We start from the raw sequence: 48,990 nt of genomic DNA, 5'->3' as shown, positions 1-48,990 counted from the left end.
AGAAGTCAGAAGCCAGAGGTAAAACGTAAAGCGTTCTTAAACACTTCTCACTTCTCCCCTCCCCCTATCTGTTCACGACCAAAATGTTTTTCTACAGTCATAGCGAAGAGGCTCCACCCATTCCCATCACGAACACGGAAGTTTCCTGAAAAGTTCACCCCTTCGGTCGAGTCGATATGGCACACTCAGAAATAGGTGCGGAAAATTGGATAGATCGTTAAGGTCGAGTCAAAACATTCGAGAGGGCTTCGCTCATGAGACAGCGAAGAAATTTTTCTGCAGAATTCAAAGCAAAGCTTGCCCTTCAAACATTAACTGGAGAATCAGCGCTTATTGAAATTTCCATGGAATAGGCGTTCATGCAAACATGATTACCAGGTGTAAAAGATAGGGCCAGCTAACCATTTGTCGCCAATGCGAATTGCTCCGTCTCAAACGGTCCACATTTTACTACAAACCCAAGGGCGAAAGTGTAGAAAATCGTGAGCTGATCCTGCCGGTAGACGCCCAGTTTCTCGAGACACCTTTTTATGGCACACGGCAAATGAGACGCCACCTGCGAAATCCCAGGCACTCCCTTGGACGACGCAGCGTGAAGCGGCTTATGCGTAAAATTGGACTGGTAGCTATATATCAAAAACCACGAACCAGCACAGCCCACACGGCTCACAAGAAACAACCATAACTATTGAGAGGGCTGAAAATCGACAGGTCTGGTGTACAGACATTACCTATATCCCGATGCCACGAAGGCCACCATAATCATGCCCCGATCCTGTCCAATGAGCAGGGACCACTTCTCAGGTCGCCGCCGATTCTTTATACAAAAGCCTCTACCATATCTTTTCTGATCGGGGCTTTTTTCTTTCCCATACCCAACTCATCCAACGTCCCACTTCCCACGTCCAACCTCCAACCTCCAACGCCCCCTCTCACCTGCCGTTTCTCCATGTATTATAATTTTGAACTCAGCAATTTCGATCAGTTTCAGGCAATTATGGATGTAATCTATTGTTTTTTGGGGCCATTTAATGCTTGTAAATTAGCCAACCATCCCCCTCTGCTCAAAGGACTTCATCATTTAAGCAAAAGAGGCCATCATTCCCTGAACAATTCCTTTTCACCAAAAACACCCTGCAAAATATCCTGATAATTAACAATTCTTCTATCAAATTGATGTGTCAGATGAATAAAATGCACATTACGCCCAACCGCAATGACACCTATTTTGTCTACTTCCTACACCTTAAAAAATTTTTTTATATTTTTTTGATTGTTAAAATTCGTAACCACGGCAGATAATTGTCTTCCACCTTCCATCACGCCACCCTCACAACCTAACCGTTTACATCGCCCCTCAAAGATAAACATTTATCCACAATATCGTGTTGTTGATTCCGGCTTGTCTAACTTATGTGACACCTTTACAATCGTTATCTATTCGGTAAACGGTATCAATTCACCTTATGAAGCCTTAACATAGTACTGATTGTAAGTGGAAATCGCTCGTAGCAAGATCTCTAAAAAGGTTGCCAGTCTTTTGAGGTTTCGCTAAGATCGAATCGTTCCGGTTCAAGGGGATCTGACCCTTAAATTATAATTGCTGTTTTTTTAATGAAGCACAGTGGCTAACAGGATTTTCATATACCTTTGTCTATGTGTCCCGTTATCCTTTAAGCTATAGTACGTCCTTCAAGAGCATCATTCGATCCCCCCACTCTAACGGAGTAAGAGATGAAAGAGAAAGCTGTAGGATTATCTGCGCCCAGGAAAGACGATGTTGAAGCAAAGAGTCCTTTAATGGAACGCTCTCATATCAAAAAGGATACCTATTTAAACTGCTGGTGCCCTCATTGCGACAAAGCTCTCAACGAAGAGGGCAAGGCCGTCTTCCAAATTGTTAACAGCCGTGGAGAAACCGGTATCAGCAAGGTTACTCCCTCCCTCAACGTTCTTGATCGAGAAAGTAATATTCATGTCGAGGACGATGAAGAACTGACTGATGTTCTCTGCCCCCACTGTAACACGTCACTTATTGAACCGGACCAACTCTGCAAAGAGGACGGGTGCAAGCTCGTTAAATTCAATGTCTCGGTTTCCAATTCGATAAAATTGAAACTCTTGCTCTGTGTCCGCCGGACGTGCCGCTGGTACACGATGAGCGAGGAAGACAACGAACGACTTATTTTAAGGGATAGTCATGAGTGGTAGCCACAGGAAGCGTAGGAACTGGATACGATCACTAACGGTCGTGACAATTATTGCCGGGGCCGGGGCCGTTTTGAGCGGTTTTGTCCCTAACGAACCTGCTGAAACAAATAGACTCTATTTGCAAAGCAGCGCAGGCGCAGTTTTGTTTGATCACAGCAAACACAGCAGTAACGCAGAGTCATGTGCTGTTTGTCATCATGAACTTTATAGCGCCGAGCCTGTCACTGCATGCATCGAATGTCATGATGAAGGGTTTTCCGCCGATGATGTCAGCCATGATCGACTCAAGGAAATCCACAGTCGCGACTGCTCTACCTGTCACGAACAAAACAGTGACAACGTCGAAGCAATTTCCTGCAGAGAGTGCCATCCCGGCACTCAGCAGAGTGAACCGGATTCAATCAGCTGTACAGAATGTCACGATGATGATTATTCGCCGGAAATCATGGAGCACGATGAGTATCTTGAAATAGAAGACCATACCTGTCTGGGATGTCATTCTCCAGGTACAATCTCTGAGGTATTTCATTTAAATTGTTCTAACTGCCATCTTGAGACCGCTCCAGACAGATTCGCCACCGATAGTGGAGAAGTGTCATGCGGTGCATGCCACTTACGATGAGGAATTTATAATGCAGGGACTGCTGAAATTATTCAAGAAAAAGCCAATGCTTAAGGCTTTGACAAACTATGATCCTGAGATTCGCCAGGTTCCTGATCCCGATCGGGTAGTCATCCCCATCGAGTATCCTGGCAGGGTTCGATATCAACCCACAGTTGCAATAGATGATGTAGTACGCAAAGGACAGGTTATCGCAAAGTCCCCTATCGGGAACTGTCTCTGTGCCTCTATCAGCGGTACAGTTAAAGACATTACCAGTGTATGGACAGCTCAGAGCTACCATTCTCCAGCCATTATCATTGATGGTAATGGAGGAGACCCTATAGATCCCGAAGAACTTTTTGCAAGTACCGAGGCCGCATCTTCAACAGATAATTATGAAATCGCGCTGAAACGTCTTCGTACCGCCGGCGTCGCTCCGCCTTGGTCCATGTCCGGGCGCGAATACAGTGATGACGATGAGGTCATTCCCGCCTTGCCGCCAATCAAGGCCTTCATTGTTACCGGTGTCCGCCAAGAGCCAACCATTGTCACCTCGCAAATTCTTCTCGAGCAGCATGCTGACAAAGTGGCTGAAGGACTTCAACGGATAGGTGCACTGCTCCCCGGTGCCCGTGTATGTATGACAGTACCCCAGCAGTTTCGCTCCTGGGCCTGGCAGAAATTTGCGGACATTGCCGAACTTGAATTCATTCCTCAACATTATTCAGGGCGCATCGAGCGTGATATCATCTCCAAAATTGTGGGTCAGAGAATACCGAACCGTGAAAGCTACAGGTACCACGGAATAGCCGTACTTGATGTCGAGTTTTTACTGGCCATGGTTGACGCTCTTAATGGAAAGTCATCACTCACCCAGAAATGTGTCACCATCAGCGGCCCCGATATCGAGCAGGCTATTACAGTTCGTTTTCCATTGGGCAGTTCCATCGCCCATATACTTACCAGCCAGGGCTTGAATCCTTCAGATTATTCCCGGCACGTGGTTGGCGGCCCAATGATGGGATTTGCCCAGTATACTGACTCGACACCGCTCACCTATAACAACGGTATCTATCTCATTACCGAGGATGTCTCACCTTTCGATAGCATCGCCCCTTGTATCAACTGTGGTAGATGCGCCCGGGCCTGTCCAGAAAACATCCAGGTACATCTGGTGAACAGAATGATAGAGTTCGGGCAAATCCAGGAAGCAAAGAACTATCACCCGGAAGCTTGCCACGAGTGTGGGCTCTGCGCCAGCGTATGTCCTGCAGAGAGACCAATCGTTCAGCTCCTCCATTTCTGCAATCACGAAATGGTTCATGGTGAGCGTTACAACTGGATTACGGGAGACAACCAATGAAAGAAATACAATCGTTCCAACAGCAGTCTCCTCCAGAGACACACATGCTTGATGTTGCCGTGGGCCCCCACTATCGGCTTGGCAGCGGACTGGCGGAAATCTACCAGCGCTGGGTTGTTGCCCTGGTACCCGCCATGCTCGCCAGTGTATATTATTTTGGCCCTGCTGCCGTGCGCATCTTCGGCCTATGCGTTCTTTTCTCGGTTCTCATCGATCTGATATCAGAAAAGCTCGCTCCTTCCCGGGATCTTACCTCCAACTGGAGCAGCGTCAGTCTGGGACTGCTCCTTGCGTTCATGATGCCCCTCAACGCGTCATGGTGGCTGGTTCTCATCGGTTGTCTGGTCATGATCGGGATAGGCAAAAAATTCTTTGGCGGAGTAGGAGCCTACCCTGCTCAGCCCGCAGTTCTTGCGTTGGCTGTTCTGCACCTTTCCTGGCCAGCCCGGATGGATCACACCGCCGCCCTCAAAGATCTCGACTGGTCAGTCACCATGGTCGAACCTTTGAGACTGTTAAAGTCCATGGGGGCCGGGGCAGAGTCTTATTACAGTTCACTCGATCTTCTGGTTGGCCGGCAGATAGCAGGCACAGCAGAGGGGATGGTGCTGTTTATTCTCATAGGCGGAATATTTCTGCTTGCACTGCGAGAAATCCAATGGCAATTACCAGCAGGTTTTCTGGTAGGTTTGCTAACTACTGCGGCCCTGCTGCATAGGACCAATCCCGAACTCTTCGCAAGCCCAGCATTTTACCTGTTGAGCGGAGGAACTCTATTCATGGGATTTTTCCTCCTTACAGACCACACCACCTCACCCGTAAACAAGCTGCCTCTTTTTCTTTACGGTGTTCTTGCCGGTGTGTTGCTTATTCTCATCCGGGGGTACTCCAAACATGTTGACGGTATCGTCTTCGCCGTGCTGCTGGCCAATCTCTGCGCACCGCTGCTCGATATGATCAAACCGAAAGTCAAGGGGGCTAAAAATGTCTGAGATAGTACGCATGGTGGTGGTGCTCTCCCTGATTGCCGGGTTCTGCTCTGCCGCCCTCACCGCAGCCAACGTCAAGCTCGCACCCAAAATAGAGGAACAGACCGATCTCTATGTGAGGGGTCCCGCACTTGAGCGACTCTTTAACAAACCTGCCAAGGAAGTACTGGGTAATAAAGTGGTCATGGAGTTGAACGAGCAAGAGATCCCAGTATTTTTCACCATAAAGGATCAAAAGGTTTCCACAATTGCCGTTGAGGCCATTGGCAAAGGCGGTTACGGCGGGGACCTCAAACTGATGATCGGTATTGACCTCGCCGCCGAACGCATGACAGGCATGGAGGTGGTCAGCCACAGCGAGACCCCAGGCCTTGGAGCCAGAATCGAAGAAATTACTTTCAGGAAACAATGGCAAGACTTACCGACGGACAGCCCCATAGCACTCACAGCTGACGGTGGCCAGATCGATGCCATCAGCGGCGCTTCATTTACATCAGGCGCTGCGGTGAGAGGTACCAACGAAGTAATAAACTATGTACGTGACTACAGAGATGAGATCATTCAAGCGATCTCCAAGCTTCAAAAGGATGCGTAGCTATGGCTGAGAAACTTCAACAAACACTTACTGCCGGACTTTGGAAGAGAATACCACCCTTTCGCCTGGTGCTTGGATTATGTCCATCACTGGCGGTTACCATGTCCGCAGAGAACGGATTCGGTATGGGCCTCGCAACCGCCTTTGTACTGATCCTCTCCAATGGTGCTATTTCCGCGTTACGCAATATCATCCCCAGCAAGGTGCGTATCGCTTCATACATCGTCATTATTGCAACACTGGTCTCAATCGTTGAGATCATTATGAAAGCGTATTTTTTCCCTCTTTCCGAACAGCTCGGCATCTACATTCCCCTGATCGTCGTTAACTGCATCGTTCTCGGTCGGGCGGAAGGGTTCGCATCCAAAAATCCTCCGTTCAACTCGATGGTCGACGGCTTAAGTGTCGGCGCAGGATATGCCCTGTCACTGACCCTTATCGGTTCTGTCCGCGAGATCTTCGGAGCCGGAACCTGGTTTGGATTGCCAGTCTTTGGTGAAGCTTTCGAGCCAATGACTTTTCTTGTATCAGCGCCAGGTGCCTTTGTAACCATCGGGTCCCTGCTCGCTCTCCAGAACCTCTTCTCCCGCTGGCGCGGCGAGAAGTTTATACAGGGATAAGGGGGATAACAGCTATGGATCTTATTTATCTTGCTATTTCAGCAACCTTCGTCAACAACATTCTGTTGGCCCAATATCTTGGAAACTGCCCGTTTCTTGGTGTTTCCAAAAAACTTGAAACGGCCATGGGTATGGCGGCGGCAATCGTCTTCGTGACACTGCTTGCCTCCATTTTCACCTGGTCGGTTTTCACCTATGTTCTCCAGCCGTATGATCTGGAATTCCTGAAGACGCTGAGCTTCATCCTGATCATCGCCTCACTGGTTCAGCTGGTGGAAATCATCTTAAAGAAAAAGAGTCGAACACTCTACAATGCGTTGGGAGTCTACCTGCCCCTGATCACCACGAACTGTGCTGTCATGGGTGTGGCTCTGCTCATCGCCAAAAATGAAATGGGGTTTGTAAATATGCTGGTCTTTTCAACGACCAGCGCCCTTGGTTATGGCCTGGCCCTGATCTTGTTTGCCGGCATTCGTGTACGGCTGCAAATCTCTGCTGTGCCGCATTCATTACAAGGCACAGCTATCGCGCTGGTAACAGCGGGAATCATGGCTTTGGCTTTTATGGGCTTTCAAGGAATGGCCTAAGTTGCCCGGTTATAACCTAACAGGGAATTAAGGAGAATTATTGTGACTACCCCGGTACTCCTATTAGTCGGAATTGCTTTTGTGGCCGCTGTCATTCTTGGCATAGCAGCCCGAATTTTTCATGTGGAGGAAGATCCCCGAATCGAAGCTGTGACCAACCTTCTGCCAGGCGCCAACTGTGGTGGATGTGGACAGGCTGGCTGCAGCGCCTCAGCGGAGGCAATGGTTAAGGGAGAATTAGAAGTAAATGCCTGTGTGGTTGGCGGCACTGAAACCGCTGAAGCCATTGGCGCGTATCTTGGTTACGACGTAGCAGGTTCAGAACCTTCTCTCGCCTGTGCTACCTGTGAAGGCGGCTACAGAGCCGCCCGTAAATATAACTACTCCGGCATGGAGGACTGCCGCGCCGCCCTCCAGCTTTATCATGGTTACATACGCTGTGAAAATGGCTGTCTTGGCCTGGGTTCCTGCCGTAAGGCCTGTAAGTTCGGCGCGATCACTATGGACCCTGAATCGGGACTGCCACAATTTCATCCCGACCGTTGCGTGGGCTGTGGCAGTTGTGTTGCCGCCTGCCCGAAAGGAATTATCAAGCTGGTTGGCGAAAAAACCAGGATTCTGCACTGGAACCAGTATACCCAATGCCTTTCACCATGCCGCCAGAGATGTCCGGCACAGATCAACATTCCGAAATATCTGGCCCATGCACGTAACGGAGAATACGGCGCCGCATTGGCGACCGTAAAAGACAACAACCCGTTACCTGTTGCAACCGGTCGAGTCTGTCCTGAACTGTGCGCCACCGAATGTCGTCGCCAAACACAGGACGACCCACTGGCAATTAATGCAGTCAAACGCTTTGTTGCCGACTGGGAACGCAACAGCGGCGAGCGTATGCAGGTCTCAATTGCACCCGATACCGGTAAAAAGGTTGCAGTAGTTGGTGCAGGTCCATCAGGTCTGACGGCTGCATACTATCTCAGACGCCTTGGTCATCATGTTGAAATCTTTGAACAGATGCCTAAACTTGGCGGCATGCCTCTTTACGGCATTCCGGATTACCGCCTGTCCGAGGAACAGTATGAATGGGATATCGACGGGGTTCTCGAACTCGGCGTTGAGGCACACACCGGTGTCAAGCTTGGACGGGATTTCAACATTCACGCACTCAAGGCCCAGGGGTTTGATGCTATCTTCCTTGCCATCGGTCTTTGGCAAGGCCGTCTGTTGCCGTTCGAAGGTAAGGAATTAAAAGGTATCTATAGCGGTATCGATTACCTGAGACGTTTCCACACAGACGAGGAGATCATCAAAGGCAAAAGGTTCGTTATCATCGGTGCCGGTAACGTCGCCATGGATTGCGCCCGTTCCGCCCTCAGGGCCGGGGCAGAAGAGGTGATCCTTACCTTCCGTTTCTCCCGTGACCTGATGGAGGCCAATGCCCACGAAATAACGGACGCGGAAAACGAAGGTGTTATCATGCGCTGCCTGCTTTCCCCGGTTCGCTTTGTCGGTGAAGATGGCAAACTGACCGGCATGGAAGTGCAGGAAGTTACCCTGAAACAAAACCCGGGTAGCTTGCCTGACTGTATCCCCGTTGAAGGCTCAAATGAAATTATCCCCTGTGACGTAGTCATTCAAGCTGTCGGCCAGGCAGCAGAACTGGATGAGATTGTCGAAGCAGACGGCTTGGAGCGAACCCGTTACGGTACCATCGACGGTAAAGAGGAAACACTTGAGACCAACATTGAAGGTGTCTTTACAGGCGGCGACTGTTTCACCGGCCCTCGCCTCCTGGTCGAAGCGGTGGCCGGCGGCAGATACGCTGCCCGCTCGATTCATTACTATGTAACTACCGGGGAGATTCCGCCCATCGAGGACAGGCAACGCGAGATGGTGCCTCAGGCAATGGTCGACTCGCTCATCAACGTAGCTCCACTCAATAGTAGAGCTGTTAAACCAATGATCTCACTTGAAGAGCGTATGGGCAACTTCAGAGAGGTCGAAGGCACGATCAGCGAGCAACAGTGTCTGACGGAATCCCAAAGATGTCTCAATTGCGGTATCTACTGTTATGACCAGAGTGACCTGCCTCAGTCAGAGATTCGCCAGGCCACTTCCTGTCCTAACGAGCCTCATATTAAAGAGAAAACAGTTAAGCAATAAGTGATTTGCGTTCACAAACACGAGCCCCGATCAGCTTTGCCGATCGGGGCTCGTGTTAATGCCTTATGTTTCGATGAGCAGTCCACGATTTCATAAGGATATCGCCCCAGTAGGAGCCACCCTTCCAAGGCAAGTGTCTCATTAAATTGATCAGCGGTCTCTCCCCCAACGCGCCTCTCCTCAAAGAAATATGTCAGTTCGTTATCAATCGGCCCCGCTTTTGAGCACAACGACCTCACAGACTTGAAGGATCACCTCTTGTATTTCGACAAAGAGTTTAATATAACAATCCAGTCTTCATAACTTCGAGATAATCACCAAAGCCTTTCAAAAGCCGAGGCCTTGAAAACTGCTACCACTTTACTGCCCGGCCTGATATCGAGCTCTTCCAGAGACTGCGGCACGATTTCCGCTATCAGGGTGTGTCCCTGGCAATCCAGCTCAACTCCTGAAAGCCAGTCGGTCTGATATGTCTTACGCACCACGCAGGAAAGCATATTACGGGCGCTGGTAGCTTCGGGGTGTTTCTTGAAGAGCAGAATATCCCGACTGTTCAGGGCAAATTGTCCCGGCGCAGCATCTTCAGTTTTCAAAAGCATCAGGGGTATGTTTCCCATCCAGTAGCGCAGCAGCCTGCCGGTATCCTCCGGCCTCTCCAGATCCACCAGATTGGTATACCCTCTGCCTCCGCTGCCCAGCCGCGTTCTGGCAAGATCTTCTGTGGCAATATGGTTACTCACCTTACCGTCCTCCAAGACCAGCACTTCATCCGTCATCATCCGCATTTCCTGCAAACTATGGCTGATGAAAAGTAAAGGAATGGAAAATTCGGCAAAAACCCTCTTGAGATCCGGAATTATCTGGTATTTCAGCCGGTGATCAAGGCCGGTCAACGGTTCATCCAGGAGAATCAGGTGTGGGCAGGCCAGGATTGTGCGACCAAGCGCCACCCGCTGACGCTCCCCTCCGGATAATTTTGAGACCCTCCGATCAAGCAGGCCCCCCAGCTGTAAAACGCGTATGAGCTGGTCAGGATTAATGCTGTGCTCAGCTGCAGTTACTCTTTTTAGCCCATAGTGAAGATTTTTCTTCACACTCATATGGGGAAAAAGAAGAGCATGTTGAAAAACCACACCTACCCTGCGCGCCTCCGGAGGAAGATTTATACCCTTCTCCTTATCATAGAGTACGGTTCCATTAAGCTTGATGAGCCCTTTATCAGGCTCCAACAGGCCTGATATCATGTGCATCAATGTCGATTTGCCGTTCCCTGACGGCCCGAACACACCGCATTTCTTTGATGACACTGAGAAATCAAAGCGACAGGCAAAGTCGGCAAATTTTTTCTCTACATGCACTTCAAGCAACATTACTACCTCACAGAAAGCTTTCGATTCACTGCTTCACCAAACAACAGCACCATGAAGGAGAGTAGAATAGAGACCAGGCAGAGTGAGAGCGCCATGCTGTCACCACCGGGAACACTGGTGTATTGATAGATTGCCAGGGGGATTGTCTGGGTCACTCCCGGCATGTTGCCGGCAAGTACAATAGTTGCACCAAACTCACCTAGACTCCTGGCAAACATTAACGTGGTGCCGGCAAGAATTGCCCGGCCACAAAGGGGGATAGTGATAGTGAACAAGGTATCCCACCATTTGGCCCCAAGCGTTCTCGATGCCTGGATATATTGCTTATCGATAGCCTCAAGGCCTATTCGTATCGAGCGTACCAGTAGGGGAAAACCCACTACCGACGAAGCAATTACCGCGGCCTTCAAGGTGAAGATGATACGAATATCGAAATGGGCCAAAAATTGACCGATCCAACTATTCTTGCCAAAGAGCAGCAGCAGGAGATAGCCTGTCACCACCGGAGGCAACACCAGGGGCAGGTTTATTATCCCTTCCAGAATCGTTTTACCCCTGATATTGGTCATCGCCAGCAGATAGGCGACTGCGAAGCCAACGGGAAGCGTGATAACTGTAGCGCTCAAGGCCACTTTTAACGACAGCTTTATAGCCTGAAGGTCATCCGGAGTAAGAGCAATCATATTTCCTGGTTTGTTGTTTCTTTATAAACATTGATTTTACCTGCCCGACTCAAATCCATACTTAGTGAGAATTGCAACCGCATCATCCCCTATGATGAATTTGTAGAACTCTTTCGCCAACTCTTTTCCCTCGCCTGCCACTGTCACTCCAACCGGATACGCTACCCGGCTATACAAATCATCTGGAACGTGAAAGGCAATTTTTGCATTTCGGGTCAACAAGGCGTCTGTTTTATACACGAAAGCGCCATCCACCTCACCACGATCAGCATATAAGAGAGCCTGTCGTACATCTTTAGCCAAAATTAATTTTCTGTCATCTCGTAACTGGTTGTATATACCTGCGCTCTGCATTGCTTCCTCGGCATAACGCCCCGCCGGAACACTCTTGGGATCACCAATCGCGATTCTTTCCATGGAGAGTAAATCTTCCATTGATCCATTCTGCAGCTTGGTACCACTGATAAAAACCAGCTTGTTATAAGCAAAAATTTTATCGAAGCCTGGGGCTATAAGCTGATTCTCCACCAGATAGTCCATCCATTTGGGATTTGCTGATATATAGATATCTGCCGGGGCTCCCTGGGATATCTGTTTTGCCAGACTCCCGGAAGACGCGAAATTGGGCATCATTTCAACTTCAGGATGAATTTCGGAGAATGCAGTCATTACCTCTTTGATCGCATCGGTCATGCTTGCAGCTACAGAGAGATAGAGTGTTTTCGCCTGGCAGGTTGTAAAAGAAAGAAAGACAGCCAGAAAAATGAGCAGGGAAATCTTTTTCTTCACACGTAATTCTCCTCACGGTTTAAATTTCAAGACTATTCTTAGACAAGAAAAATCATGTTGTTGCTACAATAACATCAGATGCCTTTATAATTGCCGAACATGTCTTACCGACTGCCAGGCCAAGTCGCGTTACACTTGCTGAGGTGATAATCGAAGTAACAGTGCTGCCCCCCGACAGGTCGATGGTAATTTCCTCATTAATCGCTCCGGCAATAATCGAGGTAATTTTCCCGGTAAGGATATTCCTGGCTGAGATTGACTTCCTATCGATATCACAGCCAAGAAGCACATTAGGAGCCTTAACGATGACCAGAACTTCTCTCAGAGGCCCCAGCCCAAGACGATTCACGGACCTTTCGGTGATAACCGTGCTGACACGATCTCCCCCTTTCAAACGTATATCAACGACACTGTTCACTGCGCCCTGATTAATTTCAATAACCTCACCAAGCCAGACATTTCTGGCACTGAGTGTCATTTCCATCCTGCGCAGGGTTTTCAGGGTAGATAGTGCCTCGTTTGGATTGTCAGAATAAAACTGGGTAAATTGAGAATACTCGTTTTTCAACAGGCGTAGTCGCTTGAGGAGCCCCTTGCCTTCTTCAGTCAAGGAGGAACCTCCGCCCCCACTCCCTCCCGTTTTCTTAGTATATAATTGAAACGGCAGGATGTTGTTCATCCGATCAAGCTTTTGCCAGGCGGATTTATACTGTAGACCCACCTGCTGTGCAGCCTTGTTGATAGACCCGGTTTCATCCAACGCCTCAAGTAGCAGGACAGTGGTGTTATTGGCTGTCCAGCCCATTATCTCAAATATGGAATCTTCGGTCTTCATAGTTGCTGGTCTGCTTTTATTCGTATTTTATAACGTTATGTTGATTTGACATAACGCTAATCCTATAAGTTCCGAAAATTTGCAACAGTTGTGCCGGTTGCAGGCATGTACTTAAAAAAGACACTACTCTATGTTTATAAAAGCTCACATAGTGTCATGTTTTCAGGTTCTTAAACAAACCATACAGGTCTCAAACTTCAAATGAGCATCCACAACTACAAACGACGTCAACCCTTTCCCAACGAGACAAACCAATCCAACCGGACGACATAATTGTCGATCGTAACCATTTTTGTCTTAAACCAACGTGAAAAGTTATTGGGAGTGGTAGATTCGCGAAGAAATGGTGTGGTGAGAAAAGATACAATGCATCTTCCTGCAGCGTAAGGTGCAGCACAATCGTTCATCAAATAAAACAAAAGCCCCTGAGCAATAAATAGCGCTCAGGGGCTTACGGAATTGTTCTTCTCCAAAATCTGCAAATCAGGGGTTGATACCCCTGACTATCGTGCTTGCGGAGTGGGAATCACCTCTGCAATGCACTTGGCAACGATTTTACAATATCCCGTTTCTCTTCATATCCTTAATAAAGAGCTTATCAGCCTCGCTGACATATTTTTTGCTCAAAACCGGATCAGTCAATCTTGACTCCGCTGACCATACTTTCTTCTTTGTGTTCACATCATAAAGACTGGCTTCAATGGTATATTGCACACGTGAATAATTGGCGTATGTTGCCCGGGGCGCGAATAGAGGCTGAAAACTTCCATTATCCATGAAGTCATAAGAGTTCCCCACTGCAATCTGAGAGCCGCTTTCTTCAGCCACTTCAACTGTTCTCAAGACAAGCACTGTTTTTGAATCAGTAAGCCTGACCGCATCGTAAACTGCGTCGTAATCCACTTTACCTCGCACTCCATCAATGCTGTAACTGGCAATAGCTGTAACATCTTCCTTAAAAAGATCTTCAACCACAGTCTCTTCCATAAGCTTTCGTATCGATTCATGGTGAGCAACACCAACTACCAGCACTTCCCGTGCCTGGTAATCACCTTCTGCAGACCATGATGATATAAGCCGCTTTGAAGTGCAGGACGCGGACAATAAAACAGTGAGAAGCAACAGAGTAATAGTACTGATTGGTATTGTTGTAATGCGCCGAAATACAGAAATCATGTCATATCCTTCTTCAAATTTTGTAACCCCTGAAAAACATCCGATCTATTCAAATGCCATGCTTAGATAACCTATTGCATACAAGAGCAAACCTAACGTCTCACTTGTCTTTTTGCAATTCCATTTTTGTTGCTCTTTCAATGGATTAGGCATGTTCCTGCCGGGAATTCCCCTCGCCTACGCGGCAGCTATCGCTGGAGACATTTGATACATTACCCTTTCTTGTTCTATACTAAACTTCAGATCACTATGTTTCATATAGGAGACTTATGAGAGCGCACGAATATCCGGTCGTAAATAACCGACTCCTCTTTCGCTGTCCGAATTGTGACGCCAGACGTTCTTTCGGTGTCCAGTCGCATGTTCGCCGACGATCTATTCGCTGTCATAAATGTGGTTCTGTTGCCCAGTGCAGCCTCAACAGGCGAAAAGGCCGTCGCGACTCCCAAGCGGGAAAATGCATCATGATCTCACCGAACGGGCAGGAATTCGACGTGGTCCTGCACGACATTTCTCCACATGGACTCGGGTTCGATATCCCGTTGAACGCTGCAAAATCAGTTTCTATCCTTCAACAGCTCAAGTTCAAGTGTTCCTGGAATCCGAGACTACTCAGCAAAAATCGTTACATAATCCGCAGTATCAATGGCCGCAGAATCGGAGCTGAGAAAATCACATAATTGATGTATTTCGTCACGCTAGCCAGGCAACATCAAACAAATGTATTATTATTACAGGAGAACCAGCACCCTGCTGAGAGGTTTTCCGACATGACAATATCAAACTCATTTCATGATATGGCTCCTGAAAAAACGACCTTCGCAGGGGCGCTCGCAATCATAGTTTCTCTATTTATCCTTTTCAGTAACTCACATCCATGCCTGGCGAACGACAAGGCCAGCCTCCCTCGCCAGGCCATCATACTCACTATTCAAGGTGCCATTGGCCCGGCCAGCAGTCAGTATGTACTCGACAACCTGGAATATGCTCAAACCAGCAACACCGAGCTTGTTGTACTGCAGATAGATACTCCCGGCGGCCTCGACCTGGCCATGCGGGACATGATCCAGGCAATCCTCAACTCTCATGTCCCGGTGGCAAGTTACGTATTTCCGGAAGGTGCGAGGGCTGCCAGTGCCGGCACGTACATTCTCTATGCCAGTCATATTGCAGCAATGGCCCCGGCCACCAACCTCGGGGCAGCAACGCCAATACAACTCGGCAAACCACCAACAGGACAGGATGACCAGGGCGAAGACAAGAAGAATGACCAAAAGGATTCCCAGCCCGGAACCGCCCTTGAACGCAAAATGGTCAATGATGCCGCGGCATATATTCGATCGTTGGCGAAAAGACACGGTAGAAACAGTGAGTGGGCTGAAAAAGCTGTGCGAGAGGCAGTGAGTCTCAGCGCAGATGAAGCGCTTGAACTGCAAGTGGTGGATATAGTGGCAACCGACCTGCAAGATCTGCTGAAACAGATCGACGGGCGCAGAATTACCGTGGACAATGAAGAGGTTACCCTGCGAACAGCCAATCTTCAGCTTGTCTACCTTGCTCCCGGCTGGAAAGAGAAGCTGCTTGCCATAATCAGTAACCCCAATGTGGCGTATTTACTCCTGATGCTTGGAATGTATGGCCTTATCTACGAGCTTGCCAACCCTGGTGTTTTTTTCCCGGGTGTGGCCGGAATGATATCGTTACTGCTCGCCCTTTACGGCTTCCAGGTATTACCGGTCAACTACAGCGGTCTGGCCCTGCTGTTGCTGGGTATAACCCTGATGATAAGTGAGGCCTTTGTGCCGAGCTTCGGCTCGCTCGGAATTGGCGGAATCATCGCCTTCATCATTGGCTCTCTTATCCTCTTTGATGAAGAATCTATCAGGATCTCCAGGACCCTCATCATGACCACCACCGTTCTCTCCGCCACCTTTATCTTCCTGCTTATCGGCCGAATGCTCACTTTCAGAAAAAGAAAAATTACAACCGGCAAGGAGGCTCTGATCGGTATGACCGGGGTAGTCATCGAAGACTGTCCTGAAAACTGCAGAATCCGGTTACTGGGAGAATCCTGGCAGGTGGTATGCTCCGACGCCTTGCAGCAAGGGGAAGTCGTCCAGGTAACAGGGATTGACGGGCTTGTGCTCACCGTGGAAAAACTCAAGGAGATGTGAAATGATACCTCTAACCCTACTGAATTATCTCGTGCCCATCGCCTTTATTGCAGGCCTGATCGCTTTGTCTTTCAAGATCGTTGCCGAATATGAACGCCTTGTCGTGTTATTTCTCGGTAGGCTCCAGGGCATCAAAAATCCAGGTCTTCGCATCATTGTTCCAGGAATTCAGAAAGCATTCAGGGTCGACCTCCGGGTGGTGACCATGGACATTCCGCCGCAGGATGTGATCTCCCGCGATAATGTCACCGTGAGGGTTAATGCTGTGCTCTATTTCCGTGTGGTTGATCCCGAGAAAGCCATCATCCAGGTTGAAAATTATCTTCTTGCCACCAACCAGTTGGCCCAGACGACCCTTCGCTCTGTGCTTGGCCAACACGAGTTAGACGAGATGCTCTCGGAACGTGAAAAGCTGAACACGGACATCCAGGAAATTATTGATATGCGAGCCGATGCCTGGGGAATAAAGGTTATTAATGTAGAGATTAAGCATATCGATTTGAATGAATCGATGGTCCGAGCTATCGCAAGACAGGCAGAGGCAGAACGTGAGCGACGGGCGAAGGTTATCCATGCCGAAGGAGAATTTCAGGCATCTGAAAAACTGTTGGCTGCAGCCAACGTCATCATCAAAAATCCGCAGGCTCTCCAACTCAGGTACCTGCAAACTCTTGCAGACGTTGCCGCCCACAAAACTTCGAACACCATTGTATTCCCCATACCCATGGAGATGATGCATTCCTTAGTGAAGAGCAGCAAACCTGAGCCACCTGAACAACTGAATACTGACAGTTAACCAGAGGCAAGCCGCGAGAGGTTAAAAGTACCCCAATTCCCCGATTCAGAGAAACGAGAGCCTCGTTTAAGGCTCTCGTTTGAGTTTCTATAATAAATCCGAAGCCAGTTCGGCCAACTCTGATCGTTCCCCTTTCCTGAGATCAATATGGCTGTAGAGCTTCTGGCCCTGCATTTTGTCTATAAGTGAACTCAGCCCATTTGAATGAATATCCAGATAGGGATGATCTATCTGATGAATATCGCCGGTAAAGATAATCTTGGTACCTTCCCCCGCTCTGGTTATAATTGTCTTCACTTCATGGGGCGTCAGGTTCTGGGCCTCATCCACGATCATGCACATCCGCACCAGGCTTCTTCCCCGTATGTAGGCCAGAGGTTCGATAATCAGCTTTTCATCCTCGATCATCTTTTTCAGGCGCTGATACATCTCACTATTTTCGCTAAACTGGTTACGAATCACCCCAAGATTGTCATAGAGTGGCTGCATGTATGGCCGAATTTTCGATTGGATATCACCCGGCAGATAGCCGATATCCTTATTGGATAGGGGCACAATAGGCCTGGTCAGCAGAATCTGGCGATAATTCTTCCTGGCTTCTAAAGCCGCTGCCAAGGCCAGCAAGGTTTTACCGGTACCGGCCTTACCGGTGATAGTCACCAGAGGAAGACTGGTATCGAGAAGTGCATTTACAGCAAAGGACTGCTCTGCATTCCTCGGGGTAATACCGTAGACAGTGCTCTTCTGAACCAACTGGAATGATTTCACATCCGCTTTAAAGCTGGCTAATGCAGACGTGTTACCATTTTTCAGAATTATGAACTCATTAGGCTGAAAAGGCTCATCGGGAGCGAGTTTCGCCTCACATATTCCGTCAGGGCTGGCAAACAGGGACTCAATTACATCTGCAGGAACATTCTCCTCACTCCTGCAGCCTGTATAGAGCTTTTGTGGATCACGAACATGATCGGTGGTATAATCTTCGGACATCAATCCGAGGGCACGGGCCTTCATCCGCAGATTCATATCCTTGCTGACAAGGATCACCGCTTTGTCTTGATGATCCTGTTTCAAACAATAGGCGACATTAAGTATTCTATGATCGGGTTTATCGCTGTTTGGGAAACTTCCGATCAGATCTTCATGCATCGGCCGGTCCAGCCGAATGGAGATACGGCCCTTTTCCTCATCGATTTTCACCCCGCCATTGAAAAGTTTATCGGCACTCAATTCGTCAACTGCGCGAATAAACTGACGGGCGTGGTAATTAATGATCTGACCGCCTTTTTTGAAGTTATCAAGCTCTTCAAGCACGGTAATCGGAATCAGGATGTCGTGTTCTTGGAAATTATAAATGCAGGAGCTATCGTGGAGAATTACGTTGGTGTCGAGGATGAACAGTTTTTTGTGAGAGGTCATGGATCTCCAATTGCTTTGGTGGCACTAGCCTGAATTTCTCATCAGTTCAAGGGCTGTCAGCTTCGAAGTTTTCCGCTCGATATCATGAGGAATTCGGTCTAAATCTTGATCATAACAACAAACATGGACGCAACGTCTCGTGGGCCGGTTAATTGTCTGCCATTCTCACCTCCTTATCAGATATTTACCTCGTACTCTTCATCAAGAATATGTATCACCCGTTAATGTCTGTTTAAGAAAACATTTCGATTTGGCCAGTTGGAGAATATAGCGACAGTACCGTCTGAACCACCTGAAGAAAGGCAATAAAAGATTCCTTCCACCACCCGGAATCAAGTGGTGGAAGAATTCGGCAAGATAGGGATGAGATAAAAACTGAACCTTTGGCAGTTGATTAGTCTCCCAGGCAGGTATTGACGTTACGGGCTGCAGTGATCCATGAGTGATCGGCTGGCACCGTGTACCGTTTTCCGATCACATCCTCCAGCGGTACGGCTTCGGTACCATCACCACGAACCGCTATCATGCAACCGGTTACTCCCTGTTGAAAATACTCAACACAGGCTGTTCCGAGACGAGTCGCAAGAACCCGGTCTGCCGCACTCGGAGTTCCTCCGCGCTGCAGATGTCCTAAAATTGTCAGACGTGACTCCAGCCCGGTCAACTCTTCAAGTTCCTGGGTGAGTTTCAGGGTATTGTTACTCAAAGATTTAGCAAAATTTTTCAAATCTTCCGAGGCTTTTTTAATCGCTTTCGAATCACCCGCTTCCTTGGCCTCTGCCTTTCTCGCCTTGAAGTCATCCAGTGTAATACGCTCTTCGACGGAATACGCCCCCTCGGCTACGGCAACGATGCTGAAATTTGTGCCACGCTGCTGACGCTCACGTATCGCCTGAGCAACTTTCGCCAGATTGTATGGTATTTCCGGAATCAGAACCACATCCGCACCACCAGCAATACCTGAGCCAAGAGCGAGCCAGCCTGCATTGTGGCCCATTATTTCCACCACGATAATTCTGTGGTGACTATGCGCAGTTGAGTGGAGCCGGTCAATCGCTTCGGTGGCGATTTCCATAGCAGTATGAAAGCCAAACGTCACATCTGTCATACCGACATCATTGTCGATGGTTTTCGGCAGTGTGAGGATATTCAACCCCGCCTTAGCCAGTCTGTAAGCGTTTTTCTGGGTACCACCACCGCCGATACAAATCAGAGCGTCGAGATTATGCCGATGATAGTTCTCACAGATAACCTCGGTCATATCCATTATTTCACTGCCAACCTGCATTTTGTGCGGTTTATCACGACTGGTGCCGAGAATCGTACCACCCTGGGTGAGGATTGACGCGAGGACATCCCAGTCCAGACGCATGGTTCTGTTTTCCATTAAGCCGCGAAAACCGTCACGAAACCCTACAATGCGAATTTTTCCGGTTCGTAATGCTGATTTGCCAATGGCTCGAATAGCCGCGTTCAGGCCAGGACTGTCTCCACCTGCGGTCAAGATGCCAATGTGCTTACTCATTCCGCCTCTCAGGTTAATTTCTAATTATTTTATTTAATTATGGTAACGACACGTTAACATAAACTGAGCTTTGCCAGATCTAATTGCTCATTATAGACATATTGAGAGAAGATCAACAAGTCGCAAACATCAGGCTTACACAACTCTAACAATTCCTTCTGTTATCACAAGTAAGCCTGGCTCCTGTTTCCTACTTAACTCCCCCGGTGTTTCCACAACCACAGCCGCAACTCTGATGGGAAGTGGCATTGTCGTCCTTTCCCTCATTGCCGCCTGCTGCCGGGAATTGTGCAACAAAATGCGTACCTGACTCTTTTTTTGAAAAAACTTTCCTGCCCCATGTATAAAGAGGCTTTATGGAAATCGCCAGCAGGATAAAAACCGCAGCAAGTTTAATCGGCACAGGGATAATCTCCGCCGCTTCACCTATCACCGCCTGGGGAGATATCCCCGCCCTGAGATATATCTGATCCACGATGAGTCCGAAAACAACCGCTGAACCTGCCAGAACCCCAAGATATCTTAAGGTACTTTTTTTACCCAATATCTTAAACAATACCGACATTGAAGTGACGTTAGTTGCCGGCCCTACAAGTAAAAAGACCAGTGCCGCTCCGGGACTCACTCCCTTCAGGATCAAGGCTGCCGCCACCGGGGTAGATGCTGTTGCACAGATATACAAGGGAATGCCGATCACCAACATAATCAGCATGGAGCCAAGCCCGCCACCGAGGAAGTTTACCATGAGCGCGTCCGGTATCATTACCGTAATAACCGCCGCTATAGCCAAACCGACATAGAACCAAAGCGCGATGTCTCCCCATACATCGGTCACCGCATATCGAATTCCTGCACTGAGCTTATTGAGAAACGGTACCCGGTCAGCTGCTGCAACGTGTTCCTTATGCTCCGCTGCCACAGTTGCTCCGGCTGCTTTGGCCATCGGAGGAGCCACAGGTTTGGGAGATGGTTGCTGATTGTCCCAGTTGAGAAAATTCTCAAGGAAACCTGCCACTATTGCGCTAACACTTGCAGCAATCGGCCTCACCACTGTCATAATCGGATCAAGTAGCGCATAGGTCACGGCGATGGAATCAACACCTGATTCCGGTGTTGAGATAAGGAAGGCTGTCGTCGCACCCTTGTTCGCTCCCTGCTTCTGTAACGATGCTGCCGCCGGCAGCACACCACACGATCAGAGCGGCAGGGGAACACCAAAGAGCGCAGCCTTGACAACTGACCCATAGCGACCTCTGCCGAGGTGATGGGCGATCATCTCCGGATTGAGAAAAACCTTTAGAACTCCTGCGATAAGAATACCGAACAGGATGTAAACCGATGAATCAAGCAGGATATGCCAAACTTCCATGGCGATATCCAACGGCAACGACACTATTTTTTCTGATATAGACATAATTTCTTGTTGGTAAAAGCTTCTATCTTTAGACGATTCGAACCAGTCTCAGTCAATGGCAGGAAATCAGTCTACTTCTCTCTCAAATGCTCTAAAGCGTATTCGATCAGCATCATGATATGACCGTCAATCAGGCTGTAGTACAGGGTTGTGCCCTCCCTTCTGTTGGCGACCAGTTTCATGGTACGCAGCAGACGCAGTTGATGGCTTACCGCCGACTCGGAAATTTCAAGCAGAGCCGCCAGGTCGCAGACGCACATTTCCTGGCCGGATAGCGCATATAAAATCCGCAGCCTGCTCGGATCGGCAAAAGCTTTGAAGAGTTGGCTGAGTCCTTCAATTTCGATCGATGCCAGGGCTGCATCACGAGCTGCTTTCACTTTATCCTGGTGTATCACCCTGGCCCCGCAAAGATCCTCCACCATACTATCCCCTCATTGTCATTTGTTTTTTAACTTCTTCCGGCCTGAATCACTCAACTCGGCCATGAGTCTATATGAGTATCTGCTCATATATTACCGACCAGTAGAAGAATGTCAACAAAGCATGTGCAATTTCAAATCAGATTGAGCATAATGCAGCCCAAAGAGCTTTCCGATTTCATTACATGTCCTATTCTTATCCCATGAATACTATAAAGAGCACAGCCCCCGGCACCCTGTATATCGTAGCTACTCCAATAGGTAATCTTGACGACATCACCTTGCGGGCACTCAAAATTTTGCAAGAGGTTGACCGTATTGCAGCCGAAGACACCCGGCACACCAAAAAGTTATTGAACCACTTTGCTATCAACACTCCTCTGATCAGCTATTATCGCGAGAAAGAGCAGCAAAGAGGCGCTCAGATCATCGAATTTCTGAAAGCCGGAGAGAATATCGCCCTGGTGAGCGATGCCGGCACGCCCGCAATTTCCGATCCTGGTGCGGTCCTTGTAGGTCTAGCCCACGATGAACGTATCCGGGTCTGTCCGATTCCTGGTGCCTCTGCCTTGACTGCAGCGGTCTCCTGCTCGGGCTTTGCTGAAGGCTCTTTTCTCTTTCTAGGCTTTGCCCCCTCCAAAAAAGGGCAGAGAAAAAAGCTCTTCGCCTCGCTCGTACACCAGGAACATCCTGTTGTCTTTTATGAAGCTCCCCGCCGTGTACAATCATTTCTGGAAGACGCTGTCGAGACCCTGGGCAACCGGACTGCACTATGGGCTCGTGAAATCACCAAGACCTTTGAAGAATTTCACCGTAACACCCTGACCGAGTTGCTGGAACTGTGTAAAAGCAGTGAGCCACGCGGCGAATTCGTAATAATTATCGGCCCCGGGAGAAAAGAGAAGGCTGAAGGGGAAAACCTTGAAGAGCTACTCGTCTGGTATCGCGACCACTCCGAACTTTCCTTAAAAGATGCCAGCCGCAAACTCGCCAAGGATCTTGGACTCTCCCGCTCCCAAATTTACCAGCAGGCACTGGAAATCTGGAACCAGAAGGATTGACATTACGTATCTCAACCACCTGATTACCATCATGAACAGAATACGAAGCTGTGTTACTCCGGAAGGAAAGTTCATCTACGGCATTCATAAGCCTGAATATTCAGTTACCAATCTCAGGCAGGAAACATGCCCGCAGTCGCTTGGCTCTCTTGATGGAGTCAAGCAGATTTTCAACGAGCGCAACCTGCCTGAAAATGATGTCACTGTAAATAAGGCGGACTGGATTTTCGAAATTCCCAACCCCCTTCCTTTCAAGGGCGCGACCTTCATCGACAAAGAGTGGGCAGATGCCAGCGCCAATAACTACCAGCGTATTCGTATCGCCACTGCTCCCCAGGTTTCGCTGTCACAGGTTCTCGATGCAAACGGCTACGGGGCCGAACTTTTCGATACACTCCCTGAGCCGATGCTGCTCTCGCTCGCCACCTGCTCTACTGACCCTGCCGATCTTGTGCGACTCGCAGAACTGAGTTGTAACTTTGAATTAGATGAGCAGGGACAACCCAACGGACTTTGCTACCGCACCATGGACGATGGGTCCATCCGCCCGGATATTTCAAAACACGTGCTGTTCGAAGCGGTCGCCAACAATCCACACCTGCCGGACAACTATAAGGTAGTGATGGTCATCAGGCCCGGAGCGCAGGGTAGCAGCGAAATTGTCGGTGAAGTGCCGGCAGATGGCACCACCCATATTTATGAGTATCTGCGACGTAATTCCTACATTGGCGGTGGCCACTACGCTGCCAATATGGCTGAAGATGCGATACGATATTCGATAGCCGAACTCTCTGAGGACGATGTGCATGGCCTTCGCCATCTCTATTATCAGCGAACATATGTACGGCTGGCAGAAGAGCTGAATATCCCCTTGGCACGTGAAAAGAGAAAACTCAACGACCTTGAGCTCGAGGAGTTACGGCTGGCAATCTCGAAATCTGTCAAAAATACACCCCTGGATGTCAATGCCACCCTCTGGGGCTGGAATTTCGGCTTTGATTATGCTCCTTCCAGGTACCGACTGCACGCCTCACATCAACAGGTACACCAACAATATGCGATGCTCCCGGCCCGCGTGGAAGGCTACAGCGGGAACCTCCAATACCCTGAATTTACCATGCCAGCCTACGGTTGCGGCGACCTGGTTGCCGAGGTTATGCAACGTTATCGTGCTGTCTATGATCGGGATTTCTTCGTCGACTACCTGGCTGCCATCATATCCAACCAGCGCATGGACGAACGTGACGACCTGGAATCCAGTCTGATTGTATGGCGGGATGAGAATGTCATGCTTTTTATACCAAAAGCCCAGACCTCGCAATGGGAATTACAGCTGATAACGCTTGAAAATGAATCCGGCTATCCTCCCGGCAATATCGTCGAAGCTAATGCTGACGTCAGGAGATCTCTGAACATCGGGATACTTACAGCCCAGAGAGTATTGGCCGCTATCGGGGCCAAAATGGTCACCTCCATAGAATACCCGAAACGGATCGGCGCCCAGGGTGAAATCGGCCAGCCTCTGCTTTATGCTTTTTTGCCCCGCCTGCCCGAATCCCCCGGAGCCTTCAGCGAGGCACAACTCCGGTTCATCAACGGTCACTACCCCGAAGATTTCGCTGCAGTTCTGCGAGCCCAGTTATAATCCGATTTTCCCATGGGGTTTCAACCGACCATATTTCTTCCGATTCGTAACAAGGTGGAATATACTTTGCGCATCGATAGTACCTATATGCCCCATTATACCGACACCTACAACACACTGCCAATGAGGTAGATAATGAACGATACTCCATCATTAAATGATCAACTCAAATCCTCTGACATCCTCTGGAATCTTTCCGACCTCTATTCCGGTTCCGATGACCCGCAATACGAGACAGACATAACCGGGGCAAAAGCCGAAGCACAAGCGATACGGGCAGCCTACTACAGCAAAGTGTCGGAGATAGATGCGGCCCAACTTCTTAAACTCGTCACGCGCCTCGAAGAACTTGACTGTACGCTTGGTAAACTCGCCACCTATACCTTTTTAGACTTCACCACACAGGTCGATAATGCTGAGGCCGGTGCCCAGAGCCAACGCATACGTGAACTTGTCAGTGAATGTGGGAAGGAAACCGTCTTTTTTGAACTTGAGTGGAACAAGCTTGATGATACCCATGCAGAAGAACTGCTGAAAGACCCACTCCTTGCCGGCTACTGTCACTATCTGAAATCGATGCGCCGCTATCTGCCCCACCAGTTGAGCGAGACAGAGGAAAAGCTCCTTCTGGAGCTGCAACCTGTCGGCAGGCGCAGCTGGACTACACTCTTTGAAAAAATCTTCGGGCAGCTCAAATTCGGCCCTGAAGGGCGAAGTGAGGAAGAAGTTCTCACTGATCTGTACGATCCGGCGAGGGATGTCCGACAGCAGGCGGCCTCTGAAATGACGGAAGGCCTTAAGAGCCAGAACCACATCCTCACTCATATTTTCAATACCCTGGCAGCAGAAAAAATGATTGCCGACCGCACCAGAAAGTTTGATAGCTGGGTCGGCTCAATGAATCTTGACAACCAGCTGGAAGATAAAACTGTTGAGACTCTTATCGATGCAGTTACCAGCAGGTACGATCTGGTCCATCGTTACTACAGGGTAAAGAGAACGCTTCTTGGCCTGGATGAACTTACGGACTTTGACAGATATGCCCCTCTGCCTTCACTGCCATCCAAGAAAATAGACTGGCCGACCTGCAAAAAAACTGTGCTGGATTCTTTCGCAGACTTTTCCCCTCAACTGGCCAGCAACGCCAAAGACTTTTTCGACCGCAACTGGATACATGCACCCGTCATTCCGGGAAAGCGCGGCGGTGCCTTTGCTCACCCCTGCGTTCCCGATGTCCATCCGTACGTACTGGTCAACTACACAGGCAACCTGCGCGATGTTTCCACAGTCGCCCATGAACTTGGCCACGGTGTACACCAGGTACTCGCTGCCCGGAAAGGATATTACAATAGCGACACACCTCTGGTACTTGCCGAAACAGCATCTGTTTTTGCAGAATTGCTGGTTTTCAACAGCCAGCTTGAACTGATTGACAGCGCTTCGGAGCGACAAGCCTTTATCTGCCAGAAGCTTGAATCCATCTTTGCTACAGTGTTCAGGCAAACCGCCATGAACAGATTTGAGCAGGCCATGCACCAGGGCCGGCGGAGTCGTGGAGAACTCAGTAGCGAAGAACTCAGCGAGTACTGGCTTGCGACCCAGCGCGAGATGTTTGGAGACTCTGTCACCCTGACCGATGATTACGGAATATGGTGGTCCTATATTCCCCATTTCCTCCATACTCCCGGATATGTCTACTCGTATGCTTTCGGCGAACTTCTTGTTCTCGCACTCTATGCCATTTACCAGAAAGAAGGGGCCGGGTTCATCGACCAATACCAGGAACTGCTGGCGGCAGGTGGTTCCGAGTCACCATATGAGCTGATGAAGCCCTTTGGAATCGACCTGAATTCTCCACAGTTCTGGCAACAGGGGCTGGACGTCATTGAGCAAATGATAGTCAAAATCGAATAACCTGCTCCCAGCGGTCCCTCGACAGACTGCTTTAGATGGTGCTGGGCAGCCACACTCAGTGGTTAATGATTTATGTTTTGAATTAATCAAGCGTGTTTCACACCACTGAGTGTCATTTTTTTACAAATTCGTCTGCATTTACATTACATTAACGAACAATCCCAGGGAGCAACCTGTTTCAGTATGTATTTGTGAACACAAGCTTTTTTTTCCTATCCATTGAAATAGATGTTTTTTTTTGGGTATGCAGAAGAGATACCAGCTGTATATTGCCAAGGAGACAGCATATTCAGGGGGAAATATGCCAACGATCACTGGACCGATCAGTAAAGAGCGTCGAGCCCATGAGCGGTATCATGTCAAAGAAAAGGTTATGCTCTACAACGGCACAACCTTTGCCGAGGTTTTGAATATCAGTACAGGTGGTGTTCTCTGTCGCTTCCTAATAGACACCAAGAACCCGCTTTATCCCGTTCACACCATCGATCTCATCGATGCCCCGAAAAAGCTTTTTATCCAGAATATTTCCTGTATTGACCTGAATTGGCAGGATACTGAACCATGCACTCTTTTCGGTTCCACCGCACTCAGGGATTGTCGCTTGCAGTTCTCTGCTCTTTCCGCCGACAAACACTCCGAGCTTTCTGATTTCATACAGCAGGTAATCCCATCCCCATCCAGCCAAAGCAATTCGCAAGCGCCTGCAAACGATATCATTGCGTAACGTATCCTGCAGGCACCCGGCATATCTTTAATGTTTTTCACCTTCAGATAGTGTATCCTCACGCAGTAAATACCACGCACCATGTTATATCACAGTAATCTATAATTCTTCGCTGACAGTACAGGGCGGTATGCCTCTTCCCGCAGGTATCCGGTCACATCATTTCCCACCCCCCACTCATTGAAAGAATCTTTTAGACAACCTGATCAATTGTGACACTGATACAATGTTCATGGGAAATGCCGGGGTAGAATTTTTTATAGCCACAGTCGCCAACATGAGTGATCAGCTCATAACCGTGATGTTGATAAACCGTTATATGAGAACTTCCAATGCAAGATTTTACATACGAAGATGAGAAGTGGATGAAAATGGCTTTAAAAGCTGCAGAAGCAGCAGCTTCACAGGGTGAAGTCCCGGTTGGAGCTGTAATCATCCAAAACAACACCCTGCTGGCTGCTGCCGGCAACAAACCAATTGGCCTCAACGACCCCACTGCCCATGCGGAAATACGCGCACTCCGGCTTGCCTCTGAAGCCGTAGGCAATTACCGTCTTCCAGGTACCACCCTTTACGTGACCCTGGAACCATGCATAATGTGTTTAGGAGCCATTTTGCATGCACGGGTAGAGAGACTGGTATACGGCGCAAGAGACCCAAAAACAGGGGCCGTACATTCTCTTTATCAGATAGGAGAGGATGAACGACTGAACCACAGCCTCCTGATTACAACGGGTATCCTTGAAGATGATTGCGGCGATCTCCTCAAGGGCTTTTTCAAACAAAAACGAAAAGCACGTTAAATTAATGTGGTATGAAAATAGAGCTATTTTTTTTTGCACTTTTCCTAAATTTTCATTGCCAAAAGAACGCCGACAGGATACATAGTGTTTCACAATTTCATCGGGGCAACCGATTATGGAGAGGTGACCGAGTGGCTTAAGGTGCACGCCTGGAACGCGTGTGTACGCAAGTACCGTGAGTTCGAATCTCACCCTCTCCGCCATAAGATTTCGGTTTGGTAGCCGGGTCTGCGCAACAAAGAATCACGAACCCCGCCAGGTCCGGGAGGAAGCAACGGTAGTGAACCTCTTTGTGTGCCGCAGATAGCCCGGCTACCATTTTTTTTATCTCCTGACTGAAAGCCTCTCATGCACGGTGACGCATGTCATACCTTGTCTTAGCAAGAAAATCCCGCCCGCAAACATTCGACCAGGTCGTCGGTCAACGTTCAGTTGTCAAAACTCTTCAGAACAGTATCAGACGCGACCGTATCGCCCACGCCATACTTTTTTCCGGCGTACGTGGTGTAGGCAAAACCACCCTCGCCCGCATTATGGCCAAGGCCATTAACTGTGAAGGCGACAGTGATAACCCACCATGCAACGAATGTGCTCCCTGCACCGAAATTACCAACGGCAATTCACTTGACCTGATAGAGATCGACGGTGCCTCCAACAGGGGTATACAGGAGATCCGTGAACTTAAAGAAAAAATCAAGTTCATGCCGACCTCATGCAAGTACAAGGTTATCATTATAGATGAGGTGCACATGCTCACCACCGAGGCCTTCAACGCCCTGTTGAAGACCCTGGAAGAACCTCCAGCGCATGTTCACTTTATGTTTGCAACCACCGAGTTGCATAAAATTCCAATAACCATTCTTTCCCGTTGCCAGCAATATGAGCTCAAGCGCATCCCTGCAACTGAACTGGCCGCCCACTTCAACAGGTTGGCGGAAGATGAGGGGATAACAATTGATCCTCCGGCTCTGTCTCTGATTGTACGTGAAGCCGAAGGATCGGTTCGTGACGGTTTGAGCCTGCTTGACCAGGTATTTTCGTTTGGCGAAAAGCATATCTCCGTTGCCGATGTGACCGAAGTGCTCGGCCTGGTTGACAGAGACATCCTTATCTCGCTGAGTGAAAGCCTGCTGACAGGCGATAGGCCCGGAGCACTGGGTTCGCTTGAAGATATCTTTGCCTTCGGCATGGACATCAAGCGATTTTCCGCTGATCTGCTGGAATGCTTCCGAACCCTGTTGCTGACCAGAATTGAAGGATGCGGCAAATTACTCGACCTGCCCGAAGATGAACGGTTACGCTTTTCTGAGCTCAGCGCCCGCTTTTCACCGGAAACTATCCACCAGAAGCTGACACTCCTGATGCGCATGGTGGAGGATGTTCGCTATTCCAGCCAGCCCCGGCTCACCATGGAGACCGGTTTTCTTAAAATTATCGAAACCGGCAGTGTCGTACCGCTTAGCGAACTGCTCGGCAAAATGGAGCAGCTGCTTGAGGCCGCAGGAAAGAGCAATTCAGCCCCGGCCCCGCCCCGGCCCGCCGCGACTCAAAAAAAAACTGAATCCGCCACGCTGAACCCTGCCGTATCGGCCCCTCAGCGCCAAATACATACGGCTAAATCAGCAGCCGACTCAGCGGGAAAGTCTTCTTCATCGCCCAGCAGGAATGCAACTGCGCCATCCGGCCCGGTTGCTCCACCAATCCCTGAGCCCACCGGCCCTGATGCCATGATGGCCCAGCGAGCGAACTCACAAAACCACGCTCCGCCCCCATCCGAGTCAAAGAATGGTCAAGCTGCGACAATACGCGACTCTTTGGCGGCACAGCAGGACGAGGCCCCCCACAAGGTTCAGGTGCACCCTCACCAAAAAGATATCAGGCGCCACTGGCCCGACTTCCTTGCCCACGTAAAGAGCCAGGTAGTATGGATCGCCCAGGCGCTCAACAGGGCAAAAGTCAAAGAAGTCGGCAACGAGCTGCAACTCCATTACGACGATCCAGCCGATTGTTCGCTGCTAAAACAAAAAGCCAACAAAAATCAGCTTACCGAGTTTGTCCTTGATTTTTTTCAGAAAGAACTCACCGTACGTTTTATACTTCCTGATGTTGAAGACACCACGGAAGATGGTGGCGATGAAACTCCCCACCAGAAGCGTCAACAACTCGCCCAGGATCCACTGACCATCATGACCGCAGAGATTTTTCACGGCCAGGTAGGTGACATTCGCATTGGGCGCAAAAACAATTAATCAAAATTTATAATATAGGATAGTACCCATGGACATGAGCAAGATCATGGAACAGGCCCAGCAGATGCAGGAACGCATGAAACAGATTCAGGACGATCTGGCCAAAAAGGCAATCATCGGTTCTGCTGGAGGTGGCATGGTTCAGGTAACCGTAAACGGCCAGGGCGATGTATTGAAAGTGGAAATCGAACCACAACTCATTTCTGCCGATGAATCCCAAATGCTGCAGGACCTTATCGTTGCAGCAACCAACGACGGTCTCCGTAAGGCAAAGGATCTCAGCAAGCAGGAACTTGGCCAACTGACAGGCGGCCTCGACCTGCCCGGTCTCACCAACTTTATGCGATAAGCAAAAGGCTCTGTATGCAGGTTATTCCTCCGGCTCTGGAAAGGCTTATTGAAGATCTTGCCAAGCTGCCCGGTATCGGCAAAAAAACCGCCACCAGGCTTGCCCTGAACGTACTGAGAAGGCCACCGGGCTATGCCCATGAGCTATCCGAAGCACTGCAGGCGCTGCACGCCTCCATCCAGCTCTGCTCCTGTTGCTTCACTTTTTCCGAAAGCGACCCATGCGCTGTCTGCTCCGATCCCAAAAGAGACGCCAGCCTGGTCTGTGTTGTGGAAGAACCGGGTGACCTGATGGCTATTGAGAAAACCGCCAGTTTCCGTGGTCACTACCACATCCTGCATGGCGTACTTTCCCCCATTGACGGTATAGGCCCCGATGAATTGAAGATCAGAGAACTCATTGCCAGAATCAATAACGGCAGTGTGCGAGAAGTGCTGATCGCTACCAGTTCGACCGTGCCGGGTGAGGCCACTGCCTCGTACCTTATAGACCTGCTTGCCAACGGTCCGGTAAATGTAACCCGGCTCGCCTGTGGTATTCCAATGGGGATGGATATAAAGTATGCTGATAAACATACACTGGCGAGAGCAATAGAGAGTCGGTCTGCTGCAAAATGAAAAAACGCTTTAAAAACCATAGCAGCTATCATTTTTTCTTGACACCGGCTCTGATACTTGGTAATTCAAGCGCGTTCTTTGCAACACCCCATAGCGATAGGGGTAGCATTGAACCACCCAACAAAATGGATACGCAGGCGCGTAGCTCAGTGGGAGAGCGCCACCTTGACGTGGTGGATGTCGTGGGTTCAATCCCCTCCGCGCCTACCAAATAAAAGGCTAAAGTAGAACGACCTTCCCAGATTGTCGTTGTTCTTTAGCCTTTCTTTTTTATACGGGAAGGGAAAACAATGTCAGACATCGCTGTTTCAATCAAAGACGGTGAATCTATCTCTGTTCCTGCGGGCACAACCGTTCAGGACGCACTCTCACAACTCCTGTCTAATAAGCAACGCAAAAAAACTCTCGCGGTGAACACCGGCGAAGGCGTTGTCGATCTCAGCACTCCACTGACTGAGGATACTCTTCTCACGCTCGTCCAGACCGGAACGGATGAGGGCCTTGAGGTACTGCGCCACTCCACCGCGCACATTATGGCCCACGCTGTCCGCGACCTTTTTGGAGATGACGTCAAAGTCGCCATCGGTCCTTCCATCGACAACGGTTTCTATTACGATTTTCAGTACAGCGAGGGTTTCAGCCCTGAAGACTTCGACAAGATCGAAGCACGCATGACTGAGATCGCCAACCAGAATCTTCCGTTTGAGCGTGTGGAAGTGAGCGCCGAAGAGGCCATCGCCAAATTTGAAGCTGAAGGCGAAAAATATAAAGTTGAACTGATCCGTGATCTTGGTAGTGAAAGCATAAGCCTGTATACTGTCGGCGGCTTCAAAGATCTCTGTCGCGGACCACATGTACCGAACACTTCATTCATCAAAGCGTTCAAGCTTCTCCGCGTTGCCGGTGCATACTGGCGTGGTGACGAGAAGAACGATGTGCTGCAGAGAATTTACGGCACCGCCTTCTACGATGCCAAGGCACTCAAAAAACACCTGAACGCTCTCGAAGAAGCCAAGAAACGCGACCATCGTCGAGTTGGTAAAGACCTCCAGCTGTTCACCACTGAAGACCAGATCGGCCCGGGCCTTATTCTCTGGCAGCCAAAGGGTGCACAGCTCAGACGTCTGATAGAGGATTACTGGAAGGATGAGCATTATCAGCACGATTACGAGCTGCTCTATACCCCGCACATCGCCCGCCAGGATCTCTGGAAGACATCCGGACATCTCGATTTCTACGGTGAGAATATGTACTCTGCCATGGACATCGACGAGGTGAGCTACCAGCTCAAGCCGATGAACTGTCCATTCCATGTCGGTGTGTACCAGAGCAACAAGCGCAGCTACCGTGAGTTCCCGATCCGCTGGTGTGAGCTTGGTACAGTTTACCGCTATGAGCGTGCCGGTGCCCTGCACGGCCTGCTTCGGGTTCGTGGTTTCACCCAGGATGATGCTCACATATTCTGCCGCCCTGATCAACTTGAGGACGAAATTTTCAACATCCTTGAGCTAAATCTGCATATTCTGAAAAATTTCGGTTTTGCAGATTACGACATCTACCTCTCCACCCGTCCGGAGAAATCCGTCGGTACCGACGAGAACTGGGATGCTGCTACCACCGCCTTAAAACTTGCCCTTGAAAAGAAAGGTCTCAGTTACGAGGTCGATCCTGGTGAAGGTGTATTTTACGGGCCGAAAATTGATATAAAGATCAAGGATCAGCTTGGTCGCTCATGGCAGTGCTCCACCATTCAGGTTGACTTCAACCTGCCGGAACGGTTCAAGATGACCTATGTCGGCGCAGATAACGCCGAACATCAGCCGATCATGATTCACCGCGCACTCATGGGCTCTCTTGAGCGCTTTATCGGTGTACTCATCGAGCATTACGCAGGTGTGTTTCCTCTCTGGTTTGCACCTGTTCAAGCGCGAATTCTGAACATTACTGATGATCAGGCCGACTACTGCGAAGAGGTTTATAAGCAGCTCAGAAAAGCCGGTGTCAGAATTGAAAAAGATTTGCGCAATGAAAAATTGAACTATAAAATCAGGGAAGCACAACTCGCTAAAATTCCGTACATGCTTATAGTCGGTGACAAAGAGAAAGAAGATGGTACAGTCACAGTGAGACTGCGTGATGGTAAAAATCTTCCGGCTATGCCGATCTCTGAATTTGCCCAGAAGGTGGCGACAGAGGTTGCCGAAGGTCGCGGAATCTGATTTTATTTAAAAAAGATATATTTTATCGTGTACCGAATGACAAAAATACGCTATTATCAATCGTTTTTTTTGCCAAACTGGTATAATCAAGATTTTTCAAGCTCGTAGATCGAGGAGGTACAGTTATTAACAGAAGAGGAAGGCACGCACCGGCACAACGTGAAGTTAAGGCGGTTATCAACGACAATATTCGTCACCCGAACGTCAGACTCATAGGCAGTGACGGAGCCCAGCTGGGAGTCGTTTCCACTGATGAAGCCAAAGAGAAAGCATATGGCGAAGGGCTTGATCTGGTAGAAGTTTCTGCTAATGCTGATCCGCCTGTGTGCCGTATCATGAACTATGACAAGTTCCGCTACGAGCAGAAGAAAAAGACGCAGGAAGCAAAGAAAAAGCAGTCTATTGTCGAGACCAAGGAAATAAAATTCCGCCCGAAAACTGAAGAACACGATCTGAATTTTAAGATCAAGAATATTAAAAAATTTCTCGGGCAGAAAAACAAGGTCAAGATTACTATGCGTTTCAGAGGTCGTGAGATTGTTTATTCACAATCCATTGGTCTCGAAGCGATGAACAAAATTGCCGAAGCCCTTCAGGAAGACGCTATCATCCTGCAGCCTCCCAAAATGGAAGGCCGTCAGTTGGTAATGTTTGTCGGGCCCAAGTAATCGATATTTTTTTTGAGTTTCGTCCCATCCCGTTGGAACTCACCATTGTGTCAATTGAAAAACGCTAGAGAACGGTTTACGTATTCGCTTTTCCTCTGAATGCGCCGGCCATTCCTAAAGCAACGTATACCGAGCGCAAAGGAGTAATATCATGCCAAAAATGAAAACAAACAGAGGCGCTGCGAAGCGTTTCAAAAAGACCGGATCAGGAAAGATCAAGCGTGGCAAAGCTTATACCAGCCACATCCTGACCAAGAAGTCCACAAAACGTAAGCGCGGTCTGAGACAGATCGAAACAGTTTCTGCTGCGGATCACAAGTCCATCCTGCGGATTCTTCCATACATGTAATAATCCGGTGTGCGAAAACGGTCTGTCTTAAAGCAGACAGTCCAGCTCACTAAATCGTAACTCGGCACGAGAGAAGTCCGAGAATAAGGAGTTATATAATGCCACGCGTTACTCGAGGTTTTAAGGCACGTAGAAGAAGAAATAGAGTTCTCAAACTTGCAAAAGGTTTTAGAGGTGGACGTTCCCGCCTTTATCGCACCGCCACTGAAGCTGTTGATCGCGCTCTCAGCTATGCATATCGTGACAGACGCACCAAGAAGAGAGATTTTCGTCGTCTCTGGATCGCACGTATCAATGCCGGTGCACGTATGAACGATATGAGCTACAGCCAACTTATGGGCGGCCTTAAAAAGGCCGGGGTCGAGTTGGACAGAAAGGTTCTCGCAAATATGGCAATTCTCGATGCCAACGCTTTCGCTAAGGTTGTTCAGGTAGCCAAAGAAGCGAACGCGTAACCCTTTCTCCACACACGCTTTATTTTCTATGCATGCCGGTAATGGTTTTACACCATTGACCGGCATGCTGTTTCCTTGAGCACTAGACTTTCTCGTTTATTATGGAACAGGAACTCCAAAGCCTGGCTGATGAAGCCAAAGCACGTCTCGAAGCGTTATCCGAAACCTCTCAACTCGAAGAATTTCGCATTCACTATCTTGGCCGCAAAGGTCAGTTCACCTCAATCATGCGCCAGCTTGGCACAGTGCCCAAGGAAGACAGACCACGCCTCGGCCAGCTTGCCAACTCTTTTAAATCCGATCTTGAAGAGCTTTTCGAAAAGAAAAAAACGACCCTCCAGGGTGCGTCTCTCAGCAGCGCGGATTTAACTAAACCAGATCTCACCCTTCCAGGTCGCAGACCACAGACTGGCCGGCTCCACCCGGTTACCAGGGTAATGACTGAAGCTTGCGCTATTTTCGAAAACCTTGGTTTTTCAGTCGCTGAAGGCCCGGACGTAGAACAGGATTATTACAATTTCGAAGCACTCAATATTCCAGCACATCACCCTGCCCGGGATATGCACGACACCTTTTATGTCAGTGACTCTATCCTTCTGCGCACCCACACCTCTCCTATGCAGGCACGCATTATGGAGGTTCAGGAGCCGCCTCTGCGCGTTATCGCTCCTGGCAAGGTCTACCGCTGTGATTCCGATATTACCCACACCCCGATGTTCCATCAACTCGAGGGCTTCCTGGTAGACAAAAATGTCTCCTTTGCTGACCTCAAGGGTGTGCTCACCGTTTTCACTGAAAAGATGTTCGGCAAAAAACTGGCACTCAGATTCCGCCCCAGCTTTTTCCCTTTTACCGAACCCAGCGCTGAAGTGGATATAGCCTGTGTTATTTGTGAAGGTAAGGGCTGCCGTGTCTGTAAGAAAACCGGCTGGCTCGAAATCCTCGGCTCCGGCATGATAGATCCGGAAGTTTTCAAGATGGTCGGTTACGATCCAGAGGTCTACAGCGGATTTGCCTTCGGACTCGGTATCGAGCGTATCGCTATGCTCAAATATGGTATCGACGACATCAGGCTTTTCTACGAGAACGATCTCCGTTTTCTTTCCCAGTTCTAATCGCTCCTATAATACGACTATACCGCTATGAAGTTCACTCGTGACTGGTTGCAAAATTATGTAGATACAGACGAGCTGTCTAATGAACAGCTCGCCGATCACCTCACCATGCTCGGTCTAGAGGTTGATTCTGTAGAGCAGCTCTACCAGGATCTCGCTCCACTGAAGACCGGCCATATCCTGACTGCGGAAAAACACCCGGATGCAGACAAGCTTCAGGTTTGTGAAGTACAAATCGGAGATGAGGTTCACCAGATTGTCTGTGGTGCGCCCAATGCACGCGCCGGGCTTAACGTTGTTGTTGCCCTGCCCGGTGTCACCCTGCCTGGCAATTTTAAAATTAAAAAGGCCAAGGTTCGTGGTGTTGCCTCTGCCGGTATGATCTGCTCTGAGCGTGAGCTTGGCTTGAGTGAGGATCACAACGGCATCATGGAATTGCCCGAAGATGTTGCCCACGGAGAGTCTTTTGTTGAGGCCATGGGTCTTGCCGACACCATGATCGAAGTAGACCTGACTCCGAACCGCCCTGACTGTGCCTCTGTCATCGGTGTGGCCCGCGAAGTTGCTGGTATTGTCCGCAAGCCGCTCGAACTGCCAGTTGCAGATGCCAAGGTCGATAGCACCAGCAGGGAATTCAGTGTTGATGTTGAATCCACGGAACTGTGTCCCCGCTATGCCGCACGTCTTATTAAGGGTGTAAAAATCGGCCCATCCCCATGGTGGCTCCGTAAACGGCTCCTCGCCGTTGGCCTGCGTCCGATCAACAATGTGGTTGATATAACCAACTTTGTGATGATGGAATATGGCCAGCCATTGCATGCCTTTGATTTTGACAGGCTTGCCGGTGGGAAAATCATGGTCCGTACTCCCCGAAAAGGTGAAGAGACCTTTACCACCCTGGATAACACCGAAAGAAAAATTGATCAGGACACACTGCTGATTTGCGACGGTGACAGACCTGTGGCACTCGCCGGTGTTATGGGCGGGCTCAACTCAGAAGTTTCCGATCAGACCGTCAACGTCCTGCTCGAAAGTGCCTGCTTCAATGCGGTATCAATCCGTAAAACCGCTCGTAAGGTAAATCTTTCCACTGATGCATCATATCGTTTTGAGCGTGGTGTAGATCCGGGTGGCACAATCAACGCCCTGAACCGCGCCACCGATCTGCTCGTTGAACTCGCGGGAGGAGTTGCAGAAGAGTCCGGAGTCGACGTATTTGGCGGTCGAAAGCCGCTGAACTCCCAGACCCTGAAAATATCCAGAACTGCGCAGCTTCTCGGTATAGAACTCGATTACGGGAAAATTGCTGATCTGCTCGAGTCCATCGGTTTTCAATGCAAACCGAAAGATGACGATACCATCTGGGTACTTTGCCCTACTTTTCGTGTTGATATCGAGCGGGAAGCAGATCTGGTCGAGGAAGTTGCCCGCCTTTACGGCTACAACAATATCCCGACTACCCTGCCTCAAGCGTCTCTCAGCTACCCTGAGCAGGACGAAAAACGCTTTAAACGCGCAGACGCAACCAACATGCTGCTGTCAATCGGTTTCAGCGAAGCGATCAACTACAGTTTCACCACCGAGAAGCACAGCGACATGCTGATGCTGGCAGAAGATGATGTACGACGTCAATATGTGCGCCTGCTTAATCCGCTCACTGAAGATCAGGCTGTTATGCGTTCCATGCTCTTGCCAGGGCTCCTTGAGAATGTTCGACGGAACATCAGCTTCCAGAAAACTGCGGTAAAACTGTTTGAGATCGGCAAAGTCTTCCAGCCAACCGAGAAAAACGCTCAACCTGTCGAGACAAGTCATATTGCCGGTACGATCAGCGGCAATAGAAATGGGGAGTCTTCTCCGCTTCACTTTCCAGCCGAAAACGTTGATATTCTTGATGCTAAAGGTGCTGTCGAGTATCTGCTTGAAGAGATGCGTTTAACCGACAATAAAAATTTTCCTATAGAATTTGTCCATCCTGTTGAAGAAGGGGTGGAAAAATTTTGCGACTCGGACTATGCTCTTCTGGTTTTTGCTGGTGGAACTCTGCTTGGTTCCATTGGAAAGGTTCTGCCTGATGTTCTTCGCAGCTTCGGAATCAAACACGATGTGTATTACTTCGAATTGAATTTCGACAGCATCTGTGAACTTCAGAGTTCACCTCGCGAATTCAACCCACTGCCGGTCTACCCGTCCGTCAAGCGTGACATTGCGCTTGTGGTTCCGGTTACCGTTTCCGCCGGTGAGTTACTCGCGAAGGTACACGAAACCAGAGAGAAACTGATCGAGTCAGCTGAAATTTTTGATGTTTTTCAGGGCGACAAGATCGAGAAAGGATTTAAAAGTGTGGCGGTTTCCATTACCTACCGATCGGCAACCAAGACACTTACTGAGAAAAATGTGGAAAAAGCCCACGGAAAAGTTGTAAAGTTGCTTACCGATACTTTCGGTGGCAGTTTTCGAGATGCATGAGGATATATGAACAGCAGTAATTTAACACGTAAAGACCTGGCCGAGGCGATTGCTAATCAGCTCGGCTATCCACAGAGCAGCTGTGCTGAAATAGTAGACAGCTTTCTCGATACTATGAAAGATGCTCTGCTGACAGGCGAAACCATTAAACTGGTTCACTTCGGCACTTTTACAGTTCGTGACAAGGCTCCACGTCGGGGACGCAACCCGCGTACCGGTGAGTCTATCACGATTAAGAAGAGGCAGACCGTTAGCTTCAGACCGAGCAAGAAGCTGAGAGAGCAGATTAACGTCTAGATCTCAGTCGCTCGCCAATAAGGAGTTCGCTGGTTCTATGAAATTCAACATCCCAGACAAGCTCTACTTTAAAATTGGCGAAGTTTCGAAGCTGGCCAAAGTGCCAACCCACGTTCTTCGATATTGGGAGACCGAATTTAAAGAAATCACTCCTAAACGTGCAAACTCCAAACAGAGGTTGTATAGCAGGGAGGACGTGGAACTCATACTGACTATTAAAATGTTGCTCCATGATCACCGCTACACAATAGCTGGGGCCAGGCAACTCATCGAGAGCAACCAGGAGATTACTGAAAGCCTGGCTGTTCAGCAACAACATGCTCAAGACCCTACAAAGGTTTCAGAAATCAACGAGGTTCTTGACTCTATTAAAAGTGAATTGCACCAGCTGCAGCAGTTCATCGATAAAAATAGATAATCCATTAAGGTTTTGTTCAGCTTTTGTTGACACTAAAATCAACTAATGGTACATAAGCATCACAGGTCGGGATGTAGCGCAGCCTGGTAGCGCATCTGTCTGGGGGACAGGGGGTCGTAGGTTCAAATCCTATCATCCCGACCACGAATTGCAAAGGGTTCAGCCACTATTGGCTGAACCCTTTTTTTGTATATTCTCGATTTCAACTCTCAGTCACATCCGAACTGTAAACACGTTAGTGCAATCAAAGATGGGTCTACACTAAAGAAAGGGGATGGTTCCTTCATTCTCAATTCAGGTTGTCAGCAGTTTCGAATACGACTCTGCTTATGGTTCATCAGATCAGTGTATGGTTGAGAGCAGATTTCCCTTACACCTCAGGACATACCCGAGGATGACCGCCGAAGGATTGCGAGTGGGCCTGGAAGTATAGTATTAGTCGCGTTGCCCCATAACTTGAAATGAGCTTTTCACATGCAGAACTGCAGTTAATGCGCAGATGTCCTGCTCAATTCTCTCGTGTCCATCTATTTTATCTGTACCTTCTGATGATCATGGCTGTATTGCTGTGATTACTCTTCATTGCCCAGTCTATTGCCGACCGCCCCTTTCTATCCGTCATTTCCTTCTGAGCCTTATTTTTCAGTAGATGAACTACTATGTCATTATGGCCTTTGGAGGCTGCAGCCATAAGGGCGGTAAAGCCAGTGGCATCCATTTTATCAATGTCTGCTCCACGTTGAAGCAAAATGCTGACTGAGCGAAAATCTCCTCGTAACGCGGCAAGGATCAGTGGTGTTATCCCTTGCGAGTCAGCCATATCAACTTCAGCCCCGCCTTGTATCAATAATTTTATGAGCTCATAATGTTCGTTGCCAACCGCATAGGTGAGAGCAGACCATCCGGTTGTACTCTGCTGGTTTATCTTCGCACCATGTTTCATCAGAAACGTTACCATTTCGATATGGCCCAGCGCTGTAGCTGCCATCAAAGGAGTCACATTTCCTGCATTACCTTCATTAATGTCTACATTCATTCCCACTAAGAGCCTGACAATATCGTCATAACCAAACTTCGTTGCTAAAAGAACTACTGTGTCACCGCTTTGAGGTAATTTTTTCCTAATATCTGCATGGTTGTCTATGAGTAGCTTGATTGTCTTGCTGTCACCGCTTCCTAAAGAAATCAGCAGAGGTGTTAAACCCGAATCGTCTACCTCATTAACTGCAAAATCGTGCTCAAGCAAAACTCTCAGGACCTCCTCCTGCCCCCTGCTGGCTGCCCAGAATGGCGCATTGCGTCCAAGGCTATCCTTCAGACCAAGATCTGCTCCTCGGTTGATCAGTAATTCTGCTATTTCTGCGTTTCCGTGCTGGGATGCGAAGATAAGTGCTGTTCTCCCATCTTCATCCTGTGCGTCAGGGTCAGCGCCTTTGGCTAACAACAAAAGCAGGCACTCCTTATTATCATATTTGGCTGCAAGCATAAGAGCCGTTTGCCTGAAGCTATTTCTGGCATGGACATTCTGCCCCTCTGCAAGCATATTTTTCAGCTGCTTACTCTCACCACGGCTCGCTGCGAGAAAAAATTGCGAATATTCCCGCTCGGCATCATTCTGACGCAGCCTCTCCGGTGCAGCACGGTATTGCTTCAATGGTTGCTTATCCCATCCAGCAGAATCGCTTGCAGAACATTCAACGTAAGGTACGTTACAGAGTAAGATACTGAGCACTAAAGCTAGATATCTGAGTCGCAACATTTATCAGCCTCTTTGTGGTTGCTCAAACGTACAAGCCGAACCACCTCTAACCCGAATTTCTCATCAAGAAAGTCTTTCGCAGATAGAAGCCCAGGCCGTGGAGCTGTAGAGAGTTACCACTCATGGCCTATAACGAAGGCTCTGCGGAAAATCTCTTCACCCGCAGGGTGACCTTTTTTGACTTGAAACGAAAAGCGCTCTGATTTTATAACAATTCAAACAGTTCAGTGTAGCAACCATTTGAGATTCAATTTAAAAAGGTCATGAGAAGTTCTGGATAAAGCTGATCCGACTTGTTGGAGTTTTCAATGAAGAAAGCGATTCCGCGGACCAACTACTAAGGCATCCGTACGAGAGACGTGCCTGTACCACTATTATTTGTCGTATTTATATCGCCCTCTGCATTAATGGTAGCAGTCCAGCTAATAGATTCATTGTCATAAAATGGTACCTCCCAAGGCACTTTAATTTTAACAGTTTCGCCTGGTGCAATCGGCGCAATTGTCCTGGATATTGTCTCATCAATTGTGTCAAGGCTGGTCAGGTTCGCCTCCAGCACGAGAGTTCCCTCGGCTACATCAGGCCCATTATTCGTTATGTAAACTGATAAATTTTTAGTAGTCCCCCCAAGGGCTCTTCTTGGTACCTTGAAACTATCCAGGGCCAGATCATATTCCTCCTCCCCTGCCGGTGGTTCAGTACCGGGCCCTTCCCCCTCATACTCAATAAATAGAGTGGCGTTGTAGATTGCCGTGGGCTTTCGATCACCTTTTATATACACTGCAAGGTCGAAATCTTCAGTCAAAGGCAGGCCGTTAACAGTAAGTTGATTGCCATCAGCGTCTGTTTTCACACTCCCATCATCATTATAGGCCAACTCATTGACACCGTTAGGACTTGTCCATCCCTGACTCCAGAGTAGCGGTGAATTCTCACCTTCAAAGTCAAGCAAATCGAGTACTGTCGTCGTTGTATCACCTACTTTATACTTAACGTATTGTGATGTATAAGGGGTTGGGAGGCAATCAATAGAAGGCATTTCAAGGCCTGGAAGGTCCTGACCAAATTTATTTGCCTTCAAACGCCAGCGCGGGCCGCTTACATAATTGCCATCAACAAAATAATCCCCAAATGGATCACGATCGGTGGTTGTGTACCAGGCATTGGTAAAACCTTCGAGCAAATCCTCTGAATATGGTACCGGATCGGTTTCCTTTTCACCAAGTTTGGCAGCAAAGGCCGGATTTTTGAAAACTGTACCTTGACCGATAAAATCGCCATCGCCCTCATAACAGTCCCTGGTTGAAATCCATCGATCACCAGCGAGTTCGTATCCAGGCATTCGACCGGTTGCACCTTCATTTTCCATATCTTCCGGCCGTACCTGATCGTTTGGATTGTTTGTTATCAGGTGTTCAATATGCAATTCAGCCCGGATCACCTGGTAATTGGTATTTGGATTGTCTTTCCACTCCTGAGGCAATTGCAGGCGTGCATACAACCGTATATCATTCGGCCGTTTAACCATGCTACCGAAACGATAAAGTGGCTTGCCATCATCTTTTTTAGTGATGGAGTAATCTCTGCTTACCGCAATATCTTTACGAACATCAGACTCGTTCGGTATCAGGTCGGGATAGCCGTCATCTCCCATGGTAAGCGGTGTTGTTGTGATAATGCCCTCTTCTACCAGATATAAGTTATTATCCAGCACACCTTCTTCACAGGTGGAACCATCAAGCATAGGTTCACCGGTCGCCGGATTATAGAGTGGACTTTGCTCACCGGTCTCGGGATCTGCATATTTATACGGTATCGTTTCGTAGCACGATTTTATGTGCTCAAGTACGGTAAAATGTTCAGTTGAACATTTTATCATGTTACCCCCAAGGCCTGCACACCAGGTGCCAAACTGCGCTTTAACCTTAAACGTGTCAGTTTTTGCATTTGATACCATCAGCCCTACAACCTCTCCATTCGAGACAACGTCCCCAACCCAGCCTTCGGCGTAATCATCATCTCTTTCTTTTTGTGCCCCACCAACAAAGTCAGCGTAATAATAGCCGAATTCACTATCGACAGGATAGAGCGTTGTTCCCGAATCTTCAAATGGCTGTGCCTCTGATGGACAGCTATTGGTAATTCCACATATGATCGTGGGGTCCTGCAAATATGTAGATCCTCCAAAACCGCCTTGTACGTTATCCATGGAGAATACATGTTTTACAGAGTGTGTTACAATCTCTGCTTCAGAATTGCTCGGCACTGCCAAAAATAGCACACCCGGCAGAACCAATACGGCATTGAACAGAATGATATTAACATGGGCACGCTTTTTCAAAAAAGATTGCTTCATGGTTATTCCCCCCCGCCATCAGACAATTTTTATCAAATTAAAACTTTGCAAACCTTCATATTTAAACTCATAGCATTTTTTACACTGGCCACCGGAGACTTCCATCCCCCCGGTGGCCTTATTAAAGGAACTTTAACATACTCATTCTCAAGCCATATTTAAGAGAATATCAGTCGCGATCTGGCCTCTGACAATAACATTGATATGTTTGTCCCAAAAACCTTTTCAAAATACGAAAACGAGCATGACCTCTATTCATCATGCTATTATGTGTTTAGTACAGTTCCTTCATTCGCATATTCTCGCACGATAGAATTATCAGACTACTGGTCAAATGATTAATATAAATATGTCAAAATTATAAATTCCTGAAATTTGTTCGCTGTAACGTTGCCGCAAATTATACGTCAATGAAATTAGATTATTATTTTGACGTGTATAAAGCACCATATGACAAGGGTTACAGCACCTGAAGTATTTCCCATAGGCCAGGTCCACCACTCGAAAGCATTCCAAAATTCATTATTTTTCCATAATTTAACCCCATGCCGATAAAGTGCAGGCCATCTTTTTAGCCCAACGTTCTGTCACTGCTTTCCCAAACATCTTCCATGAGACCTGAGACAGCAGGCACTACCAAAATCACTCACACTGCATCAAAGTGACAGGCAGGCTCCGTCCGGTTGGGTTCTGCTTCTCTGTGTTACAGCCACATGCTTCATGCAGCTTCCAGTAGGTGTAAATGGCAGTCAGCTGTTCCATCTTCTTGACGCAAGGTGCTTCAGTGTGGTGTCTGGTGCTCTTTTTGCCGTTAGGATACATATTCGATTACTAGGCCTTAACAATTACACCGCCGGAGGGTGTGGCGATTGTCACACCTTTATTTTTATAGTTGTAAGGTACAATCTGATTACCCAACATAAATGAGAGTTTGAAGATGCTATTTCCCGGAGTCAAAGTACGTAGCCAGCAATTATGCCGACAATCACCGTACTCTTTAACAATAAAGACCAAGGGTGAATAACTGCTTTATATAAAAAACAATCCTTCAAACCCAATAATCTGACAATTTATTCCCCAGTATTTTTCAACCTATAGGAGTGCCACAACGACGGAGTTGACTTTGCCATACTTTACCACATGGTGGTGATTAAACATTTGGCTCAAGCAATTATTTCCAACTATATTTCTCGGTTTAATTGACGATTAATTCATGCTTTAATGGTATATTTTTCTGCAATATTTTGTCAAAACAATCTCTTAAAAAATTTTAAACAACTCGCCATTACAACGTAGTATTTCAACATTTAACTTATCACATTCACATCACTTATCTCTTTATTTACGCCCGGAACAATTTACAATATTTTCAAAATCTAGCCTTCTTTAATGAGACGAATAGTTCATCGACTGACAGACACCTGAATAGGACTTTTTCACCAAGTTATAATAAAATGCTTCAACTGGGATGTGAGGACCAGATCGATTGATTTGCAACAGCCACATCCCACATTAATCCAGGTTACCCAATCCATATATCTTCTATTTCTTTGTTATTCTTTCAACTTTACCCTCGTTTTGATATTTATTGAGAGGGACTCCCCATGTGACATTTCTAACTTTTCATAATTCTCCAATACCAACCCTGCAATGTAGAGACGCCTCGAGAAGGTTTTTTATTTCTTCAACTGGTCAGAAGTGCCAGAATAACAGCCAAGAAGATGAATTCTCAGTGGTAGATTAATCAGCTGTACCCCTACCGCTGTAACCCAACTCCTTCCCTGGAGCCATGACGATCGGTTGTTCTTCCTGCCTGCGTTTGGTGAGTGTACGAAATTACGCACTTGGAATGCATCACTCTCGTGGAAAAAACGTGTGGATGGTTGAGGCAAAGCTCAATTTAGCTTTAAATCTTACAATACATTACAAACAGCTCGTTGTCCGGGAGCTTGGCGCCCGGTACACCTTCCATCATTTAAATACTCAGGTAATACCCTAAATAGATGTAATATTCGTCACTCTGTTCATCAATATCACCATTTCTGAACAACCACCAATAGCCTCCTTCAAATTCCAGGGTAACTCTGTTTGTTAGCCTGTATTCGAGCCGCAATTCGGGTCCAACCTCAAACGTCTCCGGATTTTCCTTCTTATACTTTTGGTATTTTAGGTCTAATCCGGGAGTAAACAGCAGCTTGTCACCCATCCTGAATCGACTGTACAGCTGAGAGGCATAGGCATCACAGTAGGTTGTATCGCTGTAATTCAGTTTTGCTGTCCAGATGTCATCGGCAAAAAGGAGTCCTACTCCGGTGACTTGTACAAGGTAATACAGCTCGTCATCTGTACCTTCAAATCCCTCCACACCTCCAGACGTTTCTGAATCCCCGAGATTTGACCAGGCCACGTCAAATCCTATCTGATACGAATCGTTTATGATATGGTAGAGACCCAGATGAGCTGAGGTGCTGTCGACACTCCGATCCTTCGCAAACTGAAGGATCTCCTCCTCATTGTATTGCACAAGCAATTCATCGAGACCGTATACATCCTGGCCAATCAATGCGTTACGTGTGGTTAGAAAAGGACTTTGTCTGTATTCTCCAGAAACACTGACTGTGGTGTCCTTGTTGAAGTTGAAGTTTGCAGTGAAGAGAGCCAGGCTCAATTCCCTGTGATGCAGATCGTAATCGGCTAGAAGTAAAAATGTCTTTACCTGATCAATATACCGTGTCTCTCCCCCTACCCCTTCCCGATCTGTTACACCATCGGCCTCCTGATAGAGGTAAAAGGTGTTAAACTCCCACCTCCCCTCCCAAAGCTGGTAATCCAGGTTCACCCCATAGAATATGGTATCGGTGTCTATCTCTTCATAAGAGGAGATCACAGGGAATCCACCGATGAGATTCAAGGTATATTCCGCCCCCATCGGTAGTGATAACTCACCACCGTCATACCTCCCATAGACACCTCCCTTGTTGGCATAACTTCGCCCCACTCTCGCCCTGCCATATCCCGTTTTGGCCTCTCCTTCCAAATACAACGAACTGACTCTTCCCCGGTCCTCCCCATCATTGTTCAAAGTCAATTCATAGCCTGAATCGATCACTCCCCTAAACACATAAACCGGATTCTCGGCAAGATATCTAAGATTAGCATCAGTGGTCACAAGGGATACATCATGTTCAAAATCTTCATCTTCAAATTTGTATCCTTCCTGTTCCAGAAATTGGGACATTTCTCCATAGAACTGATTACTCCAGTGCTCAGCCAGGCTAGCAGCATACAGACCTTGATCATGCCGACCATCCAGGATCACATTGAGTTTTCTTTGCACCCCTTCTCTATTATCCCCTTCAGGATAGAGCTGAAGATACCGTTGATACTCCGCTTTGGCATGGGCATACTGTTTATTGTTGAAACGCGCATCAGCGAGATGCTCCTGTGCATCCTCCCTAATGCCAGGATCAGTTGCCCTCTCAGTCAGCTTTGTATAGAGTTGAATGGCTTTCCCCAACTCGCCTTTATTCTCGCTTTCCACTGCTGTGAGCAATATTTCTTGTGCCTCATTCAGTGGTATATCATAATGATTCACTGGATCATGACGGGCAGTGCGCTTTAGCAACACGACCTCAACCGAACGATAATCATTTCCCTGCCTTACCTCGAAACGTGATTCATCTTGAAAAGATACCTGCAAATACGGTCCACCACCCTTAGTCCCGGTATATTGAACCCTGATATTCCTGAAAGGGACGATCCTTGATTCGCTGTTTAAGCTCACAAAATCTGCAATAGTTGCGCTGGAAACAGGAGCGAGGCGAATAAAAATTTCATCTCCTTCAGAAATGGGAGTGGTACTCACATATCTCATTGGAAAGGTCAAATGTATGTGAATAACAAGATTACCTGCCTCCCTGCTGATCCTGACATCATCAATGACAGACTCTTTCGCCAGTGAACTTTTCACTGAAAATACCACGGCCCAGAAGAATATGAAAACGCACACAATCAGCCTTTCTCTGGTTGTTATCACTGTTTTCCCTCGAAATATTTTTCTGCTAAGTGATTACATTTTATGACATTTGCTACACTGATTGTTTGTACCCGGATGATCAGCAGGCATCCCCCCGGGACCAGTTGCGGTATGGCATGAAATGCATGAACCGAGAACATAATCGTGATCAACATCACTGGGAATCCACCCATTAGTGGTATGACACCCACTACAATCATCACTACTCCGCAAATGACCTGACGGTTTTCCCTGGGCTGTGGTGCCATTATGGCAACTTGCGCATGCCCCAATCACCTCCGAGTGTTCGACCACTGCCGGTTGCCAACCGCGAACTGTATGACAGGCATCGCAGTTGTTGCTGCTGCTTATGTGATTCGCAGGCTTGCCCACCGCAGTACTGCCGTTATGGCAGTTGGCACACGATCCCAGTACCTCCGAATGATCCACGTTAGCTGGAACCCAGCGACTGGTGCTGTGACAGGCATCGCAACCATTGCTGCTGCTTATGTGATTCGCAGGCTTGCCCACCGCAGTACTGCCGTTATGGCAGTTGGCACACGATCCCAGTACCTCCGAATGATCCACGTTGGCTGGAACCCAGCGACTGGTGCTGTGACAGGCATCGCAACCATTGCTGCTGCTTATGTGATCCGCAGGTTTGCCCACCGCCGTACTGCCGTTATGGCAGTTGGCACACGATCCCAGTACCGCCGAATGATCGACGTTGGCTGGAACCCAGCGACTGGTGCTGTGACAGGCATCGCAGGTATTGCTGCTGCTTATGTGGTCCGCAGGCTTGCCCACCGCCCTACTGCCGTTATGGCAGTTGGCACACGATCCCAGTACCGCCGAATGATCGATGTTGGCTGGAACCCAGCGACTGGTGCTGTGACAGGCATCGCAGGTATTGCTGCTGCTTATGTGATTCGCAGGCTTGCCCACCGCCGTACTGCCGTTATGGCAGTTGGCACACGATCCCAGTACCGCCGAATGATCGACGTTGGCTGGAACCCAGCGGCTGGTGCTGTGACAGGCATCACAGGTATTGCTGCTGCTTATGTGGTCCGCAGGCTTGCCCACCGCCGTACTGCCGTTATGGCAGTTGGCACACGATCCCAAAACCGCCGAATGATCGACGTTGGCTGGAACCCAGCGACTGGTGCTGTGACAGGCATCGCAACCATTGCTGCTGCTTATGTGGTCCGCAGGCTTGCCCACCGCCCTACTGCCGTTATGGCAGTTGGCACACGATCCCAGTACCGCCGAATGATCGACGTTGGCTGGAGCCCAGCGGCTCGTGCTATGACAGGCACCGCAGTTGTTGCTGCTCGGGATGTGCGAGGCGGGTTTACCCGGGGCCTGGCTACCGTTATGGCAACTGGCACAACTCCCCGTTACAGCCGAATGATCGACGTTGGCTGGCACCCAGCGACTGGTGCTGTGACAGGCGCCGCAGTTATTGCTGCTTGGGATATGCGAGGCGGGTTTACCCGGGGCCTGGCTACCGTTATGGCAACCGGCGCAACCACCCGTTACGGCCGAATGATCGACGTTAGCTGGAGCCCAGCGACTGGTGCTGTGACAGGCGCCGCAGTTATTGCTGCTTGGGATATGCGAAGCTGGCTTGCCCGGAGCCTGGCTACCGTTATGGCAACCGGCGCAACCACCCGTTACGGCCGAATGATCAACATTGGCTGGCACCCAGCGACTGGTGCTGTGACAGGCGCCGCAGTTATTGCTGCTTGGGATATGCGAGGCGGGTTTACC

The 48,990-nt window shown here is 48.6% G+C and carries 41 protein-coding genes, 3 tRNA genes and 1 other RNA gene; 33 read left to right on the top strand and 12 right to left on the bottom strand.

All coding sequences use genetic code 11. From position 1 onward, the window contains the following. Positions 1-421 precede the first annotated feature (421 nt). The 9 genes from ACN5NT_RS22825 (at position 422) to ACN5NT_RS22785 (ending at position 9,135) form a co-directional block, all read left to right on the top strand. A complete protein-coding gene (locus ACN5NT_RS22825) occupies positions 422-685 on the top strand; it encodes an IS3 family transposase (protein WP_419176990.1) in 264 nt (87 codons plus the stop codon). Between the two features lie 1,049 nt (positions 686-1,734). Beyond that, positions 1,735-2,211 carry a hypothetical protein gene (locus ACN5NT_RS22820; protein WP_419176989.1) on the top strand — a complete coding sequence of 159 codons (477 nt, stop codon included), beginning with the start codon at positions 1,735-1,737 and terminating at the stop codon, positions 2,209-2,211. Then, a complete protein-coding gene (locus ACN5NT_RS22815; protein ID WP_419176988.1) occupies positions 2,201-2,833 on the top strand; it encodes a cytochrome c3 family protein in 633 nt (210 codons plus the stop codon). Before ACN5NT_RS22820 ends, ACN5NT_RS22815 begins: the two co-directional genes overlap by 11 nt. 46 nt (positions 2,834-2,879) lie before the next feature. Next, positions 2,880-4,178 (top strand): 4Fe-4S dicluster domain-containing protein, encoded by a 1,299-nt coding sequence (locus ACN5NT_RS22810; RefSeq protein ID WP_419176987.1) that lies wholly within the window; start codon positions 2,880-2,882, stop codon positions 4,176-4,178. Next, entirely contained in the window at positions 4,175-5,170 is a 996-nt protein-coding gene (locus ACN5NT_RS22805) for an RnfABCDGE type electron transport complex subunit D (RefSeq protein WP_419176986.1), read from the top strand. Before ACN5NT_RS22810 ends, ACN5NT_RS22805 begins: the two co-directional genes overlap by 4 nt. Next, a complete protein-coding gene (locus tag ACN5NT_RS22800) occupies positions 5,163-5,762 on the top strand; it encodes an FMN-binding protein (RefSeq protein ID WP_136799074.1) in 600 nt (199 codons plus the stop codon). The genes ACN5NT_RS22805 and ACN5NT_RS22800 overlap by 8 nt, the downstream gene beginning before the upstream one ends. Before the next feature lie 2 nt (positions 5,763-5,764). Further along, a complete protein-coding gene (gene rsxE, locus ACN5NT_RS22795) occupies positions 5,765-6,382 on the top strand; it encodes an electron transport complex subunit RsxE (protein ID WP_136799075.1) in 618 nt (205 codons plus the stop codon). Between the two features lie 14 nt (positions 6,383-6,396). Further along, positions 6,397-6,969 carry an electron transport complex protein RnfA gene (locus ACN5NT_RS22790; protein ID WP_136799076.1) on the top strand — a complete coding sequence of 191 codons (573 nt, stop codon included), beginning with the start codon at positions 6,397-6,399 and terminating at the stop codon, positions 6,967-6,969. A gap of 42 nt (positions 6,970-7,011) precedes the next feature. Further along, complete coding sequence (locus ACN5NT_RS22785; protein WP_419176985.1) at positions 7,012-9,135, top strand: FAD-dependent oxidoreductase; 2,124 nt, start codon at positions 7,012-7,014, stop codon at positions 9,133-9,135. A gap of 314 nt (positions 9,136-9,449) precedes the next feature. Here ACN5NT_RS22785 and modC read toward each other — a convergent pair whose 3' ends face one another. The 5 genes from modC to ACN5NT_RS22760 form a co-directional block, all read right to left on the bottom strand. Then, positions 9,450-10,505 carry a molybdenum ABC transporter ATP-binding protein gene (gene modC / locus ACN5NT_RS22780; RefSeq protein ID WP_419176984.1) on the bottom strand — a complete coding sequence of 352 codons (1,056 nt, stop codon included), beginning with the start codon at positions 10,503-10,505 and terminating at the stop codon, positions 9,450-9,452. A 2-nt stretch (positions 10,506-10,507) separates the two neighbouring features. Then, complete coding sequence (gene modB / locus ACN5NT_RS22775; protein ID WP_136799128.1) at positions 10,508-11,185, bottom strand: molybdate ABC transporter permease subunit; 678 nt, start codon at positions 11,183-11,185, stop codon at positions 10,508-10,510. A 39-nt stretch (positions 11,186-11,224) separates the two neighbouring features. After that, positions 11,225-11,977, bottom strand: a complete 753-nt coding sequence (gene modA / locus ACN5NT_RS22770; protein WP_136799099.1) for a molybdate ABC transporter substrate-binding protein — start codon at positions 11,975-11,977, stop codon at positions 11,225-11,227. A gap of 52 nt (positions 11,978-12,029) precedes the next feature. Next, positions 12,030-12,812 carry a TOBE domain-containing protein gene (locus ACN5NT_RS22765; protein ID WP_419176983.1) on the bottom strand — a complete coding sequence of 261 codons (783 nt, stop codon included), beginning with the start codon at positions 12,810-12,812 and terminating at the stop codon, positions 12,030-12,032. 555 nt (positions 12,813-13,367) lie between these two features. Beyond that, complete coding sequence (locus ACN5NT_RS22760) at positions 13,368-13,988, bottom strand: hypothetical protein (protein WP_136799101.1); 621 nt, start codon at positions 13,986-13,988, stop codon at positions 13,368-13,370. A 269-nt stretch (positions 13,989-14,257) separates the two neighbouring features. Between ACN5NT_RS22760 and ACN5NT_RS22755 the strand changes: the two genes are divergently transcribed. From ACN5NT_RS22755 to ACN5NT_RS22745, 3 genes are all read left to right on the top strand, one after another. Beyond that, entirely contained in the window at positions 14,258-14,668 is a 411-nt protein-coding gene (locus tag ACN5NT_RS22755) for a hypothetical protein (RefSeq protein ID WP_136799102.1), read from the top strand. A gap of 90 nt (positions 14,669-14,758) precedes the next feature. Further along, positions 14,759-16,162, top strand: a complete 1,404-nt coding sequence (locus tag ACN5NT_RS22750) for an NfeD family protein (RefSeq protein ID WP_217907605.1) — start codon at positions 14,759-14,761, stop codon at positions 16,160-16,162. A 1-nt stretch (position 16,163) separates the two neighbouring features. Next, complete coding sequence (locus tag ACN5NT_RS22745) at positions 16,164-16,958, top strand: slipin family protein (protein WP_136799103.1); 795 nt, start codon at positions 16,164-16,166, stop codon at positions 16,956-16,958. An 87-nt stretch (positions 16,959-17,045) separates the two neighbouring features. Here ACN5NT_RS22745 and ACN5NT_RS22740 read toward each other — a convergent pair whose 3' ends face one another. The 4 genes from ACN5NT_RS22740 to ACN5NT_RS22725 form a co-directional block, all read right to left on the bottom strand. Then, the gene (locus tag ACN5NT_RS22740) at positions 17,046-18,377 is read right to left on the bottom strand and encodes a PhoH family protein (RefSeq protein WP_136799104.1); all 1,332 of its coding nucleotides are present in this window, start codon (positions 18,375-18,377) and stop codon (positions 17,046-17,048) included. Positions 18,378-18,771: 394 nt separating this feature from the next. Next, a complete protein-coding gene (locus tag ACN5NT_RS22735) occupies positions 18,772-19,902 on the bottom strand; it encodes a 6-phosphofructokinase (protein WP_136799105.1) in 1,131 nt (376 codons plus the stop codon). A 190-nt stretch (positions 19,903-20,092) separates the two neighbouring features. Then, positions 20,093-21,271, bottom strand: a complete 1,179-nt coding sequence (locus ACN5NT_RS22730; protein WP_217907759.1) for an SO_0444 family Cu/Zn efflux transporter — start codon at positions 21,269-21,271, stop codon at positions 20,093-20,095. A gap of 116 nt (positions 21,272-21,387) precedes the next feature. After that, complete coding sequence (locus ACN5NT_RS22725; protein ID WP_136799106.1) at positions 21,388-21,741, bottom strand: ArsR/SmtB family transcription factor; 354 nt, start codon at positions 21,739-21,741, stop codon at positions 21,388-21,390. 200 nt (positions 21,742-21,941) lie between these two features. Between ACN5NT_RS22725 and rsmI the strand changes: the two genes are divergently transcribed. The 20 genes from rsmI (at position 21,942) to ACN5NT_RS22625 (ending at position 39,234) form a co-directional block, all read left to right on the top strand. Then, on the top strand, positions 21,942-22,799 hold the full coding sequence (gene rsmI / locus ACN5NT_RS22720) for a 16S rRNA (cytidine(1402)-2'-O)-methyltransferase (protein ID WP_136799130.1): 858 nt from the start codon (positions 21,942-21,944) through the stop codon (positions 22,797-22,799). A 31-nt stretch (positions 22,800-22,830) separates the two neighbouring features. Beyond that, entirely contained in the window at positions 22,831-24,444 is a 1,614-nt protein-coding gene (locus ACN5NT_RS22715) for a hypothetical protein (RefSeq protein WP_136799107.1), read from the top strand. 135 nt (positions 24,445-24,579) lie between these two features. Next, complete coding sequence (locus tag ACN5NT_RS22710) at positions 24,580-26,358, top strand: M3 family oligoendopeptidase (protein WP_136799108.1); 1,779 nt, start codon at positions 24,580-24,582, stop codon at positions 26,356-26,358. A 301-nt stretch (positions 26,359-26,659) separates the two neighbouring features. Further along, a complete protein-coding gene (locus tag ACN5NT_RS22705; protein ID WP_419176982.1) occupies positions 26,660-27,082 on the top strand; it encodes a hypothetical protein in 423 nt (140 codons plus the stop codon). Positions 27,083-27,414: 332 nt separating this feature from the next. After that, complete coding sequence (gene tadA, locus ACN5NT_RS22700; protein WP_136799110.1) at positions 27,415-27,885, top strand: tRNA adenosine(34) deaminase TadA; 471 nt, start codon at positions 27,415-27,417, stop codon at positions 27,883-27,885. Positions 27,886-28,002: 117 nt separating this feature from the next. Further along, a tRNA-Ser gene (locus ACN5NT_RS22695) sits at positions 28,003-28,088 on the top strand. A 17-nt stretch (positions 28,089-28,105) separates the two neighbouring features. Next, positions 28,106-28,202, top strand: an RNA gene (gene ffs / locus ACN5NT_RS22690) — signal recognition particle sRNA small type. 45 nt (positions 28,203-28,247) lie between these two features. After that, positions 28,248-30,134: a DNA polymerase III subunit gamma/tau gene (gene dnaX / locus ACN5NT_RS22685; protein ID WP_419176981.1), complete on the top strand. Its 1,887-nt coding sequence runs from the start codon at positions 28,248-28,250 to the stop codon at positions 30,132-30,134. A gap of 28 nt (positions 30,135-30,162) precedes the next feature. Beyond that, positions 30,163-30,483 carry a YbaB/EbfC family nucleoid-associated protein gene (locus ACN5NT_RS22680; protein ID WP_136799112.1) on the top strand — a complete coding sequence of 107 codons (321 nt, stop codon included), beginning with the start codon at positions 30,163-30,165 and terminating at the stop codon, positions 30,481-30,483. Positions 30,484-30,497: 14 nt separating this feature from the next. Then, entirely contained in the window at positions 30,498-31,100 is a 603-nt protein-coding gene (gene recR, locus ACN5NT_RS22675) for a recombination mediator RecR (protein ID WP_136799113.1), read from the top strand. A gap of 135 nt (positions 31,101-31,235) precedes the next feature. Further along, a tRNA-Val gene (locus tag ACN5NT_RS22670) sits at positions 31,236-31,310 on the top strand. An 80-nt stretch (positions 31,311-31,390) separates the two neighbouring features. Further along, positions 31,391-33,319 (top strand): threonine--tRNA ligase, encoded by a 1,929-nt coding sequence (thrS, locus tag ACN5NT_RS22665; protein ID WP_136799114.1) that lies wholly within the window; start codon positions 31,391-31,393, stop codon positions 33,317-33,319. A 125-nt stretch (positions 33,320-33,444) separates the two neighbouring features. After that, positions 33,445-33,987 carry a translation initiation factor IF-3 gene (infC, locus tag ACN5NT_RS22660; RefSeq protein WP_136799115.1) on the top strand — a complete coding sequence of 181 codons (543 nt, stop codon included), beginning with the start codon at positions 33,445-33,447 and terminating at the stop codon, positions 33,985-33,987. Between the two features lie 151 nt (positions 33,988-34,138). After that, on the top strand, positions 34,139-34,336 hold the full coding sequence (gene rpmI, locus ACN5NT_RS22655) for a 50S ribosomal protein L35 (protein ID WP_136799116.1): 198 nt from the start codon (positions 34,139-34,141) through the stop codon (positions 34,334-34,336). 98 nt (positions 34,337-34,434) lie between these two features. Beyond that, entirely contained in the window at positions 34,435-34,791 is a 357-nt protein-coding gene (gene rplT, locus ACN5NT_RS22650) for a 50S ribosomal protein L20 (RefSeq protein WP_136799117.1), read from the top strand. 101 nt (positions 34,792-34,892) lie between these two features. Next, a complete protein-coding gene (pheS, locus tag ACN5NT_RS22645) occupies positions 34,893-35,906 on the top strand; it encodes a phenylalanine--tRNA ligase subunit alpha (RefSeq protein WP_136799118.1) in 1,014 nt (337 codons plus the stop codon). 27 nt (positions 35,907-35,933) lie between these two features. After that, positions 35,934-38,375 (top strand): phenylalanine--tRNA ligase subunit beta, encoded by a 2,442-nt coding sequence (gene pheT / locus ACN5NT_RS22640; RefSeq protein ID WP_136799119.1) that lies wholly within the window; start codon positions 35,934-35,936, stop codon positions 38,373-38,375. Positions 38,376-38,381: 6 nt separating this feature from the next. Further along, entirely contained in the window at positions 38,382-38,672 is a 291-nt protein-coding gene (locus ACN5NT_RS22635; RefSeq protein ID WP_136799120.1) for an integration host factor subunit alpha, read from the top strand. A 37-nt stretch (positions 38,673-38,709) separates the two neighbouring features. Next, positions 38,710-39,090 carry a MerR family transcriptional regulator gene (locus ACN5NT_RS22630; protein WP_136799121.1) on the top strand — a complete coding sequence of 127 codons (381 nt, stop codon included), beginning with the start codon at positions 38,710-38,712 and terminating at the stop codon, positions 39,088-39,090. Positions 39,091-39,157: 67 nt separating this feature from the next. Beyond that, a tRNA-Pro gene (locus tag ACN5NT_RS22625) sits at positions 39,158-39,234 on the top strand. 388 nt (positions 39,235-39,622) lie between these two features. On the opposite strand, the gene ACN5NT_RS22620 is transcribed toward ACN5NT_RS22625, so the two are convergent. From ACN5NT_RS22620 to ACN5NT_RS22610, 3 genes are all read right to left on the bottom strand, one after another. Further along, positions 39,623-40,744 (bottom strand): ankyrin repeat domain-containing protein, encoded by a 1,122-nt coding sequence (locus tag ACN5NT_RS22620; protein ID WP_167495866.1) that lies wholly within the window; start codon positions 40,742-40,744, stop codon positions 39,623-39,625. Positions 40,745-41,186: 442 nt separating this feature from the next. Continuing rightward, a complete protein-coding gene (locus ACN5NT_RS22615; RefSeq protein WP_136799123.1) occupies positions 41,187-43,205 on the bottom strand; it encodes a DUF11 domain-containing protein in 2,019 nt (672 codons plus the stop codon). A gap of 1,975 nt (positions 43,206-45,180) precedes the next feature. Next, on the bottom strand, positions 45,181-47,175 hold the full coding sequence (locus ACN5NT_RS22610; protein WP_419176980.1) for a hypothetical protein: 1,995 nt from the start codon (positions 47,173-47,175) through the stop codon (positions 45,181-45,183). 384 nt (positions 47,176-47,559) lie between these two features. On the opposite strand from ACN5NT_RS22610, the gene ACN5NT_RS22605 reads away from it, so the two are divergent. After that, on the top strand, positions 47,560-48,990 hold a 1,431-nt coding region (locus ACN5NT_RS22605; protein ID WP_419176979.1), incomplete at its 3' end, for a hypothetical protein.

It is taken from the genome of Desulfosediminicola sp. (assembly GCF_048381775.1).
Classification (GTDB): domain Bacteria; phylum Desulfobacterota; class Desulfobulbia; order Desulfobulbales; family Desulfocapsaceae; genus Desulfopila; species Desulfopila ganghwensis.
The sequence above is the reverse complement of the archived record's forward strand: the minus strand, read 5'-3'. Positions and strand labels throughout refer to the sequence as shown.

Excerpts from the sequence above, each read along its gene's own strand:
- ACN5NT_RS22820 (WP_419176989.1), top strand. The coding sequence starts at position 1,735 with ATGAAAGAGAAAGCTGTAGGATTATCTGCGCCCAGGAAAGACGATGTT.
- ACN5NT_RS22815 (WP_419176988.1), top strand. The coding sequence starts at position 2,201 with ATGAGTGGTAGCCACAGGAAGCGTAGGAACTGGATACGATCACTAACG.
- ACN5NT_RS22810 (WP_419176987.1), top strand. The coding sequence starts at position 2,880 with ATGCTTAAGGCTTTGACAAACTATGATCCTGAGATTCGCCAGGTTCCT.
- ACN5NT_RS22805 (WP_419176986.1), top strand. The coding sequence starts at position 4,175 with ATGAAAGAAATACAATCGTTCCAACAGCAGTCTCCTCCAGAGACACAC.
- ACN5NT_RS22800 (WP_136799074.1), top strand. The coding sequence starts at position 5,163 with ATGTCTGAGATAGTACGCATGGTGGTGGTGCTCTCCCTGATTGCCGGG.
- rsxE (WP_136799075.1), top strand. The coding sequence starts at position 5,765 with ATGGCTGAGAAACTTCAACAAACACTTACTGCCGGACTTTGGAAGAGA.
- ACN5NT_RS22790 (WP_136799076.1), top strand. The coding sequence starts at position 6,397 with ATGGATCTTATTTATCTTGCTATTTCAGCAACCTTCGTCAACAACATT.
- modC (WP_419176984.1), bottom strand. The coding sequence starts at position 10,505 with ATGTTGCTTGAAGTGCATGTAGAGAAAAAATTTGCCGACTTTGCCTGT.
- ACN5NT_RS22765 (WP_419176983.1), bottom strand. The coding sequence starts at position 12,812 with ATGAAGACCGAAGATTCCATATTTGAGATAATGGGCTGGACAGCCAAT.
- ACN5NT_RS22760 (WP_136799101.1), bottom strand. The coding sequence starts at position 13,988 with ATGATTTCTGTATTTCGGCGCATTACAACAATACCAATCAGTACTATT.
- ACN5NT_RS22755 (WP_136799102.1), top strand. The coding sequence starts at position 14,258 with ATGAGAGCGCACGAATATCCGGTCGTAAATAACCGACTCCTCTTTCGC.
- ACN5NT_RS22750 (WP_217907605.1), top strand. The coding sequence starts at position 14,759 with ATGACAATATCAAACTCATTTCATGATATGGCTCCTGAAAAAACGACC.
- ACN5NT_RS22745 (WP_136799103.1), top strand. The coding sequence starts at position 16,164 with ATGATACCTCTAACCCTACTGAATTATCTCGTGCCCATCGCCTTTATT.
- ACN5NT_RS22740 (WP_136799104.1), bottom strand. The coding sequence starts at position 18,377 with ATGACCTCTCACAAAAAACTGTTCATCCTCGACACCAACGTAATTCTC.
- ACN5NT_RS22735 (WP_136799105.1), bottom strand. The coding sequence starts at position 19,902 with ATGAGTAAGCACATTGGCATCTTGACCGCAGGTGGAGACAGTCCTGGC.
- ACN5NT_RS22725 (WP_136799106.1), bottom strand. The coding sequence starts at position 21,741 with ATGGTGGAGGATCTTTGCGGGGCCAGGGTGATACACCAGGATAAAGTG.
- rsmI (WP_136799130.1), top strand. The coding sequence starts at position 21,942 with ATGAATACTATAAAGAGCACAGCCCCCGGCACCCTGTATATCGTAGCT.
- ACN5NT_RS22715 (WP_136799107.1), top strand. The coding sequence starts at position 22,831 with ATGAACAGAATACGAAGCTGTGTTACTCCGGAAGGAAAGTTCATCTAC.
- ACN5NT_RS22710 (WP_136799108.1), top strand. The coding sequence starts at position 24,580 with ATGAACGATACTCCATCATTAAATGATCAACTCAAATCCTCTGACATC.
- ACN5NT_RS22705 (WP_419176982.1), top strand. The coding sequence starts at position 26,660 with ATGCCAACGATCACTGGACCGATCAGTAAAGAGCGTCGAGCCCATGAG.
- tadA (WP_136799110.1), top strand. The coding sequence starts at position 27,415 with ATGCAAGATTTTACATACGAAGATGAGAAGTGGATGAAAATGGCTTTA.
- dnaX (WP_419176981.1), top strand. The coding sequence starts at position 28,248 with ATGTCATACCTTGTCTTAGCAAGAAAATCCCGCCCGCAAACATTCGAC.
- ACN5NT_RS22680 (WP_136799112.1), top strand. The coding sequence starts at position 30,163 with ATGGACATGAGCAAGATCATGGAACAGGCCCAGCAGATGCAGGAACGC.
- recR (WP_136799113.1), top strand. The coding sequence starts at position 30,498 with ATGCAGGTTATTCCTCCGGCTCTGGAAAGGCTTATTGAAGATCTTGCC.
- thrS (WP_136799114.1), top strand. The coding sequence starts at position 31,391 with ATGTCAGACATCGCTGTTTCAATCAAAGACGGTGAATCTATCTCTGTT.
- rpmI (WP_136799116.1), top strand. The coding sequence starts at position 34,139 with ATGCCAAAAATGAAAACAAACAGAGGCGCTGCGAAGCGTTTCAAAAAG.
- rplT (WP_136799117.1), top strand. The coding sequence starts at position 34,435 with ATGCCACGCGTTACTCGAGGTTTTAAGGCACGTAGAAGAAGAAATAGA.
- pheS (WP_136799118.1), top strand. The coding sequence starts at position 34,893 with ATGGAACAGGAACTCCAAAGCCTGGCTGATGAAGCCAAAGCACGTCTC.
- pheT (WP_136799119.1), top strand. The coding sequence starts at position 35,934 with ATGAAGTTCACTCGTGACTGGTTGCAAAATTATGTAGATACAGACGAG.
- ACN5NT_RS22635 (WP_136799120.1), top strand. The coding sequence starts at position 38,382 with ATGAACAGCAGTAATTTAACACGTAAAGACCTGGCCGAGGCGATTGCT.
- ACN5NT_RS22630 (WP_136799121.1), top strand. The coding sequence starts at position 38,710 with ATGAAATTCAACATCCCAGACAAGCTCTACTTTAAAATTGGCGAAGTT.
- ACN5NT_RS22615 (WP_136799123.1), bottom strand. The coding sequence starts at position 43,205 with ATGAAGCAATCTTTTTTGAAAAAGCGTGCCCATGTTAATATCATTCTG.